General features: G+C 71.7%; 54 protein-coding genes (2 of these 54 only partly in view). 34 read left to right on the top strand and 20 right to left on the bottom strand.

Annotated features, from left to right (window positions below; genetic code table 11):
• The 11 genes from ABT294_RS14015 to ABT294_RS13965 all read left to right on the top strand — a co-directional run.
• Positions 1–400: the final stretch of a S8 family serine peptidase gene (locus ABT294_RS14015; protein WP_350805868.1), read on the top strand. It extends 2,786 nt beyond the left edge of the window; 400 of the gene's 3,186 nt are visible here — the last part of the coding sequence; its start codon lies off the left edge, out of view; it ends in the stop codon at positions 398–400.
• A gap of 123 nt (positions 401–523) precedes the next feature.
• On the top strand, positions 524–1,114 hold the full coding sequence (locus tag ABT294_RS14010) for a TetR/AcrR family transcriptional regulator (RefSeq protein ID WP_350805867.1): 591 nt from the start codon (positions 524–526) through the stop codon (positions 1,112–1,114).
• Between the two features lie 101 nt (positions 1,115–1,215).
• Complete coding sequence (locus ABT294_RS14005) at positions 1,216–2,253, top strand: ABC transporter substrate-binding protein (protein WP_350805866.1); 1,038 nt, start codon at positions 1,216–1,218, stop codon at positions 2,251–2,253.
• Complete coding sequence (locus ABT294_RS14000; protein ID WP_350805865.1) at positions 2,250–3,098, top strand: ABC transporter permease; 849 nt, start codon at positions 2,250–2,252, stop codon at positions 3,096–3,098. Before ABT294_RS14005 ends, ABT294_RS14000 begins: the two co-directional genes overlap by 4 nt.
• The gene (locus ABT294_RS13995) at positions 3,095–3,883 is read left to right on the top strand and encodes an ABC transporter permease (RefSeq protein WP_350805863.1); all 789 of its coding nucleotides are present in this window, start codon (positions 3,095–3,097) and stop codon (positions 3,881–3,883) included. The genes ABT294_RS14000 and ABT294_RS13995 overlap by 4 nt, the downstream gene beginning before the upstream one ends.
• A complete protein-coding gene (locus ABT294_RS13990) occupies positions 3,880–4,860 on the top strand; it encodes an ABC transporter ATP-binding protein (RefSeq protein ID WP_350805862.1) in 981 nt (326 codons plus the stop codon). Before ABT294_RS13995 ends, ABT294_RS13990 begins: the two co-directional genes overlap by 4 nt.
• Before the next feature lie 8 nt (positions 4,861–4,868).
• Complete coding sequence (locus ABT294_RS13985; RefSeq protein ID WP_350805861.1) at positions 4,869–6,035, top strand: acyl-CoA dehydrogenase family protein; 1,167 nt, start codon at positions 4,869–4,871, stop codon at positions 6,033–6,035.
• Entirely contained in the window at positions 6,032–8,089 is a 2,058-nt protein-coding gene (locus tag ABT294_RS13980; protein WP_350805860.1) for an acetate--CoA ligase family protein, read from the top strand. The genes ABT294_RS13985 and ABT294_RS13980 overlap by 4 nt, the downstream gene beginning before the upstream one ends.
• Positions 8,086–9,246 carry a Glu/Leu/Phe/Val dehydrogenase dimerization domain-containing protein gene (locus ABT294_RS13975; protein WP_350805859.1) on the top strand — a complete coding sequence of 387 codons (1,161 nt, stop codon included), beginning with the start codon at positions 8,086–8,088 and terminating at the stop codon, positions 9,244–9,246. The genes ABT294_RS13980 and ABT294_RS13975 overlap by 4 nt, the downstream gene beginning before the upstream one ends.
• 152 nt (positions 9,247–9,398) lie before the next feature.
• Positions 9,399–11,012: a CocE/NonD family hydrolase gene (locus ABT294_RS13970; RefSeq protein ID WP_350805857.1), complete on the top strand. Its 1,614-nt coding sequence runs from the start codon at positions 9,399–9,401 to the stop codon at positions 11,010–11,012.
• Entirely contained in the window at positions 10,994–11,947 is a 954-nt protein-coding gene (locus ABT294_RS13965; RefSeq protein WP_350805856.1) for a helix-turn-helix transcriptional regulator, read from the top strand. The genes ABT294_RS13970 and ABT294_RS13965 overlap by 19 nt, the downstream gene beginning before the upstream one ends.
• Here ABT294_RS13965 and ABT294_RS13960 read toward each other — a convergent pair.
• Positions 11,938–12,831: an SDR family oxidoreductase gene (locus ABT294_RS13960; protein WP_350805855.1), complete on the bottom strand. Its 894-nt coding sequence runs from the start codon at positions 12,829–12,831 to the stop codon at positions 11,938–11,940. The genes ABT294_RS13965 and ABT294_RS13960 overlap by 10 nt on opposite strands.
• Positions 12,832–12,908: 77 nt before the next feature.
• On the opposite strand from ABT294_RS13960, the gene ABT294_RS13955 reads away from it, so the two are divergent.
• The 5 genes from ABT294_RS13955 to mctP (ABT294_RS13935) all read left to right on the top strand — a co-directional run bounded on the left by ABT294_RS13955 (position 12,909) and on the right by mctP (ABT294_RS13935) (position 17,444).
• Entirely contained in the window at positions 12,909–13,457 is a 549-nt protein-coding gene (locus ABT294_RS13955; RefSeq protein ID WP_350805854.1) for a VOC family protein, read from the top strand.
• 195 nt (positions 13,458–13,652) lie between these two features.
• Positions 13,653–13,862: a DUF3311 domain-containing protein gene (locus ABT294_RS13950; protein ID WP_350805853.1), complete on the top strand. Its 210-nt coding sequence runs from the start codon at positions 13,653–13,655 to the stop codon at positions 13,860–13,862.
• The gene (gene mctP / locus ABT294_RS13945; protein ID WP_350805852.1) at positions 13,859–15,469 is read left to right on the top strand and encodes a monocarboxylate uptake permease MctP; all 1,611 of its coding nucleotides are present in this window, start codon (positions 13,859–13,861) and stop codon (positions 15,467–15,469) included. Before ABT294_RS13950 ends, mctP (ABT294_RS13945) begins: the two co-directional genes overlap by 4 nt.
• Positions 15,470–15,627: 158 nt before the next feature.
• On the top strand, positions 15,628–15,837 hold the full coding sequence (locus ABT294_RS13940) for a DUF3311 domain-containing protein (protein ID WP_350805850.1): 210 nt from the start codon (positions 15,628–15,630) through the stop codon (positions 15,835–15,837).
• Positions 15,834–17,444 (top strand): monocarboxylate uptake permease MctP, encoded by a 1,611-nt coding sequence (gene mctP / locus ABT294_RS13935; protein WP_350805849.1) that lies wholly within the window; start codon positions 15,834–15,836, stop codon positions 17,442–17,444. The genes ABT294_RS13940 and mctP (ABT294_RS13935) overlap by 4 nt, the downstream gene beginning before the upstream one ends.
• Positions 17,445–17,719: 275 nt before the next feature.
• Here mctP (ABT294_RS13935) and ABT294_RS13930 read toward each other — a convergent pair whose 3' ends face one another.
• Entirely contained in the window at positions 17,720–19,255 is a 1,536-nt protein-coding gene (locus ABT294_RS13930) for a carboxylesterase/lipase family protein (protein ID WP_350805848.1), read from the bottom strand.
• A complete protein-coding gene (locus tag ABT294_RS13925; RefSeq protein WP_350805847.1) occupies positions 19,252–20,184 on the bottom strand; it encodes an MBL fold metallo-hydrolase in 933 nt (310 codons plus the stop codon). Before ABT294_RS13925 ends, ABT294_RS13930 begins: the two co-directional genes overlap by 4 nt.
• Positions 20,185–20,375: 191 nt before the next feature.
• On the opposite strand from ABT294_RS13925, the gene ABT294_RS13920 reads away from it, so the two are divergent.
• Positions 20,376–23,093 (top strand): helix-turn-helix transcriptional regulator, encoded by a 2,718-nt coding sequence (locus ABT294_RS13920; protein ID WP_350805844.1) that lies wholly within the window; start codon positions 20,376–20,378, stop codon positions 23,091–23,093.
• A 136-nt stretch (positions 23,094–23,229) separates the two neighbouring features.
• Here ABT294_RS13920 and ABT294_RS13915 read toward each other — a convergent pair whose 3' ends face one another.
• Positions 23,230–24,636, bottom strand: a complete 1,407-nt coding sequence (locus ABT294_RS13915) for an APC family permease (RefSeq protein WP_350805842.1) — start codon at positions 24,634–24,636, stop codon at positions 23,230–23,232.
• Between the two features lie 188 nt (positions 24,637–24,824).
• Between ABT294_RS13915 and ABT294_RS13910 the strand changes: the two genes are divergently transcribed.
• A complete protein-coding gene (locus ABT294_RS13910) occupies positions 24,825–24,977 on the top strand; it encodes a hypothetical protein (RefSeq protein WP_350805841.1) in 153 nt (50 codons plus the stop codon).
• On the opposite strand, the gene ABT294_RS13905 is transcribed toward ABT294_RS13910, so the two are convergent.
• Positions 24,931–25,539 (bottom strand): TetR/AcrR family transcriptional regulator, encoded by a 609-nt coding sequence (locus tag ABT294_RS13905; protein WP_350805839.1) that lies wholly within the window; start codon positions 25,537–25,539, stop codon positions 24,931–24,933. The two genes, ABT294_RS13910 and ABT294_RS13905, sit on opposite strands and share 47 nt — an antisense overlap.
• A complete protein-coding gene (locus ABT294_RS13900; protein ID WP_350805838.1) occupies positions 25,536–25,952 on the bottom strand; it encodes a hypothetical protein in 417 nt (138 codons plus the stop codon). Before ABT294_RS13900 ends, ABT294_RS13905 begins: the two co-directional genes overlap by 4 nt.
• Before the next feature lie 94 nt (positions 25,953–26,046).
• Here ABT294_RS13900 and ABT294_RS13895 point away from each other — a divergent pair, with 94 nt between their 5' ends.
• The 6 genes from ABT294_RS13895 (at position 26,047) to ABT294_RS13870 (ending at position 31,878) form a co-directional block, all read left to right on the top strand.
• Positions 26,047–26,730 carry a class I SAM-dependent methyltransferase gene (locus ABT294_RS13895; protein ID WP_350805836.1) on the top strand — a complete coding sequence of 228 codons (684 nt, stop codon included), beginning with the start codon at positions 26,047–26,049 and terminating at the stop codon, positions 26,728–26,730.
• A gap of 95 nt (positions 26,731–26,825) precedes the next feature.
• Entirely contained in the window at positions 26,826–27,059 is a 234-nt protein-coding gene (locus tag ABT294_RS13890) for a DUF6289 family protein (protein WP_350805835.1), read from the top strand.
• 92 nt (positions 27,060–27,151) lie between these two features.
• Positions 27,152–27,991 (top strand): hypothetical protein, encoded by an 840-nt coding sequence (locus tag ABT294_RS13885; protein WP_350805833.1) that lies wholly within the window; start codon positions 27,152–27,154, stop codon positions 27,989–27,991.
• Positions 27,988–29,085, top strand: coding sequence for a hypothetical protein (locus tag ABT294_RS13880; protein WP_350805832.1), 1,098 nt, complete (start codon positions 27,988–27,990; stop codon positions 29,083–29,085). The genes ABT294_RS13885 and ABT294_RS13880 overlap by 4 nt, the downstream gene beginning before the upstream one ends.
• A 64-nt stretch (positions 29,086–29,149) precedes the next feature.
• Positions 29,150–30,577, top strand: coding sequence for a hypothetical protein (locus ABT294_RS13875; protein WP_350805831.1), 1,428 nt, complete (start codon positions 29,150–29,152; stop codon positions 30,575–30,577).
• A complete protein-coding gene (locus ABT294_RS13870) occupies positions 30,574–31,878 on the top strand; it encodes an AAA family ATPase (RefSeq protein WP_350805829.1) in 1,305 nt (434 codons plus the stop codon). The genes ABT294_RS13875 and ABT294_RS13870 overlap by 4 nt, the downstream gene beginning before the upstream one ends.
• 4 nt (positions 31,879–31,882) lie before the next feature.
• On the opposite strand, the gene ABT294_RS13865 is transcribed toward ABT294_RS13870, so the two are convergent.
• Entirely contained in the window at positions 31,883–32,824 is a 942-nt protein-coding gene (locus ABT294_RS13865; RefSeq protein WP_350805828.1) for a GNAT family N-acetyltransferase, read from the bottom strand.
• A gap of 69 nt (positions 32,825–32,893) precedes the next feature.
• Here ABT294_RS13865 and ABT294_RS13860 point away from each other — a divergent pair, with 69 nt between their 5' ends.
• The gene (locus ABT294_RS13860) at positions 32,894–33,214 is read left to right on the top strand and encodes an STAS domain-containing protein (protein ID WP_350805826.1); all 321 of its coding nucleotides are present in this window, start codon (positions 32,894–32,896) and stop codon (positions 33,212–33,214) included.
• Here ABT294_RS13860 and ABT294_RS13855 read toward each other — a convergent pair.
• Positions 33,195–34,766 carry an MDR family MFS transporter gene (locus ABT294_RS13855; protein ID WP_350805825.1) on the bottom strand — a complete coding sequence of 524 codons (1,572 nt, stop codon included), beginning with the start codon at positions 34,764–34,766 and terminating at the stop codon, positions 33,195–33,197. The two genes, ABT294_RS13860 and ABT294_RS13855, sit on opposite strands and share 20 nt — an antisense overlap.
• 104 nt (positions 34,767–34,870) lie before the next feature.
• On the opposite strand from ABT294_RS13855, the gene ABT294_RS13850 reads away from it, so the two are divergent.
• Together ABT294_RS13850 and ABT294_RS13845 are read left to right on the top strand one after the other, a co-directional pair.
• A complete protein-coding gene (locus ABT294_RS13850; RefSeq protein ID WP_350805824.1) occupies positions 34,871–35,419 on the top strand; it encodes a TetR/AcrR family transcriptional regulator in 549 nt (182 codons plus the stop codon).
• Positions 35,420–35,493: 74 nt separating this feature from the next.
• Positions 35,494–35,925, top strand: a complete 432-nt coding sequence (locus ABT294_RS13845; protein WP_350805823.1) for an ATP-binding protein — start codon at positions 35,494–35,496, stop codon at positions 35,923–35,925.
• Between the two features lie 13 nt (positions 35,926–35,938).
• Here ABT294_RS13845 and ABT294_RS13840 read toward each other — a convergent pair whose 3' ends face one another.
• Both ABT294_RS13840 and ABT294_RS13835 read right to left on the bottom strand, forming a co-directional pair.
• Positions 35,939–36,334 carry a hypothetical protein gene (locus ABT294_RS13840; RefSeq protein ID WP_350805820.1) on the bottom strand — a complete coding sequence of 132 codons (396 nt, stop codon included), beginning with the start codon at positions 36,332–36,334 and terminating at the stop codon, positions 35,939–35,941.
• A gap of 67 nt (positions 36,335–36,401) precedes the next feature.
• A complete protein-coding gene (locus ABT294_RS13835; RefSeq protein ID WP_350805819.1) occupies positions 36,402–37,364 on the bottom strand; it encodes a Ppx/GppA family phosphatase in 963 nt (320 codons plus the stop codon).
• A 176-nt stretch (positions 37,365–37,540) separates the two neighbouring features.
• On the opposite strand from ABT294_RS13835, the gene ABT294_RS13830 reads away from it, so the two are divergent.
• Entirely contained in the window at positions 37,541–38,674 is a 1,134-nt protein-coding gene (locus tag ABT294_RS13830) for a UDP-N-acetylglucosamine--N-acetylmuramyl-(pentapeptide) pyrophosphoryl-undecaprenol N-acetylglucosamine transferase (protein ID WP_350805818.1), read from the top strand.
• A 76-nt stretch (positions 38,675–38,750) separates the two neighbouring features.
• On the opposite strand, the gene ABT294_RS13825 is transcribed toward ABT294_RS13830, so the two are convergent.
• The 6 genes from ABT294_RS13825 to ABT294_RS13800 all read right to left on the bottom strand — a co-directional run bounded on the left by ABT294_RS13825 (position 38,751) and on the right by ABT294_RS13800 (position 45,613).
• Positions 38,751–39,641, bottom strand: coding sequence for a hypothetical protein (locus tag ABT294_RS13825; RefSeq protein ID WP_350805816.1), 891 nt, complete (start codon positions 39,639–39,641; stop codon positions 38,751–38,753).
• A 20-nt stretch (positions 39,642–39,661) separates the two neighbouring features.
• Entirely contained in the window at positions 39,662–40,537 is an 876-nt protein-coding gene (locus ABT294_RS13820; RefSeq protein ID WP_350805815.1) for a hypothetical protein, read from the bottom strand.
• A gap of 22 nt (positions 40,538–40,559) precedes the next feature.
• The gene (locus ABT294_RS13815) at positions 40,560–41,447 is read right to left on the bottom strand and encodes a hypothetical protein (RefSeq protein ID WP_350805814.1); all 888 of its coding nucleotides are present in this window, start codon (positions 41,445–41,447) and stop codon (positions 40,560–40,562) included.
• A 54-nt stretch (positions 41,448–41,501) separates the two neighbouring features.
• A complete protein-coding gene (locus tag ABT294_RS13810) occupies positions 41,502–42,392 on the bottom strand; it encodes a hypothetical protein (RefSeq protein WP_350805813.1) in 891 nt (296 codons plus the stop codon).
• A gap of 196 nt (positions 42,393–42,588) precedes the next feature.
• Complete coding sequence (locus tag ABT294_RS13805) at positions 42,589–44,073, bottom strand: M20/M25/M40 family metallo-hydrolase (RefSeq protein ID WP_350805811.1); 1,485 nt, start codon at positions 44,071–44,073, stop codon at positions 42,589–42,591.
• A gap of 103 nt (positions 44,074–44,176) precedes the next feature.
• Positions 44,177–45,613, bottom strand: coding sequence for a hypothetical protein (locus tag ABT294_RS13800; RefSeq protein ID WP_350805810.1), 1,437 nt, complete (start codon positions 45,611–45,613; stop codon positions 44,177–44,179).
• A gap of 155 nt (positions 45,614–45,768) precedes the next feature.
• On the opposite strand from ABT294_RS13800, the gene ABT294_RS13795 reads away from it, so the two are divergent.
• Both ABT294_RS13795 and ABT294_RS13790 read left to right on the top strand, forming a co-directional pair.
• Positions 45,769–46,425, top strand: a complete 657-nt coding sequence (locus tag ABT294_RS13795; protein WP_350805809.1) for a response regulator transcription factor — start codon at positions 45,769–45,771, stop codon at positions 46,423–46,425.
• Positions 46,422–47,579: a sensor histidine kinase gene (locus ABT294_RS13790; RefSeq protein ID WP_350805807.1), complete on the top strand. Its 1,158-nt coding sequence runs from the start codon at positions 46,422–46,424 to the stop codon at positions 47,577–47,579. Before ABT294_RS13795 ends, ABT294_RS13790 begins: the two co-directional genes overlap by 4 nt.
• Before the next feature lie 4 nt (positions 47,580–47,583).
• Here the strand turns inward: ABT294_RS13790 and ABT294_RS13785 are convergent, their stop codons facing one another.
• The gene (locus ABT294_RS13785) at positions 47,584–50,640 is read right to left on the bottom strand and encodes an NACHT domain-containing protein (RefSeq protein WP_350805806.1); all 3,057 of its coding nucleotides are present in this window, start codon (positions 50,638–50,640) and stop codon (positions 47,584–47,586) included.
• 63 nt (positions 50,641–50,703) lie between these two features.
• Complete coding sequence (locus ABT294_RS13780; protein ID WP_350805805.1) at positions 50,704–51,060, bottom strand: AMP-binding enzyme; 357 nt, start codon at positions 51,058–51,060, stop codon at positions 50,704–50,706.
• 155 nt (positions 51,061–51,215) lie between these two features.
• Here ABT294_RS13780 and ABT294_RS13775 point away from each other — a divergent pair, with 155 nt between their 5' ends.
• Positions 51,216–52,457, top strand: coding sequence for an RNA-guided endonuclease InsQ/TnpB family protein (locus ABT294_RS13775; RefSeq protein ID WP_350805804.1), 1,242 nt, complete (start codon positions 51,216–51,218; stop codon positions 52,455–52,457).
• Positions 52,458–52,566: 109 nt separating this feature from the next.
• Here ABT294_RS13775 and ABT294_RS13770 read toward each other — a convergent pair whose 3' ends face one another.
• Positions 52,567–54,441, bottom strand: coding sequence for an APC family permease (locus tag ABT294_RS13770; protein WP_350806202.1), 1,875 nt, complete (start codon positions 54,439–54,441; stop codon positions 52,567–52,569).
• Between the two features lie 78 nt (positions 54,442–54,519).
• Here ABT294_RS13770 and ABT294_RS13765 point away from each other — a divergent pair, with 78 nt between their 5' ends.
• The 3 genes from ABT294_RS13765 to ABT294_RS13755 are packed head-to-tail and all read left to right on the top strand — an operon-like array spanning position 54,520 to position 56,074.
• Positions 54,520–55,158 carry a nucleotidyltransferase domain-containing protein gene (locus ABT294_RS13765; protein ID WP_350805803.1) on the top strand — a complete coding sequence of 213 codons (639 nt, stop codon included), beginning with the start codon at positions 54,520–54,522 and terminating at the stop codon, positions 55,156–55,158.
• A complete protein-coding gene (locus ABT294_RS13760) occupies positions 55,155–55,691 on the top strand; it encodes a nucleotidyltransferase domain-containing protein (RefSeq protein WP_350805802.1) in 537 nt (178 codons plus the stop codon). The genes ABT294_RS13765 and ABT294_RS13760 overlap by 4 nt, the downstream gene beginning before the upstream one ends.
• Before the next feature lie 8 nt (positions 55,692–55,699).
• Positions 55,700–56,074 carry a DUF6086 family protein gene (locus ABT294_RS13755; protein ID WP_350805801.1) on the top strand — a complete coding sequence of 125 codons (375 nt, stop codon included), beginning with the start codon at positions 55,700–55,702 and terminating at the stop codon, positions 56,072–56,074.
• Positions 56,075–56,106: 32 nt separating this feature from the next.
• On the opposite strand, the gene ABT294_RS13750 is transcribed toward ABT294_RS13755, so the two are convergent.
• A protein-coding gene (locus ABT294_RS13750; RefSeq protein ID WP_350805799.1) for a tyrosine-type recombinase/integrase crosses the window boundary here: on the bottom strand, positions 56,107–56,452 show its 3' end. Its footprint extends 2,075 nt past the window's final position; 346 of the gene's 2,421 nt are visible here — the last part of the coding sequence; its start codon lies off the right edge, out of view; it ends in the stop codon at positions 56,107–56,109.

The raw sequence follows: 56,452 nt of genomic DNA, 5'->3' as shown, positions 1-56,452 counted from the left end.
CGCGCTGCGTCCGTCGGCCGCGCTGTCCACCAGGGTGGAGGCGGTGTGGGAGTTCGACTCGCGTGCGGAGCGCGAGGCCGCCGCGCTTCCCCTGCTCGCCGTCCGCTTCTCTCCCCCGCTCGACGACGACGGCGGGGCGCCGGCAGGCCGGGAGTTCACGATCCCGTTCCAGGTCGACCGGACGGCCACGGCGGGCAAGGTCCGCGCGGTGACCGTCGAGGCGTCCTTCGACGACGGGGCCACCTGGACCAGGGCCGCGGTGCGGACCGGTCAGGAGGGGGGCGACGCGACGGTCCGGCATCCGGCCGGCGCCGGCCACGTGTCGCTGCGCGCCACCGCCCGGGACTCCCGCGGTGACACGGTGACGCAGACCATCGTGCGCGCGTACGCGGTGCGCTAGTGTCCGCCGGCCGCCCGGGGTCCACTCGGCCCCGGGCGGCTGCGGCGTGGGGGCACCGCGCGCCGCCCTGAGCGGATATCGTTCGTTTGTTGACTGACGGGCCAGATATCACCAGGAGGCAGGATGCCGCGTCCGAGCGTGGAGGCCGAGCGCCGCGAGCAGATCCTGCGGGCCGCCTGTGAGGTGATCGCCGAGGTGGGGCTGCGCTCGCTGCGCGTGTCGGACGTGGCCGCGAGGGCCGGCACCAGCAACGGGACGGTGCACTACTACTTCGCCAACAAGCGCGAGGTCGTGCACGCGGCGTTCGAGTACAACTTCCAGCGCTCGATCGAGCGGCGCAGGCCGATCTTCGAGGCGGAGGACGACCCGCGCGACAGGCTGCTCGCGTTCGTCCGCTCCTACCTGCCCGAGGGCGAGGAGACGGTGCGGGCCTGGCGGGTCTGGATGGAGCTGTGGAGCGAGGCGTTCCGCGAGCCGGAGCTCCAGGAGCTGAACGAGCGCGTCTACGGCGAGTGGCGCAGGATCGTGGCGGCGGTGATCCGCGACGGGCAGACGCAGGGGCTGCTGCGCGAGGGCGACGCAGTGGGCTACGCGAACCGGCTGATCGGGATGATCGACGGGCTGGCGATCCAGGTGCTGGTGGGGTCGAGGAACATGACCGTGGAGCGGATGAGCGCCGTCTGCAGGGAGTTCCTGCTGGAGCTCCAGAAGTAACCGTTGACAATTCACCGTGATTCACGCCACAGTCCTTCATTAATAACTGGCTCGCCAGTCAGCTATTCGCGGCTCGGCGAAACCCGGCTGATGGAGGCGGCATGCCACGCAGAGGTCTCGTACTCGCGGTCACGGGGTTGCTCGCGCTGACAGCGTGCGGCGGCGGCAGGGCCGCGTCCGGCGGCGACAAACAGCTCACCGTCGTCATGTGGGGCGGCGACGACCAGAAGAAGGCGGTGGCCGCCTACGTCGAGCCGTGGGCCAGGCAGAACGGCGTCACGGTCAAACAGGACTCCCCCACCGACTACGCCAAGTTCCGCGCCCAGGTGGAGTCGAAGAAGGTGAGCTGGGGCGTCGTCGAGGTCGAGCCGAACTTCGCGGTGAACGCCTGCAAGAACGGCTGGGCGGTCAAGCTCACCGAGGTCGACACCTCGCCGGTCAAGAAGGACCTGGTCGGCGAGTGCGCGGTGCCCACCCTGGAGTACGCCTTCACGATCGGCTACAACACCAAGACCTTCAGCGCCGCCGACCACCCGAAGACCTGGGCCGAGTTCTTCGACACCAAGAGGTTCCCCGGCAAGCGCGGCTTCTGGAAGTACGCCACCGGCGCCATGTTCGAGGCCGCGCTGCTGGCCGACGGCGTCCCGGCCGACAAGCTGTACCCGCTGGACATCGACCGGGCGTTCAGGAAGCTCGACACGATCAAGAAGGACATCGTCTGGTACGAGACCGGCGAGCAGCAGCAACAGCTCGTCTCCAGCGGTGAGGCGCCGCTGATCCAGGCGTGGAACGGACGCGTCTTCGCCGCCGCGAACGAGGGCCAGCCGGTGGCCAACGAGTGGAACCAGCACCTGCTCTCCTACGACCAGCTGATCATCCCCGCCGGTTCCAGGAGCGCCGGCCTGGCCCAGCAGTGGCTCGACGCCTACCTCAAGGACACCAAGGGCCAGGCCGAGTACGCCAACCACAGCGCGTACGCGCCGGTCAACGCCGAGGCGCTGGAGCTCGTCAAGCCCGAGGTGCGCAAGGAGCTGCCCGCGGTGCACGAGGCGCAGCGGGCGGCGATCGTGGACTACGGCTACTGGGCGGAGAACTACGACAAGGTCACCGAGCGGATGAACGAATGGATGGCCCAGTGATCGGCAGGGTGATCGGCAGGGTGACCCGCAGGCTGACGGACGGGTGGGGGCTGCTGATCCTGCCCCTCACCGCCTTCCTGCTCGCGGTCTTCGTCTACCCGCTGGCGGGGATGCTGGCGCGCAGCCTCACCGACCCGGAGCCCGGCCTGGGCAACTACGCGGCCTTCTTCGGCTCGCCCGTCTACACGTCCGTGCTGGTGAACACGTTCGTCACGGCCGGGCTGGTGACGCTGGTGACGCTGCTGCTCGGCTTCCCGTACGCGTACCTGATGACGCTGGCCAGGCCGGTGTGGCGGGGCCTGCTGATGGCGGCGGTGCTGGTCCCGTTCTGGACCAGCCTGCTGGTGCGGACGTTCGCCTGGGTGCTGCTGCTGCGCGACACCGGCGTGATCAACGACCTGGTTCCCGGCGACCCGGTGCCGCTGCTGCGCAACCTGCCCGGCGTGCTGATCGGCATGGTGCAGGTGATGCTGCCGTTCGCGGTACTGCCGGTCTACGCGACCATGCGGACCATCGACCGCCGCCTGCTCCAGGCCGCCGAAGGGCTGGGCGCGCGCCCGGTCTTCGCGTTCTGGCGGGTCTACGCGCCGCTGACGCTGCCCGGTGTCGCGGCGGCGACGCTGCTGGTGTTCGTCTCCTCGCTGGGCTTCTACGTCACGCCCGCGCTGCTCGGCGGCCCGAAGAACGTGATGATCGGCGAGCTGATCGTGCAGCAGCTCTCCGGCGTGCTGCGGTGGGGGTTCGCCTCGGCGCTGGCCGTCATCCTGCTGCTGGTCACGGGGGCGCTGCTGCTCGTCGCGTCCCGGCTGGTGGACCTGCGCAAGCTGGTGGGAGGCGGGTCGTGAGGAGGGCCGCGAGGACGGCGCTGTGGGCGCTGGCCGCGCTGACCGCGCTCTACCTGGTGCTGCCGGTGTTCATCGTGATCCCGACGTCGTTCTCCGACAGCGCGTTCCTGGAGTTCCCGCCGAAGGCGTGGTCGCTGCGCTGGTACGAGAACTTCTTCACCGATCCGGCCTGGCTCGACAGCGGGCTCGACAGCCTCCAGATCGCGGTGCAGGTGACCCTGGTCTCCCTCGTCCTCGGCACGGCCGCCGCGCTGGGCATGGTGCGGGGCCGCTACCCGCTGCGGGCGCTGGTGTCGGCGCTGGTGATGGCGCCCGTGCTGGTGCCGTACGTGATCATCGGGCTGGCCGTGTACGCGGTGTTCCTGCGGGCGGGGCTGACCGAGACACCGCTGGGGTTCGTCCTCGTGCACACCGCGCTCGCGGCGCCGTACGTGGTGATCACGGTGTCGTCGGCGCTGATGTCGTTCGACCGGCGCCTGGAGCAGGCGGCGATGAACCTCGGCGCCGGGCCCGTGACGACGTTCACCCGCGTGACGCTGCCGCTGATCGCGCCGAGCCTGGCCAGCGGGGCCGTGTTCGCGTTCGTCACCTCCTTCGACGAGGTGGTGACCAGCGTGTTCCTGTCGGGCCCCGACCTGACGACGCTGCCGGTGCAGATGTGGTCGGGCGTGCGGGTGCAGATCGATCCGACGGTCGCGGCGGTGTCGAGCATGCTGCTGCTGGTCACGCTGTCGCTGTTCGCAGCCGCCGGGCTGGCCCGGCTGATCCGACGGAGGAAGGCATGACGGGAACCGTGGACGTGCGCGGGGTGTCCAAGCGCTACGGCGAGGCGGTCGCGCTGGACGAGGTGACGCTGCACGTGCGGGCCGGGGAGTTCATGACGCTGCTGGGCAGCAGCGGGTCCGGCAAGTCGACGCTGTTGAACGTGATCGCCGGGTTCACCGAGCCGACCTCGGGCCGGGTCGAGGTCGACGGCGGCGACATCACCGGCGTCCCGCCGTACCAGCGCGACCTGGGGATGGTGTTCCAGCACTACGCGCTCTTCCCGCACATGTCCGTCTTCGAGAACGTGGCGTTCCCGCTGCGCAGGCGGCGGGTGCGCGGGGCGGCGCTCGAACAGCGGGTGGCGGAGGCGCTGGAGATCGTCGAGCTGGGCGCGCTGCGTGACAGGCGGCCCGCGCAGCTGTCCGGCGGCCAGCAGCAGCGGGTGGCGCTGGCCAGGGCGATCGTGTTCCAGCCGCGCGTGCTGCTGATGGACGAGCCGCTCGGCGCGCTCGACAAGCGGCTGCGGGAGCAGCTCCAGCTGGAGATCAAGCGGCTGCACAGGGAGCTGGGCATCACGTTCGTGTTCGTCACGCACGACCAGGAGGAGGCGCTGACCATGTCCGACCGGATCGCGCTGCTGCGTGACGGGCGGATCGTGCAGGTCGGCACGCCGTCCGACCTCTACGAGCGTCCCGAGTCGCGGTACGTCGCCGAGTTCCTCGGCGAGTCCAACCTGCTGCCGGGGAACGTCCTGGTCCGCCCCCAGAGCGTGCGGCTGAGCCCTCCCGGCGCTGAGCTGCCGTCCGAGCACGAGGCGCTGGACGGGAAGGTCCGCGAGGTCATCTACCTCGGCAGCGGCCTGCGGGTCGAGGTGGAGCTGCGTGACGGGACCCGCCTGGTGGCCCGCACGCAGACCAGGCTGGACCCGCTGCCCGCGCCCGACGACCCGGTCGTCGCCCACTGGAGCCCGCTCGACAGCGTCACCGTTCCTGCCTAGGAGACTGCATGCGCGCCATCCGCAACGCCCTCGACCTGAGCGACGAGCAGCGGGAGTTCGTCGCGCTCGCCCGCGACTTCGCGCTGCGCGAGATCCGGCCCCGGGCCCGCGAGGTCGACGACGCCGACCACGCCTCGCCCCTCGACCTGTGGGACAAGGCCGCCAAGCTGGGCCTGACCTCGTTCATGCTGCCCGCCCGCCACGGCGGCGGGGGCGTCGGCGACCTGGTGACGCAGGCGCTGGTGACCGAGGAGCTGTGCTACGGCGACATCGGCATCGGCAACCTGCTCACCTCCAACGGGTTCTTCGCCGGGCCCGTGGAGGCGCTGGGCACCCCCGCCCAGCAGGAGCGCTGGCTGACCCCGCTCTGCTCGGACGACCCGCCGCTGACCGCGCTGGCGGTGACGGAGCCGGGCGTCGGCTCCGACGCGGCCGGCCTGCGCACGCGGGCCGTGCGCGACGGCTCCTCGTACGTGCTCAACGGCCAGAAGACGTGGATCTCCAACGCCCCCTACGCCCGGTGGATCGTGGTGTTCGCCACCGTGGACGCGTCGCTGCGCTCGCGCGGCGTGACCGCGTTCGTGGTGGAACGCGACACACCGGGGCTGCGGATCGGCCGGGCGCTGCCGAAGATGGGCCAGCGCGCGATCGTCAGCGCGGAGGTGTTCCTGGAGGACGTGCGGGTGCCGCAGGAGAACCGGCTCGGCGAGGAGGGGCAGGGCTTCTACGGGCTGATGCGCACCTTCGACGCCTCGCGCATCCTCATCGCGGCCGCCTGCACCGGCCTGTCACGGGCCGCGCTGGACACGGCGCTGGACTACGCGCGGCAGCGCGAGCAGTTCGGTAAGCCGATCATCGAGCACCAGGCGGTGGCGTTCCGGCTCGCCGACATGGCCGCCAAGACCGACATCTCACACCTTCTGACCATGCGTGCCGCCGCGCTCTTCGACGCGGGCGATCCCGCCACCGAGGAGTCGTCGATCGCCAAGCTGACCGCGTCCGAGAACGCCATGTGGTGCACCTGGGCGGCGCTGCAGACGCACGGCGGCTGGGGCTACTCCCGGGAGTTCCTGCTGGAGAAGTGGATGCGCGACGCCAAGCTGGAGGAGATCGAGGAGGGCACCTCCGACATCCAGCGGCTGATCATCTCCCGGTCGCTGGCGAAGTCCGCATGAAGGTCTTCTCCGACCCCGCCTCGGTGGCCGTGGTCGGCGCCTCCGCCGACCCGGCGAAGTGGGGGTACTGGCTGGCCAGGGGCGCGTTGCGCGGGTCGCGGCGGCGCAAGGTCTACCTGGTGAACCGCTCGGGCGCGGTGGTGGACGGCGTCGCGGCCGCCCCCGCGCTGCGCGACCTGCCCGAGCCGCCGGAGCTGGCCGTCCTGTGCGTGCCAGCGCCGTCGCTGCCCGCCGTCGTGGACGAGGCCCTGGAGCTGGGGGTGCGCGGTTTCGTCGGCATCACGGCCGGGCTCGATCGCGCGGCCGAGGCCGAGCTGGCGCGGCGCGTGCGCGCGGCCGGGGCCCGGCTGATCGGGCCGAACTGCCTGGGCGTCTACGACGCGTCCACCTCGCTGGAGCTGGCGTGGGGCCACTTCACGCCGGGGGCGCTCGGCATCGTGTCGCAGTCGGGCCAGCTGGGGCTGGAGCTGGCGGGGCTGGCGGGCGAGGCGGGCATCGGGGTGTCGCGTTTCGTGTCGGTCGGCGACCAGGCCGACGTCACGGCCTCGGACGTCCTGGCCGACCTGACCGGGCACGAACGCACCCGGGTGGTCGTGCTCTACCTGGAGAGCTTCCGGAGCGGACGGACGCTGGTGCGGGAGCTGGCCCGGCTGCGCGAGCGCGGCAAGCCGGTGATCGTGCTCACCGTCGGCACCAGCCAGGCCGGACGGGACGCGGCGCGCTCGCACACGGGCGCGCTCACGTCCGGGGCCGAGGTGGTGGAGGCGGCCTGCCGGGCGGCGGGCGCCATCCTCGCCCAGACCCCCGCGCAGGCCGTGGACGTGGCGCAGCTCCTCCTGGACGCGCCCCGGCCGGTCGGGCGGCGGGTCGCGGTCGTGGGCGACAGCGGCGGGCAGGGCGCGGTCGCCGCCGACGTCCTCACCCGGCAGGGGTTGCGCCTTCCGGCCCTCTCCGCGGCGCTGACCGGCCGGATCCGCGCCCTGCTGCCGCCGGGGGCCGGGGTGCGCAACCCGATCGACCTGGCGGGCGCCGGTGAGCGGGACCTGACGACGTACGCCACCGTGGTGGACCTGCTGCTGGGCGCCGGAGAGGTGGACGGCGTGGTGCTGACGGGCTACTTCGGCTCCTACGGGGCCGACGCGCCGTCGCTGGCCGACGCCGAGCTGGCCGTGGTCGACACCCTGGGAGCGCTGGTCGAGCGGCACGCCCGGCCGGTGGTCGTGCACAGCATGAGCCGCGAGTCGGCGGCGGTGCGGGCGCTGCGCGACCACGGGGTGCCGACGTACGCGACGATCGACCAGGTCGGCTGGTCCCTGGGACTGGCCACCGAGCTCGCCCTGCGCGTCCCGCGTCCGCCCGCGCAGGAGCCTCCCGCACCGCCCGGAGCGCGGGAGGACGGGTATCTCGGGGCGCGGGCGGCGCTCCAGTCGTGCGGCGTGCCGTACCCGGAGGCGGTCGTGGTGCGCGCCTCCGCGGACGTACACGCGACCAGGATGCCCTTCCCTTGGGTGCTCAAGGCGGCGTGGCTGGAGCACAAGACCGAGGTGGGCGGCGTCGTGACCGGGCTGGCGAGCGCCGAGGAGGCGGCCGGTGCGCTGGAGGCCATGCGGGCCCGGCTCGGCGACGGCGCGTACGTGCTGGAGCGGATGGACACCCGGCCCGGCGTGGTGGAGCTGATCGTCGGGGCGCGCAGGGACCCGTCGTTCGGACCGCTCGTGCTGGTGGGCGTCGGCGGCACGATGAGCGAGCTGTACCGTGACGTCGCGGCCGAACTCGCCCCCGTGACGGCCGCCGAGGCCGAGGCGATGCTCCGCAGGCTGAAGGGGTTCGCGCTGCTCTCAGGCTGGCGCGGCGCCCCACCCGTGGATCTGGGGGCCGTCGCCGAGGCGGTGGCGGCCGTGTCCCGCCTGATCGCCGGGCGGGCGGACCTGGCAGAGGTGGAGGTCAACCCGCTCAGAGCGGCCCCGGACGGGGTCCTGGCGGTGGACGCCCTCGCCGTGCCCGTCCTGCCGGACAGCCCCTTGTCGACCTTGCTGAGGAGGGAATCGCAGTGAGCCTGTTGGAGATCACCTGGACCGACCCGGTCACCGCGCGGCGCGGGTTCGTCGTCATCGACCGTCTGGTGCGCGGCGTGGCGAGCGGCGGCCTGCGGCTGCGCGAAGGGTGCACGCTGGCTGAGGTGCGCGGCCTGGCCCGCGGGATGTCGCTGAAGGAGGCGCTGGTCTACACGCCCGGCGACCGGTACGTGCCGCTCGGCGGCGCCAAGGGCGGGATCGACGTGGACCCCCGCGACCCGGACGCCCCGGGCGTGCTGCGCCGGTTCGTCTCCGCCGTGCTGCCCGTCATCAGGGAGCAGTGGAACACGGGCGAGGACTTCGGCCTGCGCCAGGACCAGCTCGACGAGGTCGCGGCCGAGCTGGGCCTGCCCTCGACCGTCGAGCCCGCGTTCCGGCTGGTCGAGGACGAGGCCGCGGCCCGTGACCGGCTGCGCGCCGCGATGGCGCAGGTGGTGGCCGGCATCCCGCTGTCCGACCTGGTCGGCGGGTACGGCGTCGCGCAGGCCGCACTGGCCGTGTGGCCGGCTGTGGGGCCAGGGTCGGCCGTGGGCAGGCCGGAGACGGCGGTGGTGCAGGGGTTCGGCTCGATCGGCGGGGCGACCGCGCGGTACCTGGCGGCGGCGGGCGTCCGGGTGGTGGCGGTGGCCGACAGGGACGGCCTGATGACCTGCGACGACGGCCTGGACGTGGAGCGGATGCTGGCGCACAGGGACGGCGGCGGCGTGGTCGGCCGTTCCTGTCTGCGCCCCTGCGACCGTACGGGCCCGCGCGACGGCTGGCTCGACGTGCCGGCCGACCTGCTGGTCCCCGCCGCGATGTCGTACGTGATCGGCCCGGACGAGGCCGCCAGGGTGCGGGCGAGCGTCGTGGTCGAGGGCGCGAACCTGCCCGTCCTGCCCGAGGCCGAGGCCGCCCTGACCGGCAGGGGCGTCACAGTGGTGCCGGACTTCCTGGCCAACGTCATGACGAACGCCTGGTGGTGGTGGGTGGTGTTCGGCGACATCGAGCCCACGCCCGAGGCGGCGTTCGCCAAGATCTCCACCACCATGCGCGGCCTCGTCACCGCCGTCGGCCAGGACGCCCCTGACCTGCGCAAGTCCGCGCTCGCCCTGGCCGAGAGGAACGCCGAGCGGATCGCCGCCCGGTACTCCTGACGGGAGCTACGTCTACCAGCCGCCGCTGACCCCGATGCTGGCCGTCGCGCTGTTCGGCGACACGGTCTCAGCGTGGGGCAGTTCGCCACGGACGATCTTGCTGTCCCACCGTAACCTGATATGTAGGGATAGACAGGAGACGGGGTGGGCTCATGCGACGCAGGTACCGGGTCAGGCTGCACAGGGATCTGCCGGTGCCCATGCCCGACGGGGTGACGCTGCTGGCCGACCACTACGTGCCGATCGGGTCCGAGCGGGCGCCGGTGATCCTCATCCGCTCGCCGTACGGCAGGCGCGGCCTGTTCGGCTGGGTGTACGGCCGGGGCTTCGCCAGGCAGGGCCTCCAGGTGGTGATCCAGAGCTGCCGGGGCGGGTTCGGCTCGGGCGGGTTACTCGACCCGCTGGGCGACGAGCACGACGACGGCCTCGCCACCGTGGCCTGGCTGCGCGAGCAGCCCTGGTACGGCGGCTCGTTCGGCATGTTCGGCCCGTCCTACCTGGGCTACACGCAGTGGGCGATCGCCCCGTACGCGGGGCCCGAGCTGAAGGCGATGGCCACGCAGATCACCGCGTCGCAGTTCAGGGACGCCGCCTACGTGGGCGGGGCGTTCGCGCTGGAGTCGGCGCTGAGCTGGACGACGCTGACCGACGCGATGTCGCGCAGGTTCGGCGGCACGGCGGTGCTGACCGCGCCGCGGCTGACCCGCAGAGCGGTGCTGTCGGGACGTCCGGTGTCCGAGCTCGACCTGGTGTCCGCGGGACGGCCGCTGCGCTTCTACCAGGACCTGCTGGCCCACCACCAGGACCCGGCGGTGCCGTACTGGGACAAGCGCGACTTCTCCCCGAGGGTCGGCGACGTGGAGGCGCCCGTCACCATGCTGGGCGGCTGGTACGACGTGTTCCTGCCGTGGCAGCTCAAGGACTACCTGGCGATGCGGGCGGCCGGGCGGCGGCCGTACCTGACGATCGGCCCCTGGTACCACCTCGACACCCGGCACGGCCGGCCCTCGCTGGCCGACGCGCTGGCGTGGTTCCGCGCCCATCTGCTGGACGACCCGTCCGGGCTGCGGGCCGACCCGGTGCGGCTGTACGTGACCGGTGCCGGGGAGTGGCGCGACTACCCCGACTGGCCGGTGCCGGGCATGCGGGAGCAGCGCTGGCACCTGCAGCACGGCTTCGGCCTGGGGCCCGACGGGCCGCTGGAGTCCGAGCCCGACCGGTTCCGCTACCACCCGGACCATCCGACGCCGGCGATCGGCGGGCCGGTGCTGCTCGCCGACTCCCGGCCGCGCGACCAGCGGCGGCTGGAGGCGCGGCGGGACGTGCTGGTCTACAGCTCCCCGGCGCTGGAGTCGGCGGTGGAGATGATCGGCCCGGTCACCGCCGAGCTGTTCGTCCGGTCGAGCACGCCGTACGTGGACGTGGTGGTCCGCGTCTGCGACGTCCACCCGGACGGCAGGTCGTACAACCTGACCGAGGGCGTCCGCAGGCTCGGCCCCGGCACCCCGGATGACACTGCGGACGACACTGCCGACGGCGTGCGCAGGGTCCTGGTGGACCTGTGGCCCATCGGGCACCGGTTCGAGCGCGACCACCGGATCCGGGTGCACGTGGCGGCCGGCGCGTACCCGACGATCGCCCGCAACCCCGGCACCGGAGACCCGCTCGGCCTGGGCGGGCCGATGGTGCCCGCGGACGTCGAGGTGTTCCACGAGCCCGGCCGCCCGTCCGCGGTGGTGATGCCGTTGTGCGCGCCGCGCGGCTGATGTCGCTGCTCCTGCTGCTGCAGGGGCGCGGCGGGATGACGGCCGCCGAGCTGGCCAAGGAGCTGGAGGTGTCGGAGCGGACCGTGCACCGGGACGTGCTGGCGCTGTCGGCGGCGGGCATCCCGGTCTACGCCGACCGCGGCCGCAGCGGCGGCTACCGGCTGCTGGACGGCTACCGGACCAGGCTGACCGGGCTCGACAGGGCGGAGGCCGAGGCGCTGTTCCTGTCGGGCGTGCCCGCGGCGCTGCGCGAGATGGGGCTGGGGGAGGTGGCGGCGACGGCCCGGCTGAAGGCCGCGGCCGCGCTCTCCCCCGGCCTGCGCGACGCGCCCGCCACCGCCGCGCAGCGCTTCCACCTGGACGCGCCCGGCTGGTTCGCCGGCGGCGACCCGCCTCCGGCCGCGCTCGCGCCGCTGGCCAGGGCGGTGTGGCAGGACCGTCCCGTCGCGGTCGTCTACAAGGAGCGGCAGCGGGTGCTGGAGCCGTACGGGCTGGTGCTCAAGGCGGGCGCCTGGTACCTGGCCGCCCGCGCCGACCGGCGCTTCCTGATCTTCCGGGTGGACCGGATCGGCGAGATCGGCGTGCACGAGGCCCCCTTCGACCGGGACCCCGGCTTCGACCTGGCCGCCTTCTGGGCCGAGCAGTCCGCCGCGTTCACCCGCTCGCTGCTCCGGAGCGAGATCACGCTCCGGCTGACCCCGCGCGGGCTCAGGATGCTCCGCCACATCGCCGACCCCGCCGCGCTGGACGCCGCCCTGGCCTCCCAGCAGCCCGACGGGACGGTACGGCTCGGCGTCGAGTCGGTGGAGGTCGCCTACTCGCAGGTCCTGCGGTTCGGCCCGGAGGCGGAGGTCCTGGACCCGCCCGAGCTGCGCGCCCTGGTCGCCGACGCCGCCGCCCGCATGGCCCGCCTGTACGGCCCGCCTCAGCGGTAGTCGTCCGGGTCGGCGGTCCTGCCGGGCTCCCTGACCTCGGTGATGTAACGCCACACGTCGGGACGGCTGCCGTCGACGTCCGTGAAGCCGTACTCCCGCGCGAGCTCGCCGCTGGAGACGGACCTGCCCGACCACCGCTGCCTGCCGGGGTCGGTGGCGAGGGCGACGACGGCGCGCCCGGCGTAGGCGGGCGTCTCCGACACGGCGAACGTGGGCTCGTGGGCGACGGCGTCCCGCCAGGTCTCCTCGGTGACGCCGAAGTTCTCCAGCATGGCCTCCGAGCGCAGGAAGCCGGGGGTGAGGGCCACCGCGGTGCCGCCGTGCGGGCGCAGGTCGTGGGCCTGGCCGAAGGCGAGCCGGTTCACCGACACCTTGGCCAGGTCGTAGAAGGGCGAGACCCGGTAGCGGGTGGCGTTGTAGTCGGTGGTGCCGTCGGTCACCTCGACCACCAGCCCGCCCGGGTTGCGGATCAGCAGCGGCAGCGCGTGGTGACTGGTGATGAGGTGGGTGTCGATCGCCAGCCTGAGCAGCCGCAGCCCGTTGTCCAGGTCGTGCTCCCACACCGGGGTGTCCCACTCGAACAGCGCGTCGCCTCCCCAGACGTCGTTGACCAGGACGTCCAGCCGGCCGTGCTCCCTGTCGATCCGTTCGACCAGCGCCCTGACCTGCGCCGGGTCCAGATGGTCCACCTGGACGGCGATGCCGGTGCCGCCCGCCCGCGTCACCAGCTCGGCCGTCTCCTCGATCGTCTCGGGCCTGTCCATCTCGGAGCGCCGCGCCCGGGTCGAGCGTCCGGTGCAGTAGACGGTCGCGCCGATCGCGCCCAGCTCGACCGCGATGCCCCGTCCTGTTCCGCGGGTCGCCCCCGCCACCAAAGCAATCATGACGGGATCCTCTCCGAAAAAGAGGACAGGGTGTGTCATGTTTTTAGCTGATCTCCTGTGATAAGTAGGGAGTTACCATGAACAGCGAATTCGAGCTCCGCGGGGTCAACCACGTCGCGCTGGTCTGCTCCGACATGAAGCGGACGGTGGACTTCTACTCAGGCGTGCTCGGCATGCCGTTGATCAAGACGATCGAGCTGCCGATGGGCTGGGGTCAGCACTTCTTCTTCGACTGCGGCGGCGGCAACGCGCTGGCGTTCTTCTGGTTCCCCGACGCCCCCGACGGCGTGCCCGGCGTGTCCGCGCCGAAGAGCCTGCCTGACAGGGGCGAGCTGCTCTCGGCCGTCGGCTCGATGAACCACATCGCGTTCGACGTCCCGCCGGAGAAGATCGAGGAGTACCGCGACAGGCTCGTCGCCAAGGGCGTCGACGTGGGCGTGCTGCTCAACCACGACGACAGCGAGTTCGGCGTCGCCGCGGAGATGCATGACGGCGTGTTCGTCAGGTCCATCTACTTCAAGGACCCCGACGGCGTCCTGGTCGAGTTCGCCGCCTGGACCCGTCGCGTCGGGCAGCCCGGCGACGTGCGGCACGAGCCGCGGACCGCGGCCGAACGGACCGTCTGACACGACACGACCTGACACGGCACGACCCGCGCGCCCGGAATGCGCCCGTCCGGCTCGCTTGGTACGGAACCGCCCGCGTCACGACCGTTCGTCGCGAGGAGCCGACCATTCGGCGATCGGTGACCTGTTCGCAACACTCGCGTCCCTACAGTGCGTGATCAGAGCTGCCTCTCCTCACGTCCGAAGGAGACCGCCGTGCCCGATGAGAAGCGTGACCGCAGCCCCTGGAACTGGCTGCTGCTCGTGCCCATCGCCATCCCCCTGATGACGTTCCTGTACAACGCCGACCAGCCGCGACTGTTCGGCTTCCCGCTGTTCTACTGGCTCCAGATCGCCTTCATCCTGCTCGGCGTGGCCACGACCGCGCTCGTCTACCAGATGACCAAGCGCGGGAGGCGGCGATGAGCGAGCACCTGACCGAGATCATCGTCTTCACCGTGCTGTTCCTGGCGGTCAGCGGCATGGGCTTCGTCGCCGCCCGGTGGCGGCGTCCGGCGGACCTGGCCAGCCTGCACGAGTGGGGGCTCGGCGGGCGCAACTTCGGCTCGTGGATCACCTGGTTCCTCATCGGCGGCGACCTGTACACGGCCTACACGTTCGTCGCCGTGCCCGCCCTGCTGTTCGGCGCGGGCGCCGCCGGGTTCTTCGCGGTGCCGTACACGGTGATCACCTATCCGATCGTGTTCCTCATCATGATCAGGCTGTGGTCGGTGTCGCACGTGCACCGCCTGGTCACGCCCGCGGACTTCGTCCGGCTGCGGTTCGGCTCGCCCACGCTGGCGCTGCTGGTGGCGATCACCGGCATCGTGGCGACCATGCCGTACATCGCGCTGCAGCTGATCGGCATCGAGGCGGTGCTGAAGACGATGGGCGTGGCGGGCAGCGGCTTCCTCAGCGACCTGCCGCTGATCATCGCGTTCGTGATCCTGGCGGCGTACACCTACCAGTCGGGGCTGCGCGCGCCCGCGCTGATCGCGTTCGTCAAGGACGTCCTCATCTACCTGGTCATCCTCGTCGCCATCAGCTACATTCCAGCCAGGCTGGGCGGCTGGGCCGGGATCTTCGACGGGGCCGCGGAGAAGTTCGCCAAGACCCCCGCGCCCGGCGACGGGACCCTGCTCAACAGCAACAACCAGCTCCAGTACGTCACGCTGGCCCTGGGCTCTGCACTCGCGCTGTTCCTCTATCCGCACAGCGTGACCGGCGTGCTGGCCTCGCGCAACCGCGACGTGATCAAGCGGAACATGTCCGCGCTGCCCGCCTACAGCCTGCTGCTGGCCCTGATCGCGCTGCTCGGCTACATGGCGATCAAGGCGGGGATCAAGCCGATCGGCACGGACGTCAACACGGTCGTGCCGCAGCTGTTCGACCAGATGTTCCCCGACTGGTTCGCGGGTGTCGCGTTCGCGGCGGTCGGCATCGGGGCGCTCGTCCCCGCGGCGATCATGTCGATCGCGGCGGCCAACCTGTTCACCCGCAACATCTACCGCGAGTACGTCAACAGGAACGCGACCGACGCCCAGGAGGCGGCCGTCAGCAAGGTGACCTCGCTGGTGGTGAAGGTCGGCGCGGTGCTGTTCATCCTCCTCATCGACCCGCAGTTCTCCATCGACCTGCAGCTGATCGGCGGGGTGATCATCCTGCAGACGCTGCCCTCGGTCGCCATCGGGCTGTTCACCCGCTGGTTCCACCGGGGCGGGCTGATCGCGGGCTGGATCGCCGGGATGGGCGGCGGCCTGCTGATGCTCTACACCATCGAGAACCCGGCCACCAAGCACGCTCACTTCGGCGGGTCGGCGTTCCCGCTGGCCAAGCTGGGCCTCGACACCAAGATGACGATCTACGCGGGCTTCCTGGCGCTGCTGCTCAACCTGGTCGTCGCGGTCCTCGGCACGCTCGTGGCCAGGGCCATGAAGGCGCCGGACGGCGAGGACGGCACCAGCGTCGACCACTACACGGCCGACGAGGGCGACCCCCGCGTCAAGGACCTCGACCTGTCCGGCTCGACCTGATATCTCACATGTCGAGACAGATTCCCGGCATTTAGGCCAAACCGTAACACCATCGACGTTGGGCTTCATAGCTCCGGAAAGCTAACCTCCCTCCATTGACAACGTGTCAGGAGCCGGTCAGGTCCGACCGGCTCCTGATCCATCCTTCGGAGGGGTCGATGACAACCCGGGAACCCGGGCAGGCACGCAGCGACCGCAGCCCCTGGAACTGGCTGCTGGTCCTGCCGATCGTGCTGCCGCTGCTGACGTTCCTGTTCAACGCCGACGAGCCCCGGCTGTTCGGCTTCCCGCTGTTCTACTGGCTGCAGATCGCGTTCATCATCGTGGGCGTCGCCTGCACCACCATCGTGTACAGGATGACCAAGTGAACGGACACACGACCGAGCTGGTCGTCTTCGCCCTCCTGTTCCTCGTGGTGAGCGCCATGGGCTTCGTCGCGGCCAGGTGGCGGCGGCCCAAGGACATCGAGAGCCTGCACGAATGGGGCCTCGGCGGCAGGAACTTCGGCTCCTGGATCACCTGGTTCCTCGTCGGCGGCGACCTCTACACCGCCTACACGTTCGTCGCCGTTCCGGCGCTGGTGTTCAGCTCGGGCGCGATCGGCTTCTACGCCCTCCCCTACACCGTGGTGGTCTACCCGCTGGTGTTCCTCGTGCTGGCGCGGATGTGGTCGATCTCGCACGTGCACGGGTTCGTCACGCCCGCCGACTTCGTCAGGGCCCGGTTCGGCTCCCCTGCCCTCGCCCTGGCCATCGCCGTCACCGGCCTGGTCGCGACCATGCCGTACATCGCGCTGCAGCTCGTCGGCATCGAGGCCGTGCTGAAGACGATGGGCATCACCGGGCACCTGCCGATCATCATCGCGTTCGCGATCCTGGCGGCGTACACGTACCAGTCGGGGCTGCGCGCGCCCGCGCTGATCGCGTTCGTCAAGGACACGCTGATCTACATCGTGATCCTGGCCGCGGTCATCTACATCCCGGCCAAGCTGGGCGGCTGGGGGTCGGTGTTCGACGCCGCGGCGGCCAAGTTCGCCAAGACGCCCGCCCCGGCGGACGGCATCACGCTCACCAGCGCCAACCAGTTCCAGTACATCACGCTCGCCCTGGGCTCCGCGCTCGCGCTGTTCCTCTACCCGCACAGCCTCACCGGCGTGCTCGCCTCGAAGAACCGCGGCGTCATCAAGCGCAACATGGCGGCGCTGCCCGCCTACAGCTTCCTGCTCGGCCTGATCGCGCTGCTCGGCTTCATGGCGATCGCGGCGGGCACCAAGCCGGTCATGGGCGCCAACGGCAAGGCCGACCCCAACACGATCGTCCCCGCGCTGTTCGACCAGATGTTCCCCGACTGGTTCGCCGGAGTCGCCTACGCCGCGGTCGGCATCGGCGCGCTGGTGCCCGCGGCGATCATGTCGATCGCGGCCGCCAACCTGTTCACCCGCAACATCTACCGCGAGTACCTCAACAAGGACGCCAGCGACGCCCAGGAGGCCAAGGTCTCCAAGCTGGTGTCGCTGGTCGTCAAGGTCGGCGCGGTGCTGTGCATCCTGCTGCTCGACCCGCAGTTCTCCATCGACCTGCAGCTCATCGGCGGCGTGATCATCCTGCAGACGCTGCCGTCGGTGGCGCTCGGCCTCTACACGCGCTGGTTCCACAAGGGCGGCCTGATCGCGGGCTGGGCGCTCGGCCTGCTGTCCGGGATGTGGATGCTGTACCTGATCCCCAACCCGGCCAACGGCAAGGCCCACTTCGGCGGCTCGGCGTTCGCGCTGTCGAACTTCGGCTTCGACACCAAGGCGACCCTCTACGCGGGCTTCCTCGCGCTGATCGTCAACCTGGTGGTGGCGGTGCTCGGCACGCTGCTGTTCCGCGCGCTCAAGGTGGCCGACGGCGAGGACTCGACCAAGCAGGACGAGTACTTCGCCGACGAGGGCGACCCCCGGGTCAAGGAGATGGACCTGACCGGCTCGCACTGACCCGACACTGGACACCGGAACGGCCCGCCCTCCATCGCTGGAGGGCGGGTCGTTCCATGTCGTCGGGAGGCACGGCCGACTGGCTCGGGGCGGTCAGCACCTGGCGGCGGCCGGACCCGCGTCCGCACGCCCTGGGAGAGCGGACGTCACCACGACCCCCCGCTCGCGCAGCTCCTCCCCGCGTCCGCACGCCCTGGGAGAGCGGAGCGTTGAGGCGGGGCGTGTGGTCGATGGTGATGATCTCCGGTAGGTCGGGGGGAAGGTGTTGTCGGGGTTCAGCGCCATGCCTGGAGTTCGTCGCCGTTTGGGTCGTCCACCAGGCTCCATTCACCGTTGATGCGCATGGTGGCCCGGCGGCCGGTGTCGTAGCGGTCCCAGCCGGGGTCGCCGGTCGTGGCGAAGGACACCCAGGCGGCATGCATCCGGGCGGCCAGATCCGCGGGCGGCTCGTCCGGTCCGAGCAGGGCCTTGGGGCCGCGCAGCCGAGGTAGCCCGGTGCCGTCGAAGACGAACGGCAGCTCCACGGCGTGGGTGGCGCCCAGCTCGCCGCCCAGCGCGTCCGAGCGCCATGCGAACGAGTAGCGGTAGGTCGCGGCGGCGGTGCGGCCTACGTGCTCGGTGTGCCCCGTGTGTGCGGCGTGCCCCGTGTGTGCGGCGTGCACGTCGGCCAGGCGTCGGCTTCCCAAGCCGAACAGTGCGTCGCCCATGATGGCCGAGCGCAGTTCTCCGAAGGACGCCTCTGGCCTGGCCTTGCGGTAGGTCTCGACGAGGTGGGCGGGCCGCGGGTGCGAGCGGGCCGCGGCGGCGTCCACGTCCGCCGCGGTCGAGGTGGACAGGTTCCCGAACGGCGCCAGGTAGAGGTTGGCCTCCTCCGTATTGGTGCCTACCAGCAGGTCCACGCCCGCGCCGCGGCCCGCGGCGACGGCCTCGGCCGGTTGCCTGTCGAGCACGAGGCTGAACGGGCTGAGTCCGATGAGCGGGTCCGTGTGGGTCTCGGTTCGCAGGTCGATGCCTGACAGTTCGGGCATCACCTCGACGAGCCGCCCGTCGGGGATACGGGCGAAGGCGTCGGCGTGCGGCTCGACGCCCAGGGCGCCGGCCGCGGCGCGGGTCACGCGGGCGGCCTGTTCGGGTGTGAAGGCCCCGAGGCCGCTGCCGCTTTGCACGATCGCGCGCTGGAACAGTCCCTCGGCCTCGGGCGCGGCCAGCACGCCGCCGACGATCGTGGCGCCCGCGGACTGGCCGAACAGCGTAACGCGGGCGGGGTCGCCGCCGAACGCGGTGATGCCGGCCCGTACCCAGCGCAGGGCGGCGATGACGTCGAGCAGGCCCCGGTTGTCAGGCGCGCCCGGCAGGTGGAGGAAGCCCGGGATGCCCAGCCGGTAGTTCAGCGTCACGAGGACGACCCCATCGCGGGCGAAGGCGGCGCCGTCGTAGATCTCGGACCGGGTGGATCCGGCAACGAACCCGCCGCCGTGGACGAACACCATCACGGGCAGCCGCGCGCCGCCGGTTCCCGGCGTCCACACGTTCACGGTCAGGAAGTCCTCGCCGGGGATCCAGCCCGGTCCGAAGTACGGGGTCATGTCCACGCTGCCGAGCCTGCGTTCGGCCTGCGGCGCGGTCGGGCCGGGTGCGGTGGCGTTCCGCACGCCGTCCCAAGGGGCATGCGGCCGTGGGGCGGCGAAGCGGGCGGCGCCCACTGCGGGAGCGGCGTACGGGATGTTCAGGAATACGCTCGTCCCGTCGAGGCGCAGGCCGCGCACGGCGCCCTGCGCGGTGACGACGATGTCGTCCGCACGGTGGTTCATCGGGCGTCCTTCGAGGTCTCGGCGTGCGGCGCGAACGGCGCCCAGCCTTTGATGGCGAACCGGCTCCCGTCGCGGGCCACCTCGGCGGCCCCCTGCCCGCCCAGGTGCGCGGGGACGACCAGGGCGCCCCGGTCGGCGGCCCAGCCGAGTACCTTGCGGCGGGTGGCGCGGGCTCCGGCCGGGTCCTCGCAGAAGCAGCTGTTCGTGTCCGGCTCCACGAATTGCACGGGGCTGTGCAGCATGTCGCCGACGAACACCGCGCGATCCGTGCCCGATTCGAGGACGGCCACGGAGGACCCGGGCGTGTGGCCGGGCGCGGACTCCAGGCGCAGGTTGGCGTCGATCGTGCACGAGTCCTCCCACAACCTCGTCAGTCCCGCCTCGTGCACGGGGGCGACGCTGTCCTCGAACACGTTCTGGTTGCCCCGCCCGAGCAGCGGCTTGTGCTCGTTCGCCGGGTTCCAGAAGTCGAAGTCGGCCTTGGGGATGAGGTAGGTGGCGTTGGGGAAGGTCGGCACCCAGGTGCGGCCGTCGAGGTAGGTGTTCCAGCCGACGTGGTCCACGTGGAGGTGGGTGTTCACCACGATGTCCACGTCCTCGGGCCGTACGCCGGCGCGGGCCAGGTTGTCCAGGAAATCGGTGTCGAGGCGGCTCCAGACCGGCGAGTAGGGCCGCTCCTTGTGGTTGCCGACCCCGGTGTCGATGAGGATGTTCCTGCCCTCGCTGTGCAGCAGCCAGGTCTGGATCGCGGAGTTGACGATCCGTGTCTCGGGGTCCACGAAGTGCGGCTCCAGCCAGGAGGAGTGCTCCTCCCAGGTGCGTGGCGAGCTTTCCGGGAAGAACGTCTCGGGCGTCATCGCGACGGACCCGTAGTACTCCCACACCCGCGTGACCGTGACGCCACCCAGAGTGATCCGATCGGTGAGCATGAGCATTCCTTGATCGATGAGTGATGATGAGCGCGGTCCATCGTGCGCCGCCGCCCCGGACGAGCGGTATGCGACAGGTGACTGCATCTACCACCCGGCACACGTTGCTACGGTGACCAGACGATGGCACTGGACCTGCGACGAGGCTGCGTCACGGCCGACGAGTACGGCTGATTTCTGGAGGGAGGCCCGTGGACGAGCGGGCGCCGCGCGACCCGATCATCGGGCGGGACGCCGAGATCGAGCGGCTCTCCACCCTCGTGGCGGACGTGTCCGGCGGCGGACGCGTCCTGCTCCTGTCCGGAGCCGCAGGATCGGGCAAGAGCACCCTGCTGGAGGACGCGGCCCGCCGCGCCGAGGCGGCAGGCCACCGGGTGCTGCGCGCGACCGGCCGAGAGTCCGAGCGGGATCTGGCCTTCGCAGGTCTCCACCAGCTCCTGCGGCCGGTGCTGCACGAGGCGGCCGACCTGCCGGACAGGCAGCGCCTGGCCCTGCTGGGAGCCTTCGGCTTCGTGTCCGACACCCCCGATCCCCTCCTGACAGGTGTCGCGGTCCTGACCCTGCTGTCCCAGGTGGCCGAACGGACGCCCCTCGTGGTCGTGCTCGACGACGCCCAGTGGATCGACTCCGCCTCCGCCGCCGTCCTCGCCTTCGCCGCCAGGCGGCTGGACGCCGACCCGGTCGCCGTGCTGGCCGCTGTACGCGACGGCGATCCCGGCTTCGACCGGGAACTCCCGACGCTCACGCTGGGCCCGCTCGACGACGCGGCGTTCCGGCGGCTGCTCGACCTGCGCTCGCCGGGCCTCACAGGCAGGATCAGGGAACGCGTCCTCGACCAGGCCGCGGGGAACCCGCTGGCCCTGCTCGAACTGGCGCAGGCGGCCCACGCCCATCCCCACGCCGACGATCATCACGGGCCGCTGCCGGTCGGCGAGCGCCTGGAGGGCATCTACGCCGCCCGGCTGGCAGAGCTGCCGGAAGCCGGCCGGCGCGCCCTGCTGCTGCTGGCCGCCGCCGACCTGGAGGATCCCCCGGACGCCGTCCTGGCGCTGCTGCCCGACGCCGACGACAAAGCCTGGCCCGCCGTCGAAGAGTCCGGACTGATCCGCCGGGCAGGCCGGCACCTACGGTTCCGCCACCCGCTGATCCGCTCCGCGATCTACCACGCCGCGCCGTTCGACGCCCGCATGGCAGCCCACCGCGCGCTGGCCGACGCCCTGCGCGACGAACCGGACCGCCGCGCCTGGCATCTGGCCGCCGCAACCCTCCACCCGGACGCCGACGTGTCGGCGGCCCTGGAGCAAACGGCCGGCAGGGCACGCAGGCGGGGCGGCTACGCGGCAGCGGCCAAGGCTCTGGCCCGCGCGGCGGAACTGCGTCCCGGACGCGACGACGGCGCCCGGCTGCTGGTGGACGCGGCCGGCCTGGCCGTCTTCACCGGGGACCTGTCCTGGGTGGAGGAACTGGCCGGCCAGGCCCGCGCCGATACCGACGACCCCGCCGTGCTGGCCGCCGCCTCACTGCACGTCGGCCGGCTGGCCGCGCTGACCAGGCAGCACGCCGCCGCTTTCGCCGGCCTGGCCGCGATCGCCGACGACCTGGCCACCACGCATCCGGCCACCGCGCTGGACGCACTCGTCGCCGCCGCCGTGCTGCGCTTCTACTCGGGCGAGGAGTCCCAGCGGCGGGAGATCGAACGGATCCTGCCGCGCCTGGCCGCAGAGCCGCTGCGGGACTGGGTGCGGATCGTGTCGGATCCGTTCGGCGGCGGACGCGAGCTCACACCCCGGCTGCCGGACCGGATCGCCGCGGCCAGGGGCCGCCCCGAACAGCTGACCGCGCTCGCCATCGCGGCCTGGGTGCTGGATGAGACCCCGCTGGCCGTCCGCACGTTCGAGGAGGCCATCCGGTCGTGGCGCACCGCGGGCCCGCTCCCCGACGGGCTGGGCGGCGTCGTCGCGCTGGCCTACTTCGAGTACGGCCACTGGGGGCAGGCCCGGGAGGTCTGCGCCGAACTCGCCGCGCCGGCCGCGGCGGCGGGCCTCGACCACGCCGTCGCATGCGCACACGCCATCGACGCGATGGTCCTGGCCTCCCAAGGTGACGCGGCGGGTGCACGCGCGCTCGCCGACGAGGCACTGCGCCTGGTGGACCCGTTGGAGAGCCGATCGGTCGCCGTGTACGCGCACCGCGCCCTGGCCGCCGCCGCCATGGTCGAAGGCGACTACCAGGCGGCCTACGAGCAGGCGCGGACGGTGTTCGACCCCGACGGCGAGCCCGCCCACTACCACGCCTCCTACCCGGCGCTGCCGGAACTCGCCGAGTCCGCCGCGCGGAGCGGCCACCACGCCGACGCGATCGAGATCGTCGAGCGCTCGGGCCGTGCTCTCACCCGCGGCGGCTCGCCCCGCCTGCGGGCCCTGGTCCACCGCAGCCGCGCGCTGCTGGCCGAACCTGGCCACGCCGAGCCCGGCTTCCTGGCCGCCCTGGCCGACCCCGCGCTGGAACGCTGGCCGTTCGAACGCGCGCAGGCGCTGCTGGAGTACGCGGAATGGCTGCGCCGCCGACGCCGGATCGCCGAGGCGCGGCCGTTCCTCAGCGCCGCGTACGACACCTTCCGCCGCCTGGGCGCCCGGCCGTGGACGGAACGCGCGCAGGCCGAACTGCGGGCGGCCGGTCTCGACGTCGACACGCCCGACCCCGGCGCCTTCGCCGGGCTCTCCCCGCAACAGCAGCAGATCGTCCGGCTCGCCGCCCGCGGGCTGACCAACCGCGAGATCGGCGAACGGCTCTTCCTGTCGCCGCGCACCGTCGGCCCCCACCTCTACCGCACCTTTCCCAAGCTGGGGGTCACCGCCCGCTCCCAGCTGCGCGACGTGCTGGAGACGGCGGCCCGCGGAACCGACTAGGGCGCCGGGCACCCGATACGGGCTCCGCCGAAAGGTCAGCGGGCGGAGCGAGCCGCGCCGCGCCGGCCCGGCACACGGCGCTTCTGGCGCGACGCCTGACAGTCGGCCGGGTGAAGGCGCTCGCCGGACGGCCCGGTCAGCCGACCCTCGCGTCCTCCTTCTTGCGGGCGTACCAGGTGACCACCCAGAGGATCAGGCCGAGCGCGAGCAGCACGCCCGCGATCTTGTACTGGCCGGCGGGACGCCCGGAGGACCACGGCAGGACGAGGTACAGGCACGTGATCGCGCCCACCACGGGCAGGACGCGCCCCGCGCTGAAGTGCCCGGTCGCCGCCTTTTCCCTGCGCAGGACGAGCACGGACACGTTGACCAGCGCGAAGACCGCCAGCAGGAGCAGCGACGTCGTCCCGCCCAGCAACGACACGACCGGGCTGTCGGGGCTCAGCGAGACGAACGTGATCAGCCCGAGGGCGATCACGGTGGTGAACACGATCGCCGCTTGCGGCGTGCGCCGCCCCGGGTGCACCTTGGCCAGGAAGGACGGCAGCACGCCCTGCTTGCTCATGCCGTACAGCAGCCGGCTGGCCATCAGCATGTTGATCAACGCGGAGTTCGCCACGGCGAACAGCGAGATGAACGGCAGCAGATCGGCGATCGGGAAGCCGGGGGCCGCGGTCTGCACCACCGTCGCGAGCGGGGTCTCGCTGTCGGAGAGCTGCCCGACGGGGACCACGGCGACGGCGCAGATGGACACGAGCACGTAGATCAGCCCGGTGATCCCCAGCCCGGTGAACATCATGCGAGGGAAGATCCGGGCCGGATTCTTGGTCTCCTCAGCCATGTTGACCGAGTCCTCGAACCCGACCATGGCGAAGAAGGCCAGCGACGTCGCCGTGCTGACCGCCAGGAACACGCTCTTGTCGGAGGCGGTCTCGAAGGCGACGACGCGGGAGAAGTCGGCGTTTCCGCCGAGGATGAAGAACAGGCTGATCAGGATGACGATCAGCAGACCTGAGAGCTCGACCGCGGTGAGCAGGACGTTGATCTTGACGCTCTCGCCGACGCCGCGGAGGTTGACGGCAAGGATCAGGAGCATGAACGCCAGCGCGATCAGCAGGATGACGCCGTTGCCGACGTCCAGGCCGAAGCCGGTGGCGAGGTTGGCGGCGAAGGCCCGAGACGCTGCCGAGGCCGAGGTGATGCCGGAGCACATCACCGCGAAGCACACCAGGAAGGTCAGGAGGTGTTTGCCGAAGGCCTTGTGCACGTACAGCGCGGCTCCGGCGGCCTGCGGGTACTTGGTCACCAGCTCCAGGTACGAGCACGCCGTGATCAACGCGACCGTGAAGGCGATGGCGAACGGCAGCCAGGCCGCGCCGCCCACCTCGCCGGCGATCTCGCCGGTCAGCGCGTAGATCCCGGTGCCGAGAATGTCGCCGATGATGAACAGCAGCAACAGGCCCGGGCCCATCACCTGCTTCAGGCTCGGCTCGCCGCCGCCGCTGGTCTCCTCGGTTGGACTGGGGGGTCTGGTCTGCGACATGCGGTAGTCCTTCTCACTGTGAGCCTTGGGGAAACAGATGAAGTCGGTACGTCCCCGTGCCGGGGACCGAAGCTGCCGTAGCGCGGCAGGTCCGTCGCCGGTGTACCTAGGGAGCGCAGGCCGGAGGACGGGCGCAAGCGGCTGGAGAGCCGGCAACCTGGAACCGCAACCGCGCTACGCGGCGGGCGGTGACGGGGAATTCGGCCCGCGACGACGCCGTGGGCCGGCTCGCCTGGGCCGCCGCGCTGGACGTCTGCTACCTGGCGGCCACGCTGGCGCTGTTCGCGTGGGCGCTCAGCAACGCCCGGCCGCGCGGGAAGCTCTCCCGTTTCGGGGACTGACGGCCGCGACGATCGCGTCGACCAGGCCCTGCTCCACCTCGGCCCGGTCCACCTCCGGGTGGTCGAGCCACCAGTCGCCGGTGCTCTGCACCATGCCGACGAAGGCGTGGCCGAGCACCTGGGCGCGGACGGGGTCGGCGACGGCCTGCTCGGCGGCCAGTACCGCGCCCAGTTCCTCGCCGAGGCTGCGCACCAGCGACGACATGTGCGAGCGGATGCGGGTGTCCTCGCCGCTGGCCCGGTGGAACAGGAACCGGTAGAGGTTGCGGTTGGCGGAGATCAGGTCGAGGTAGGCGGCGACGGTGGCGCGGGCCCTGCCGCGCAGGTCGGCGCCGGGTTCGGTGAACCCGGGTCGGAGCCGTCCGATGACGGTGCGCACGTGGCGGTCGGCGAGCGCCTGGTACAGGCCGCTCTTGTCGCCGAAGTGGCGGTAGAGGATCGGTTTGGTGATGCCCGCCTCCCGCGCGATGGCCGCCATGGACGCCTCGGGCCCCTCCCGCAGGATGACCCGGTCGGCGGCGTCCAGCAGCGATCTGCGACGATCAGGATCGCGTCCGCTCACCCGCCCAGGATAGATCGAACGCGGGGCAGCAGCGCCGACAGCACCAGCAGGCCGCCGATCACCGCGTACAGGCCGGTCACGCCGGCGAGCGTGCCCGGCGGCTCGCCCGGCAGGGCCTGGAAGCCCGGCAGCCGCCCGGCCAGCTCGACCGCGACCTCCAGGTCGAGCGCGAACAGGCCGCCCGCGGCCAGCAGCGGCACGCCGCACGCCAGCGCGGCGGGCGGAGACAGGCCGCACAGCAGGGTGACGATGGCCGCCACCGCGGCGAGGTAGCCGAGCCCGGCGGGCCCGGGGCCGAACGCGGTGTACGCCGCCCGCAGCGCTCTGGCCCCCGACTCGGTCAGGTAGTAGACGGCGGGCAGCGCGGCCAGGCCGGCCGCGACTCCGATCAGATGGCGTACCTGGGGGGTCACAGCTTCATGGTCCCCCGGCGGGCCGCTCCCATGTCACGATTCCCGGACATCCTCGGGGCTGCCCGGCCCGCTTTGCGGCGGTTAGCGTGGAGTGATGATCCAACCCAACAGCGGCACGGGCCCCGGCGCGATCACCCCCGACGGCTCACCCGTCGACTTCTACACGAGACTGAAGCCCAACGGCGAACCCGAGGTGGTCGCCGGGGTGGTTCCGGCGGGCGGCTCCGTCCTGGAGCTCGGCTCGGGGGTGGGCAGGGTCACGCACCCCCTGCTCGAGCGGGGCTACCAGGTGGTGGCGGTGGACGAGTCGGCCGAGATGCTGGCCCGCGTGCGCGACGCGGAAACGGTCCGCGCCCGCGTCCAGGACCTGCGGCTGGAGCGGCGCTTCGACGCCGTGATGCTCGCCTCCCAGCTGGTCAACTGCGTCGACGACGCCGACAGGCGGGCGCTGCTCGGCGCCTGCGCCAGGCACGTCGCGCCCGGCGGGTCGGTGCTGATCCAGTGGCTGCCGCCGGAGAGGCACGACACGTGGCACGTCGGCCAGGGGCGGACCGAGGACGGCATCACGGTCGAGCTGGCGGAGCTGGCGGAGGTCTCGCCCGGCGTGTTCAACGCGACCATGCGCTACGCCTGCGAGGAGATGGTGTGGACGCAGTCGTTCGCGTCGCGGCGGCTGACCGACGAGGACCTCGCGGACGACCTGGCCGCCACCGGTCTGCGCCTGGCCCGTTTCCTGACGGACGACCGCACCTGGGTCCTGGCAGTACCGGCGACCTGACGCCGCCCCTTGGCCGCAAGCGGACATTGTGTTTCCCCCTGCCGCAACGGATGATCCGATCACCGCATCACATCCTCGGCAGGGAAGGAACTCTCATGATCCGTCGCGCCCTCGTGGCCTCGGTGATCGCCGTCGCGGCCCTCGCGGTCGTCCCCGCGGGGCCGGCCCAGGCCAGGGTCTGCAGCCTCGGCAGTTCGTGCGTCACCACGTACTACTCCGACTCGTCCCACACCACGGTGGTCGGCGGGAAGTACGAGGACTGCGACGGCACCGTCTCCACCTGGGGCACCAGGAGCGGCTACGTCACCTTCAGCGAGAGCCCCTGCTGACCGCCTTTACCATGTAGATCAACTAAGACCCTCCTTTCACGTGATGTCGTGAAATTACTGGGAATTACTGGAACTCCTGTTACGCTCGCGCCATGAGTGACCGGCTGGACGATCTCGAAAGGCGGATCGACACGCTCCGGGCCGGTGTCCGCAGGGCCATGCGCGCCAGGGACTCCGCCACCGCCCGCGCGCTCCGCGCCGAACTCCGGACCGCGGAACGCGCCTGGGACTCCCTCGTGAGCAGTGACTCACCGGAGCCACCCGACGAGCCCGCCCCGGCCCGGAGCGCGCGCCTGGTGACCGTGCGCGAGCAGGTTCACCAGGCGCTGGCGATGCTGGGCGCGCCCGCGCAGGCCAGACTGGTCGTCACCGTCTCCGACGCGTTCTTCCACGGCACCCTGCGCAGCCCTCAGCTCACCAGCCTGCGCCGGGACGAGGAGCGCTCCTTCAAGGGCTCCCCGTACAACAGGCCGTACTACCTGTGCGCGGCCCTGACCGACCGCCTCTCCCCCGCCCGCGGCCTCCTGGCCGTCAGCACCTGGCCGGTTGAGCGCAGGATGGTCGGCCCGCTCAGCCCCCGCGTCGACTTCCTCACCTGTGCCACCCGGGTGGCCGAGGAGGTCGGGCGCCTGCCCTTCCCGTTCCCCGAGGCGGTCAGGCTGCTGGCGAGGATGGCCCGCAACATTCCCGGCGCGACCGACGCCGACCTGGGTCCGCCCGACCCCGGCCGGGTGATCGAGGCGGCCGGAGCCGAGCTGCGCGTGCACGCGGGACGCGACACGCGGGACAGGGCGGAGCTGGCCGAACGGGCGGCCTCGCAGCTCAATGACGTGGCCCGGCTGTTCGGCGCCGCTACGCTGAGCACGATCATGAACCGTGAGCAGGACACCGACGTGAGAACTGGCGCCAGAACCACGAGAGGCAGCCGATGAACCGGCTTGACGCGCTGCGGGGCACGACGCCGCAGCAGCCGCACGACGCCCGCGCGATCGCCGCGCTCGCGGCCAACCCCGGCTGCACGCGCCGGGCACTCCTCGACGGCGCCGGGATCGACAAGGACGCCGCCGCCAGGCACCTGGGCTTTCCCGCGCCGTTCGGCCAGTCGCCGTTCGCGATCACCCGGGGCAACGCGTTCGAGGCCGTGGTCAAGGCCGACGGCTGCGCGGAGCTGCTGCGGATGCTGCGCGAGGTGCTGGGCCTGCCGGTCGCCGAGGTGGCCTACCACGACGTGGAGAACGTCGGCGCGCACCTGCGCCACGCCCACACCCGCACGCTGATCGACCGCGCCGCCAGGGAGGAGGACGCGGGCACCCTCTACGACCATCCGCTGCTGAGCCTGGAGATCGCCGGGCACACCGCCTACCTGGAGCCGGACGTGGTGGCGTTCCAGCTCGGCGGCCGCTTCCACATCGTGGAGATCAAGTCGTTCGCGGTGATCGACGGGCAGGCCGACCCGGCGTCGGTGGCCGCCGCCGCGCGGCAGGCGGCGGTGTACGTGCTGGCGCTGCGCCGGCTGCTGGCCGAACTGGGCCACGACCCGCTGCGGGTGGCGCACGACGTGGTGCTGGTGTGCCCGGAGAACTTCGCCAACCGTCCGATCGCGACGCTGGTGGACGTGCGCAGGCAGCTCGCCGTGCTCGAACGCCAGCTGGCCAGGATGACCACGCTCGACAGGCTGCTCGACGGGCTGCCCGACGACCTCAGCTTCGACCTGCTGCCGGGCGAGGACGGCCTGCCCACCAGGCCCGTCGCCGAGCTGGCCGACGCGATCCGCAGGGCGTCGGCCCGCTACGCGCCCGACTGCCTGTCCACCTGCGACCTGTGCTTCTTCTGCCGCGACGAGGCCCGCCAGGAGGGCGCCTCCGACCTGCTCGGCCGCCAGGTGCGCGACGAGCTGGGCGGCGTCGCCTCGGTCGACGAGGCGCTCGGTCTGGCCGAGGGCACCTACTCCCCGGGTCCGGGCCAGGAGGAGATCGCCCGCCTGCTGCGCAACGCCGAGCGCCTCCGCAGGGAGTGCCTGACGTGACCGGAGCCCGCCGACGCCCGCCCGGTAGGGGGCCAGACAGGGGGCCAGATAGGGGGCACGCCGCATGAGCCTGCTCACCTCGCTCGCCCGGCTGCGGGCCATGGACGAGGGCCTGGCGCAGCCGATCGCGACCGTCAGGCACTGCCATCTGGCGGCGCGGCCGATGGTGTTCATCCCGCTCAAGCTGTCGGGTGAGGCCGCCGCGCCGCTGGCCGCCATGCTGGGCACCCGCCGCGACGACGCCCACCTGCTCGTGGTGACCCAGCCGCGCAACCGCGACCTGCGCTTCGCCTGGGCCGCCGAGCTGGCCGGGCTGCTCCTGCCGTACGTGGCGGGCTTTCTGGGCGGCACCGAGACGGTGGAGCGCAAGAACGCCGACCCGTACGAGCGGGTGCTCGACGCTCCGCAGCTGGTCGTGCCGAACCGGGCGGGTGTGGCGTTCACCCGGCTGCTGGGACGCTCCACCCGGTTCCGCCGCGCCGACGGCCCGTACCCGGTGCCGGAAGGGGTGCCGCTGCTGGGCCGCTGGCTGACCTACTTCGGCGAGCGCGCCGCCTACCCCGGCTCGTCCCTGATGCTCGCCGCGACGGACGAGCTGTCCAGGCACTGGGCGAGCGGCCAGAGCGCGCTGGAGGACGCCAACCTGGCCGCGCTGCTCGGCTGGATCACCGAGGGTCCCAGCGAGGACGCCGAGGACCCGCTGATCTGGCCGCCCGCCGGTCCCGCGACCGATCCCGGGTTCGACGCCGAGGTGCTGGCGCCGGCGATCGAGAGCGGCTCGGCCGAGCGCATCACCGAGGCGCTGCGCACCCAGCTCGACCCGACCTGGCGGCTGGTGTGGCAGGCGCTCGACCTGCTGCGCGGCCTGGAGGAGGGCGCGAGCGTGGCGCAGCGCTGGGAGCAGGACCGCGGCTCGTTCAGCGGCATGGCCGCGCAGCTGGAGGAGGGCGGCCCGCCGCAGGCCAGGCGCGACAGCGCGATCGCCGCCGCGGCCAGGCTGGCCAGGATGGAGCGCGCCCAGGCCGCCTACGAGGTGCAGCGCGCCTACGACGACCCGCTGGTCATGGCCGAGTACCGGCTGACGGGCGAGGCGTTCGCGGGCGAGGTCGTCGAGACCGACCCGGGCAACGTCGAGGGCGAGGGCCGCTCGCGCAAGCTGCGCCCGCTGGTGGTGGTCAAGACCGACGATCCGGTACGGCTGGCGCCGGGCGCCGACCTCGGCACCCCGCAGCGGCGCGGCCAGGGCGCGCAGCTCGTCTCGGCCCGTGACGGGCTGGTCACCGTGAAGATCACCAAGGGCATGGGGCGGGGCAAGACGCCCGCTCCCGGCTCGGTGCCGGAGGTGGGCGAGCGGGTCTGCTACACGTCCCTGACCGACGACTTCCAGGGCGCGCCGGCGCTGCCGGAGGCGGAGGCGACCCCCTGGACGCACGGCGGCCCGCCGCCCGAGTACGTGCCCACTGACGAGGACGCCCAGGAGGAGTGGTCGTGACCGCCCAGCCCGTCGCGGAGCAGGACACAAAGAGCCCGGAGCAGGTCATCCGGGACGTCCTGGCCGATCTGCCCAGGCATCGCGGCGTGGTGGTCGACTCGCCGCCGGGAGCGGGCAAGTCCACGCTCGTGGTGCGCGCCGCCGCGCACCTCGCGGAGACCGGCGAGCCGCTGATGATCGTCGCGCAGACCAACGAGCAGGTCGACGACCTGGTGACGCGGATCTGCGCCAAGCACCCGCACCTGACCGTGGGGCGGTTGTCGGCGGGCGGCTACGTGCCCCCCTTGCGCATGCTGGAGCTGCCGGGCGTCACGGTCGGCACCAGGATCCAGGACCTGGGCGATCCCGACATCGTCATCGCCACCGCCGACAAGTGGGCGTGGATCGCGGGCCGGAGGTGGCCGTGGGCGATCGTGGACGAGGCGTACCAGATGCGCTCCGACAAGCTGCTGCGTATCGCGGGGCTGTTCGAGCGGGCGCTGTTCGTCGGCGACCCCGGCCAGCTCGACCCGTTCTCGATCGTCGACGGCGACCGCTGGTCGGGCCTGTCATGGGACCCGTTGCAGAGCGCGGTCTCGGTGCTGCTCCGGCACAATCCGGACCTGCCGGTGCACCGGCTGCCGGTGTCGTGGCGGCTGCCCGCCTCTGCCGCGCCGGTGGTGTCGCGGGCGTTCTACCCGTTCACCGGGTTCAGGGCCGGCACCGGGCCCGGCGACCGGCGGCTGGAACTGGCGACGGGCGGCATGGGCACCGTGCACGACCGGGCGCTGGAGGAGGCGGCCCGCTCCGGGTGGGCGCTGCTGGAGCTGCCCAACAGGCACACCGTGCGCACCGACGGCGAGGCCGTGGAGGCGGTGGCGCTGCTGGCGGCGCGGCTGCTGCAGCGGGGCGCGGTGGCGGGCTCCGAGCAGGGCGAGCATCCGGTGACGGCGGACCGGATCGCGGTCGGCGCGGCCCACCGCGACCAGGTGGCCGCGATCAGGAACGCCGGCCTGCCGCCGGAGATCACCGTCGACACGGCCAACCGCCTGCAGGGCCGCGAGTACGACGTGACGATCGTGCTGCACCCGCTGTCGGGCCGCCGTGACGCCACCGCCTTCCACCTGGAGTCGGGGCGGCTGTGCGTGCTGGCCTCGCGGCACCGGCACGCCTGCGTGGTGGTGGCCAGGGCCGGCATCGCCGAGCTGCTGGACGCCCACCCGTCGGCCGAGCCGGTGCAGCTCGGCGTGCCGGTGAAGTTCCCCGACGGCTGGGAGGCGAACCAGTCGGTGCTCGACCACCTGGCCCGGCACCGGGTCTAGCGGGCTATCCGTCGATCCGGCAGCGCCAGACGTCCACCGCCAGGACCGAGCGCATGCCCACCGACAGGTAGAGGCCGAGCGCGGGCGTGGTGTTGTTGGAGTCGACGTGCAGGACCGTCCCCCCGCGCCCGCGCGCCGCGTCGGCGGCGAACGCGTGCCGCAGCAGGAACCTGCCGAGCCCGCGGCCGCGGAACTCGGGCATGACGGCGAGCGTGGCGACGTAGCCGCAGTCGAGGTCGGCGAGGAACTGGTTGCTGCCGATCAGCAGGGCCGCGGGACGGCCCTCGTGCCTGGCGACGACGAGCTGGCCCCAGTCGGTGGCGCGCTGCGACTGCCTGCGCGCGTGCCAGTGGTCGAAGTCGACCTTGACGAAGCCGTAGTGGTCGGCGAAGCCCGCCTGGTGGATCTGGTGCGCCTCGCGGCGGACGTCCTCCGGCTCGCCCGTCACCAGGGTCACCCCCTCCGGGACGGCGGGCGGCTCGACCGGGCCGTCGTGGTCGATGCGCATGCGCTGGAAGCTGGTGCTCGGCTGGAAGCCGTGCTCCTTGGCGAGCGCCTGCTTGGCCTCGTCCGCCTGGTAGACGCCGATGTCGACGGTGACGCCGTCGTGGCCGCTCTCGGCCGCCAGCTCGCGGGCCCGCTGCAGGACGAGGTGCCACAGCCCGACGGCCAGGCCGTCGGCGCCGGGCCGGACGATCACGTCCACCTCGACCAGGTCGCTGTCGCCGACGCGGTGCGCCCAGGCCCAGCCGTCGAGCACGCCGGCGGCGTCGCGCGCCAGCCAGCCGTCCTTGCCGAGGTCGACGCCGGGGTCGACCAGCGAGTCGGCGATGTCGTCGAGGGTCGCGTCGGGGACGCCGATGGCCGCGGTGTCGCACACGGCGACCAGTTCGTGGATGTCCGGCGCGTCCTCGACGGTGGGACGGCTGATCGCGTGGGTGTCCATGGGCGCGATTTTCCCGAATTCGCCCCGCCCCGCGCCTCCCATTTTCCGGTCGGTCGATAGGCTGGGGCGATGCTCGACAAGACGCCGCTGCACGTCGAGGTCGCCACGCCCGATGCGACGACGATCCGGCTCGCGCTCAGCGGCGACCTCGACTTCGGCTCGGCCGCGCAGCTGTCGGCGCTGACGTTCGCCCCCGGCTACCGGCGGCTCGACCTGGATCTGTCGGGGCTGGCCTTCATCGACTCCTCGGGGCTGGCCGCGCTGGTGCGCCTGCACCGCGAGGCGGCGGGCGCCGACGCCGACCTGCACGTCGTGGCGTTGACGCCCTACCTGCGCAACCTCATGCGGATGACCGCGCTCGACCGGTTGTTCAGCTTGCCGCCGGCGTGACGGCCTCCGGCTCCGACGCGCTCTGCGTGGCGCCGCCGCGCAGAGGGATCTCCTTGATGAACGCCGCCAGCAGCGGCACCACCACCGCGAACGCGATGGCCCACCAGAACACGCCGGAGATCGACGTCGACAGCGACTCCAGCAGGCCGGTGCGGAGCTGCGGCGGCATCTGCGCCAGCGCCGACGGGTCCATCCTGCCGCCGCCCTTGGCGACCTTCTCGGCGGTCTCGGCGCCGAACCTGCCGGTCAGCTCCGACAGGAAGTGGTTGTTGAAGATCGCACCGAACAGGGAGACGCCGAACGAGCCGCCGATCGACCGGAAGAAGGTCGTGGTGCTGCTGGAGACGCCGAGGTCCTTCTGCTCGACGCTGTTCTGCGCGATCAGCATCGTGGTCTGCATGAGGAAGCCCATGCCGAGGCCCAGCACCGCGATGTAGACGCCGGTCTGCCAGCTCGGCGTCTGAACGCCCATCGTCGACAGCAGCCACATGCCGATGGCCATGCCGACACCCCCGATCACCGGGTAGGCCTTGTACTTGCCGGTGGCGGTGATGGCGCGTCCGACGAACAGCGAGACCACCATGGCGGCGCCCATCATCGGCAGCATGAGCATGCCGGAGTTGGTGGCGCTGGCGCCCTGCACGGTCTGCTGGAACAGCGGCAGGAAGTTGATCGCCCCGAACATGGCGAAGCCGAGCAGGAAGCCGATGGCGGAGATCAGCGTGAAGTTGCGGTTGCGGAAGAGCTGGAGCGGGATGATCGGCTCGACCACGCGGCGCTCGACGAGGAGGAACAGCACCAGCGTGACCACGGCGAGCGCGGCCAGGCTGAGGATCTGCCACGAGCCCCACGGATACTGGTTGCCGCCCCAGGTGGTGACGAGCACCATCGCGGTGATGCTGACCGTCAGCAGGCCCGCGCCCCACCAGTCGATGCGCACCTTGTTCTGGTGCTTGGGCAGGTCGAGCTTGAGCCACAGCAGCACCAGCGCGACCGCGCCGACCGGCAGGTTCACGTAGAAGGCCCAGCGCCAGTCGAAGTTGTCGGTGATGAGGCCGCCGACCAGCGGCCCGGCGAACATGGCCAGCGACATCACACCCGCCATGATGCCCTGGTACTGGCCGCGCTCGCGGGGCGGCACCAGGTCACCGATGATCGCCATGACGTTGACCATCAGGCCGCCCGCGCCGAGGCCCTGGATCGCGCGGAAGGCGATGAGCTCGGCCATGCCGCTGTCCTTGCCGCCGAGCATGACGGAGCCCGCCATGCCGCACAGCACCGAACCGACCATGAAGATGACGATCGAGATCAGGAAGATGTTCTTGCGGCCGTACAGGTCCCCGATCTTGCCCCAGATCGGGGTGGAGACGGTCGTGCCCAGAACGTACGCTGTGACCACCCACGACAGGTGAGTCAGGCCCCCCAGCTCCGCGACGATGTGCGGCATCGCCGTGCCGACGATCATGTTGTCCAGCATCGCCAGCACCATCGCGAGCATCAGCCCCGGAAGGACGACCATCACTTCCCGACGTCGTCCGACAGCCTCAGCCACGACTCACCCCCAAGTCAGTAAAGATCTTGCTTACTTGCCGCCCGGCAAGCATAGAATAAGCTAGAGAACTTACTTGCCGGCCGTCAAGTCGAAATAGGTGCACAGTGCGGGAAGACACCCGAACCCGGATCCAGGAGATCGCGCTCGAGCTCTTCACCGAGCAGGGTTACGAGGCGACCTCCCTGCGAGAGATCGCGGAGAAGCTCGGCGTCACCAAAGCCGCGCTCTACTACCACTTCAAGACCAAGGACGACATCGTCGCCAGCCTGGCCGACCTGCGGATCTCCGATCTGGAGGAACTGCTCACCTGGGCCAGGACCCAGCCGAAGACCGCCGAGACGCGGCGCGAGATCGTCCTGCGCTACGCCGACAAACTCCGCCACTCGCGTTACCTGGAAGTCGCGCGCTTCCTGGAGCGCAACCAGACGGCCCTGCGCGACCATCCGAAGATCATCAGGATGCGCGAGGTGATGATGGCGCTGGTCTCCGAGCTGAGCGACACCGATGACGCGTTGGCCAGCCGCATCAGCCGGTCCATGGCGCTGTTCACCCTGCATGCCTCCAAGTGGATGATGTCCCAGGACGAGTCCCTGAGTGAAGAGGAGATCACCCAGGCCTCGCTGGAGGTGGCGCTCCGGCTGCTGGAGCTCTGAGCGGGCCCGCGGAGGGCGATTGCGGCGGGGAATCGGGGGCAGGGAGAGAGGGCATCCGATTGGGAGGAGGAGCAGTGGAAGCCACGATGGCGCTCCGGCTGCCCCGGGATGCGGCGAGCGTCCCCTTGATCAGGCAGATGTTCGACGCGACCCTCAACGCCCTCGGAGTCGAGCCTGTCATCCGCGACGACATCGAACTCATGCTCACCGAGGCGTGCGCCAACGTGATCAGGCACGCTGGGCCGAGCGACGAGTACACGGTGAGCGCCTGCGTCTACGACGACCTCTGCGTCATCAGGGTGATCGACACCGGCCGCGGCTTCGACCCGCACGCCGTGCGCCCGCCCGCCCCCGGCGCGGAGCACGGCAGAGGGCTCCAGATCATGCGCGCTCTCGCCGACGACATCCGCTTCACCAACAGGCGTGAGAACGGGGCGGTGGTGTGCCTGGAGAAGCGCCTCAGGTTCGCCCCGGGGGCGGCGGGGCCCTCGCTGATGACCGTCTGACTCACGGGGGCGCTCACAGGGCGCTCACGTGCCGCCCAGGGCGCTCCGGACGCCCGTGGCGTTCCGGGCGCCCGCGCCTTTCCTGGCGCTCGTGGCGTTCGGAGGGCTCTCGGCGCTCCGGGCTTTCCGGCAGTCCCTGGCGTTCGGAGGGCTCTCGGCGCTCCCGGCCTTCCGGGAGTCCCTGGCGCTCGGGGCGGCCGGACTGTTCCGGCCGGCCGCCGGCGAGGGCCGTCGGGAGTCCGGGCCGTGCGCCCTGCGGCTCCCTCGCGGGCCCGGTCCGGGGTTCTGTCTGTCTGATCGTCGAGCCCGCCAGCACCGCCAGGGTGACGAGGACGACCACGGAGAGCAGGAACAGGGCCAGGAATGCGAGGGTTACGGCGATCACCAGGGACGCGATCATGCCGAGCACAGCCAACATCCCGCAGGACGTGCCCCAACCGCCGCGGCTTATGCCCCCAGAGACGGATATATCGCGCTTACCCCGAAACGTTTCCCGACTGGTCGAGACGGCCGCCCGGCAGCGCGTCGAGACGGCGCAGTATGACGCCCTCGCGCAGCGCCCACGGGCACACCTCCAGCCGGTCGACCTCGAACAGGTCCATGGTGGCGTCGGCGACGAGGGCTCCGGCCGCCAGCTGCGGCGCCCGCGCCTCGGAGACGCCCGAGAGCTGGGCCCGCTCCGCCGACCCCATGCCGGTCAGCCTGACCGCCCATTCGGCGACGGCCTGCCTGGACAGCGAGCGGGAGACGTACGGGCCCTCGCCGGACGGCGCCGCGCCCGCGATCCTGGCCAGCTGCCTGAACGTCTTGGAGGTGGCCACGACGCGGTTGGGCTCGCCGTACCTGACGACGTCGCCGACCGTGCGGGCGATCTCCGTGCGGACGTGCCTGCGCAGCTTGCGCACCTCGTCGGCCGGCGGCGGGTCGGCGGTGAACCAGTCGCGGGTCAGCCGCCCCGCGCCGAGCGGCAGCGAGACCGCCACGTCGGGCTCCTCGTCGACCCCGGCGGCGATCTCCAGCGAGCCGCCTCCTATGTCGAGGGCCAGCAGCCGCCCCGACGACCAGCCGAACCAGCGGCGCACGGCGAGGAACGTCAGCCTGGCCTCGTCGCGCCCCGACAGGACCTGGATGTTCACGCCGCACCGGTCGTCGATCTGGGCCAGCACCTGCTCGCCGTTGGCCGCCTCGCGCACGGCCGAGGTGGCGAAGCCCAGGAAGTCCTCGACGCCCTTGTCCTCGGCGATGCGCACCGCCTCCTCGACGAACTCGCCGAGCAGCTCGATCCCGGTGGCGGACAGGTTGTTGTCGTCGTCGAGGTGCTCGGTCAGGCGCAGCTCCTCCTTGTGGGAGTACGCGGGAATGGGCCGGGCGCCTCGATGGGCGTCGACGACGAGTAAATGGACGGTGTTCGAGCCGATGTCCAGCACGCCGAGTCGCATGGCACGACGCTACCGGTCAACGGCCCGCACGGCGAAGCGGCCCCCCGGCGTGGCCGGGCGTGCCGTTCCAGGTGGGCGGGCACGCCGGGGCCTCCGGCACACCCGCTGGACTCCTCCGTGCGCGCCGCGCCCGCACCTGGGACACGGGTTCCGTTCCGCGGCAATAGTCTGATCGCATGTCACGAACCCTGCGACTGTTGATCACCGGCGGCGGCACCGGCGGTCACACCTACCCGGCCCTGACGACCCTGTCGGCCGTCCAGCGACGTCAGGTGCCGCACGACGTGCTCTGGGTGGGCACCGCGAACGGCCTGGAGGCCAGGATCACCGCCGAGCACGGCATCCCGTTCAAGGCGATCACCACCGGCAAGCTGCGCCGCCGTCCCAACATCAGGGAGCTCGGCACCAACATCGCCGACGTGTTCCGCATCCCCGTGGGCGTCTTCCAGGCGATCGGGCACGCCGCCCGCTACCTGCCCGACGTGGTGCTGTCGACCGGCGGGTACGTGGCGGTGCCGATCGGGGTGGCGGCCAAACTGATCAGACGCCCGCTGGTCATGCACGAGCAGACGACCGTGGTGGGGCTGGCCAACCGCATCCTGGCCAGGCTGGCGACGCGGATCGCGCTGTCGCACGAGTCGTCGCTGGAGTACCTGCCCGCCTCGGCCAGGGCCAAGGCCGTCGTCACCGGCAACCCGATCAGGCCGGAGCTGCTACAGGGCAACAGGGCGGCGGCCTACGACCTGTTCGGGCTGACGTTCGAGGTGCCGTTGATCTACGTGACCGGCGGCGCGCAGGGCAGCAAGCAGATCAACACGCTCATCGCGGAGATCCTGCCCAGGCTGCTGCCGCACGCGCAGATCGTGCACCAGTGCGGGCCCGCGTGGATCGACCACATGCGCGCCGTCGAGGTGCCGCCCGAGCTGGCCGACCGCTACCATCCGGTGCCGTACGTGGGCGGCGAGCTGCCCGACCTGTTCGCCGCGGCGGACGTGGTGGTGGCGCGCAGCGGCGCGGGCACCGTCTCGGAGCTGACCGCGATCGGCAAGCCGTCGGTGCTCATCCCGCTGATCCCGACGGGCGGAGACGAGCAGCGCAAGAACGCGGGCTACCTGGCCTCGGCCGGCGCGGGCCGCGCGTTGCTGGAGCCGCACCCGACGGCCGACCAGCTGCTGGCCGAGCTGATGCCGCTGCTGGCCGACCCCGGGCTGAGGAGCTCGATGGCCGACGCGGCGCACAAGCTGGGCCGCGTGGACGCGGCCGACGCGCTCTGCGACCTGCTCCTGGCGACGGCCCAGGGGGCCGGATAACGGAACGCCTCGCGAAGGGCTCAGGGGGCCGGGTACTCAGGGGTCCAGGTAGCGGCTCAGGGGTCCGGGTAGAGGCTCAGGGGTCCAGGTAGCGGAACGCCTCGTGGGCGGAGCTCAGGCTCCGCCGCAGCGCCTGTTCGAGCTGGCCGGCGTCCTCGGCGAGCGCGGCGAGCTCCGGGGCGGCGAAGCTGTCGGCCCCCGACTCGGCGACCAGCTCCTCGTACTGGTGCAGCCTGCCCCGCAGCTCCTCGACCTGCTCGTGGGCCCGGTAGGCGCGCTCGGCCTCGGTGACGTTCACCGCGTACCGCTCCAGCGCCTCCACCCGGGCCACGACGGCGTCCTCGCTGCTGTCGAGCGCCCTGGCCAGCGGTGCGGCGACCGCGGCCACCTCGGGGGCGAGCTCGTCGGAGACGGTCTCGCGGTGCCTGGAGCGCAGCGCCGACAGCTTGGCGAGCAGCTTGGCGATCTCCCACTCCTGGGCGGGTAGCATCACCGCGTTGCGCGCGCCGTCCAGGAGGCCCTCGGCCTGCACCCGCGACGCGAACACCGTGGCGATGGCCTGATGGGCGCGCTCGAGCAGCCTCCGGGAGGACTCGTCGAGGTCGACGGCGAGCACGTAGCGGCCCTCGTACTGGCGCAGCTGCTCGTAGACGGCGCGTTCGGCGACAACGTCGTCGTCCTCGTCGAGGTCTCGGCGCAGCAGCGCCACGATCGCGAGGGGGACCCCGAGGAGGGAGAGCGCCAGCGCGCCGCCCGCGTTGCTGACCAGGCCGCCGAGGGTCGCCATCAGGAAGATCAGGACCAGCGCGCCGATCACCAGTGCCAGCCGGCCGGCGCGTCCGGAACTCTTCGGCGGCGGCGGGTCGGCGGTCCACCCGTCGCGCGTCCTGAGTAACAGCTGCTCACTCTGCCTGAGCAGGTCGGCGTCCTCCTGCGGTACCTCCGGATCAACCACTACTTTCGCCACAGTCGGATGATAATTCGCTGTCAGCGGCCAAGGTGGCGGAACGCCTCGTGGGCCGAGCTGACGCTGTCGCGTAACGCCCGTTCCAGCCGGCCGGCGTCCTCGGCGAGCCCGGCGATCTCCGGGACGGCCAGCGCGTCGGCCCCCGCCTCGGCGACGACCTCCTCGTACTGGTGCAGCCTGCCCCGCAGCTCCTCGACCTGGTCGCGGGCCCGGTAGGCGCGCTCGGCCTCGGCCACGTCAGCGGCGTACTTCTCCAGCGCCTCCACCCTGGCCACGACGGCGTGCTCGCCGGTCTCCAGCGCCGCTGTCAGCGGCTCCACCACGGCGGCCACCTCGGGGGTGACCCCGCCCGCCACCGTCTCGTGGTGCTTGACCCGCAGCGCCGAGAGCTTGGCCAGGCGGCGGGCGATCTCCCACTGCTCGGCGGGCAGCATCACGGCGTTGCGCGCGCCGTCCAGGAGACCGTCGCCGTTGACCCTGGACGTGGTGACGGCGCGGACGGCCGCCCGCGTCCGTTCGAGCAGCGCTCGGGCGTCGTCGTCGAGCTGGTCCGGCAGCACGTAGCGCCCCTCGAGGGAGCGCACCCGCCCGTGCAGCCGCCGCTCCCGGGCGACGGCGGGGTCCTCGAAGGGCTCGCGGGAGACGAAGTACAGCGTGAGGGCGACGACCCCGAGGAAGCCGACCAGCAGCAGCACCAGCCGGTTGACCTCGACGAGGGCCAGCAGCCCGCAGACCGCCGCGAGCGCGGTGCCCGCCATCATGATCCCAGCGGCGCGGTCGCGCCTGGAGAGCGGAGGCGGCGCGGGAGCCCAGCCCTGTGCGACCCTGGCCAGCAGGTCGCCGTTCTCCCGCAGCAGGCGAGCGTCCTCTGGCGGCAGTTCCGGATCGATCACCACATTTTTGATCATATGCGGGTGGTCAGTCCTTCAGGTGGCGGAACGCCTCGTGGGCGGAGCTGACGCTGTCGCGTAACGCCTGTTCGAGGCGGTCGGCGTCCTCGGCGAGCCGGCCCAGCTCGGGCACCGCCGACCCGTCCGCACCCGACTCGGCCAGCAGCTCCTCGTAGCGCGGCAGCCCGGCGCTGAGCCGTTCGATCTGGTGCCGCGCCCGGTAGGCGCGCTCGGCGTCGGCCACGTGGCCCGCGTACCGTTCCAGCGCCTCGATGCGGGCCACGACCGCGCTCTCGCTGCTGCGCAGCGCCTCCGCCAGCGGCTCGGCGACCGCCGCCACCTCGGGGGTGACGCCTTCCGCGACGACCTCCCCGTGCTCGCTCCGCAGCGCCGACAGTTTGGCGAGCAGCCTGGCGATCTCCCACTCCTGCTCGGGCAGCATCACCGCGTTGCGCGCGCCGTCCAGCAGGCCCTCGGCGTTGACGCGGGAGTCCAGGACCGCGTCGATCGCCACCTGGGCGCGGGCGAGCAGCGGCCTGGCGGCCTCGTCCAGATCCTCGCGCAGCACGAAGCTGCCCTCGTGCCTGCGGGCGCTGTCGTAGACGTCCAGTTCGGCCAGCAGCTGGCGTTCCACCTCCGCGTCGGGCCTCGGCCCGAGCAGCAGCGCGACGACGAGCAGCGCGGCCAGGGTCATGACGAGGACGAACGGCGTGTAACGTCCCGCGCCGAAGAAGTACAGCCCGAAGACGGCCGCCGCCGCGGCCAGCCCGCTGGTGGCGGAGCGCAGCGCCACGTCGAGGGCGCCGTTGTGCCGTCTGCGGGCGGGCTTCCAGCCGGTGCGCATCCTGAGCAGCAGGTTGCGGTTGTCGCGTAACAGCTCGGCGGCCGCGTCGGGCACCGCTGGATCGACTACCACCTTCGTATCAGGCCCCGGCACATGATTAATCTTATGTAACGATCTGTCCGGATGTCAGCCTTCCAGGTACCGGAATGCCTCGTGGGCGGAGCTCACGCTCCGGCGCAGCACCCGTTCCAGCTCGTCGGCGTCCTCGGCGAGTCGCTCGATCTCCGGGACGGCCAGCGCGTCGGCCCCCGACTCGGCCAGCAGCTCCTCGTAGCGCGGCAGCCGCGCGCGCAGCTCCTCGATCTGGCCGCGGGCGTGGTAGGCGCGCTCGGCCTCGGCGACGTGCCCGGCGTAACGTTCCAGCGCCTCGACGCGGGCGACGACGGCGGACTCGCTGTTGACCAGGGCGCGCTCGAGCGGCTCGATGACGGCCGCGACCTCCGGCGCGATCCCCCTGGCCAGGAGCTCCCTGTGCTCGCCGCGCAGGGCCGAGAGCTTGGCGAGCAGCCTGGCGATCTCCCACTCCTGCTCGGGCAGCATCACCGCGTTGCGCGCGCCGTCCAGCAGGCCCTCGGCGTTGACGTGGGAGCGCAGCACGGCGCCGATGGCCCGCTGCGCCCTGCCGAGGACGAGCCGGGCCTCCTCGTCGAACTCCTCAGGGAGCAGGTAGCGGCCGTCGTACCAGCGAGCCTGCTCGTAGACGACCCGCTCGTGCGGGCGCTCGACCTGCGGCAGCTCGTTGATCGAGGCGATCCTGACCAGGACCACGAAGACGAACGCGCCTAACAGGACGAACCCGACCGGCGCCGCCGGTGACTCCAGCAGCACGGCCATCAGCGCGATCACCACCGGCGTGGCGGCCAGAAGCGCCAGCCCCGAGGAGTTCCTCCTGCGGGGTTCGGACGGCACCGTCGCCGGAGGCACCCAGCCGGACCTGATCCTGGACAGCAGCGGAGCGTTGGCGCGCAACATCCCGGCGATCTCCGCGGGCACTCCCGGATCGACCACCACACCCACGCTCTGCCCTGGCACCCTGGCGCCCCCAACGCTCGTGTTGTCCGGATACTACGTAACATTCCGCGCAAAAGGCAGCCTTACGCAAGGGACCCGGAACACGAGAACTCCGTCGGCCGCCCGCTGACGAGGGCTCACGCCACAGAACAAGGTTGGGGCCATCCGGTGGGAGACGTGACCCGCCTCCTGGGAATCGCGGTCAGCGAGCCGGGTCGTCCTCGCCGTCGACCTGGCGGGGCGTCCTGGCCACCCGCGCGCCGCCGCCGTTCACCGCCGGCGCGCGGTAGGCGAACGTCTCGACGGCGGTGGCCGTGCCGTCGGCGAGCTGATCGAGGAGGGTCGCGTTGACGTTGCCGTAGGTGTCGCAGGCCAGGTGGTAGCACGGGTCGTAGGCCACCCCGGCCGTGCCGCCGAAGACGGCGGCCTCCTCGGCCGTCTTGACGGTCTCGGCGCCGGACCGCAGGCCGCCCACCGGGATCCCGGCGTCCATGAACGGCTGGTAGTCGGAGCTGCCGGTGAACGGGTCCTGCTTGAGCGCGAGGCCGCGGCCGGCGTAGTAGTCGGCGAAGACCTTCTCGATGGCGTCCGAGCCCGGCGGCGGGTTGGTGCCGTTGCCGAGGGAGTCGTCACCGTCCAGGACGCCGCGGACCCCGTTCGGGGAGCCGAGCATGTCGGAGTTCAGATAGAGAGCGATCTTGGCCTTCTCGTCGGCGCCGAGGTGGGCGACGTAGTACTTCGAGCCGAGGTCGCCGCCCTCCTCCGCGCCCCAGAAGGCGAAGCGGACCTTGTTGGTGACCCGGTCGCCCAGCTTGCCGATGTTCTCGGCGATGGCGAGGACGGTCCCGACGCCGCTGCCGTCGTCGTTGATGCCCGGCCCCTCGGTCACGCTGTCGAGGTGCGCGCCGGCGACGACCACGTGGTCGGGGCTGCCATGCGCGGTCTCGGCCAGCACGTTGGACGCCGTGCGCCGCTCGTTGACGGTGTCGGTCGTGACGCGCAGCTTCAGGCCACCGGCCTTCGCCGCCTGGACCAGTCGCACGCCGAGCTTGTTGGTGAGGCCGACCACGGGGATCGTGAACGCGCGCCCCACATGACCTTCCACCGGGCTGTCGGGGACGTCGGGGCGCTGGTAGACGGCGACCGCGCTCGCTCCGGCCTTCTGGGCGTTGCCGGCCTTGACCTCGAAGGTGCAGCCGCCCCGGCGGATCAGCGCGACGCCGCCGGCGGGGAAGCCGGCGAAGTCGTCGGCCTCGCAGCCGCTGCCCGTCCCTGTCGCGTCGGGATCCACGGCCGAGGCGCCGGCCGTCACGTCGCCGGCGCCCGAGTAGTCGAGCGTGCCGAAGTCGGTGCCGTAGGCGTAGGTCGCCGGTGACGGGGCGGTCTGGGCGAAGAGCGCGGGGGTGACCTGCCGGTAGTAGGGGAAGGTGAAGGTCTGGATCGTCGGTTTGAAGCCTGCCTGCTTGAGCTTGCCCACGACGTAGCTCACGGACCGGGCGAAGCCGGCTTCGCCCGCGGCGCGCGTGCCGCCGCTGTTGTCGGCGATCGTCTGGAGCGCCTGCTGGTGCGCCCGGATGGCACCGATCCGGACCAGGTCGGCCAGATGCGGAGCACCGGCATGCGCAGGCGGTGCCGTGACGAGCGTCACCGCCAAGCCGATGACGGTACCCATGGCCAGTTTGCGCACGTGCGCCCTCCTCAGGGGGCGAGATGGACTGCGCGATTCCGCGGGTTCAGCGGTTTTCGCGAAGATCTGACACGAGCGTCGCAAGATCGCATCTCGGGCTCTGTCAGGCCCCTGCCGAGGGTAGTCGCTCCGGACGTGTTCCCAGGTCAGAGGCGGTGCGATGGCGTACCAGTCCCGCGACTCCCAGCGCGGCGGCCACGCACGCGAGCGGGATGGCGGGGGTGACGTAGCGGTGGTCGAAGTCGAGGGCGGCGACGGGGCCGACGAGCAGGAACACGGCGGCGGCCCAGGGCAGCAGCGCGGCCCGGCGGCGCAATGCGGCGCCGATCCCGCCCGCCAGCAGCAGCACGCCGAGGAGCGGGCCGCGCAGGAACCAGGGATACCGGTAGGCGGCCAGGATCGTCCCGAACGGCTCGACGGAGGCCAGGCCCCGGATGTCGCCGTCGTACTCCCGGCGAACCTTGCCGACCAGGGGGAACTGCTCCGGCAGCGCCCAGGAGCCGTGCGGGAAGGTGACCGTCGGCACCCCCACCCGCCTGGGGTGGGCGACCGGCTCCCAGGAGAAGGCGAGCGCGGTGTCGCGGGCGACCTCGCGCAGGTAGTCGAGCGGCTGGGCGAGGATGGCCTGCACCGCGAACCGCCTGGCCTCGGCGTTGTGGGCGAAACGTCCCCCCGGGAGGCGGTTCAGCGAGGCGCCGGGGGCCCAGACGTACTCGGAGGCGGCGTCGACGACGGTGCCGTTCGGGCAGAGCGGCGCCAGTTCGGGCGGCGGCTTGATGACGGCGCAGTCGGCGAACGTCATCGTCCTGGCCCACAGGGAGACGCCGTCGGCGCCGCTCAGCGCGAACCGGCCGTGGTGCTGGGCGAACCAGCCCGCGTAGGCCAGCAGGGGCAGCGCGCCGGCCGTGGCGGCGGCGGCGACCCGCTTCCAGCCCGCCCGCCGCACCAGCAGGTAGAGCAGGACCAGGCCGAGCAGCGGCACGGCCGCGGTACGGGTCAGGCCGGCCAGCGCGATCAGCAGGCCCGCCACCGCGGCCGCCCGCGTCGAGACCCGCGCCTGCCACATCAGGACGGTCAGCGCCAGCGTGACCAGGAAGTAGACCTGCAGGTCCGACAGGACGGCGTGCTCCTGGCGCACGAGGGCCGGGTCGAACAGCACCGGCACCGTGGCCAGCGCCGCTCCCCAGCCGGGCAGCGCCCAGCGGCGCAGCACCAGGTAGACGAGCACGCCGACGCCGAGCCCCATCGCGTGCTGCACCCCGGCCACCACCTCGACGCTGTGGAAGGGCCGCAGCAGCCACAGGAACCACGGGTACCCGGCGGGGTGGAAGTACTCCCCCGGCCGCAGGTGGACGGCCGTGTCGAGGTACTCGAAGGAGTCGTACCAGTAGAGCTGCGCCGTGTTGTAGGCGAGCATCATCAGCACCCGCAGCGCGGCGGCCAGCGCCAGCAGGACGCCGAACACGGCGTGCCCCTGCCGCCGCATCCCGGCCGGCGTCTCCAGGCGCGGCGGAACGACCCCTGCGAGGGTGGACACCATCGGCTTTCTCCCCCTGCCCGGGCCGGACGGGTTCCGGCCGTAGGGGAGGCAGTCCAGCGGGTGACCGATAACCTGAGTGTTACCGAATGTGGTTATGCCCGCGTTATGTCCGCAGGGGCAGACTGTCGGCCTTTGGATCTTTCAGGGGGGCGTTGTTGCGTGTTCTGATCGCGGAAGACGAGCGGATGCTCGCCGAGTCGATCGCCGAGGGGTTACGGGGCGAGGCGCTGGCCGTCGACGTCACCTACGACGGAGACGCGGCGTTGGAACGGCTGAGCATCCACGACTACGACGTGCTGATCCTCGACAGGGACCTGCCGATGACGCACGGCGACGAGGTGTGCAGGAAGCTCGCCGAGCAGGGCGGCCTGGTCAGGATCCTGATGCTGACCGCCGCCGGGGACGTCAGGTCCCGGGTGTCGGGGCTGGCGCTGGGGGCCGACGACTACCTGCCCAAGCCGTTCGCGTTCGAGGAGCTGGTGGCGCGCGTCCACGCGCTCGGCCGCCGGGCCAGGCGGGCCGACCCGCCGATGCTGGAACGGGCCGGGGTGCGGCTGGACTGGGCGCACCGGCAGGTGTTCCGCGAGGGCCGCTACGTGCCGCTGGCGCGCAAGGAGTTCGGCGTGCTGGCCGAGCTGCTGCGCGCGCAGGGGGCGGTGGTCTCGGCCGAGGAGCTGCTGGAGAAGGTGTGGGACGAGCACATCGACCCGTTCACCAACACCGTGCGGACCACGATGACCAAGCTGCGCAAGAAGCTCGGCGAGCCGCAGGTCATCGAGACCATTCCCGGATCGGGATATCGCATCCCATGAGCGTCCGTCTCCGTTTCGCCGTGGTCTGCGCCGGGGTCGCGTTCGTCCTCGGCGTCCTCGTGGTGGCGGCCGTGTTCCTGGTGGTGCGGCAGAGTCTGGAGTACCGCAACGGTCTCACCACCCCGACCGTCATCAACGTGCCGCATGGCGGCACCTTCTGGCGTGGCGAGTTCAACTACGAGGTCGCGCGTGACAGGGTGCTCCAGGTTCGCGTCATCTACCAGCGCGACACGCTGGCCAACGTGCGCACCTACGGCGCGATCGCGGTGCTGGCGGCCACGGGCGCGGCGTTCGGGCTCGGCTGGCGGGGCGCCGGCTGGGTGCTGCGCCCGATCCAGTCGATCACGCAGACCGCGCGGGGGGTCGCGCAGAGCCACGACCTGGCCGACCGGATCGACTACCAGGGGCCGAAGGACGAGCTGAAGGAGCTCGCCGACATCTTCGACACCATGCTCGGCAGGCTGGCCCGCTCCTTCGACGGCCAGCGGCGCTTCGTCGCCAACGCCTCCCACGAGCTGCGCACCCCGCTGACGATCAACAGGACGCTGGTGGACGTGGCGGTGCGGCGTCCTGACGCGACCGACGACGTCAAGCGGCTCGGCGAGTCGCTGCTGCTGGTCAACGCGCGGCACGAGCGGCTCATCGACGGGCTGCTCGCGCTGACGGAGGGCGAGCAGGCCGTGCTCGACCGGCGGCCCTTCGACCTGATGGACGTGGCGGAGCACGTGCTCGACCAGGCCGCCGAGGAGGCCGCGCAGCGCGAGGTGACGATGCACCGGCTGCTCGACTCGGCGCCGACCGCCGGGGAGGCGGTGCTGGTGGAGCGGCTGGTGCAGAACCTGGTGGAGAACGCGATCCGGCACAACCACCCCAAGGGCGAGGTGTGGGTGACGACCCGGCAACGGGCCGAGCGGGTGGAGCTGGTCGTGGCCAACACCGGCCTCCAGGTTCCGCCGTACGAGATCGAGACGATCTTCGAGCCGTTCCGGCGGCTGCACGGCGACCGGCTGCGCTCCGACCGTGGCAGCGGCCTCGGCCTGTCGATCGTCCGGGTGATCACCGAGGCGCACGACGGCGTGGTCACCGCCCGTCCCCGCGAAGAGGGGGGCCTGACGATCACGGTGGAGCTGCCGGTGGACGGCTCGGCCACCTGACGGCTCACGGGGCGCGGATCTCCCGCAGGACCTCTTCGGGGATGCCCGCCTGGACGAGGCTCTGCCAGCTCTCGAACCGCTCGGCGATCATCGACTCGAGGAGGGGGCGCAGCAGCGCCTGGTCGGCGCCGGCCTTCAGCAGCTCGCTGAGGATGCGGCCGCGCTCGGCGAAGGGCAGCGCGGCGCCGTCGGCCCGGAGCGCGTACGCAATCAGGGCCAGCGCCCGGTGGCTGCGGGACAGGGCGGCCGACTCGACGGCGTCCAGGTAGAGCTGCACGCGGTCCTCGGCGTCCTCGCCGTCGCCGAGAAGCAGCTCGTCGAAGAGCCTGGTCGTGCCGATGACCTGCCCCGACCCGCGCAAGACGGCGGCGTGGTACGGGACGCGGCCGGGCGCCGGCGGCGACGAACTCGTGAGCAGGTCGTTGCCCAGGTCGAGCAGGTACGGCCGCGTCACGAGGTACCAGCCGTTGAAGGGCACCGCGCGCCGGTCCATCTCTCTCACGCCCGGCCACCAGTCGCCGATCGGGAAGTCCCACGACTCGGCCTGGCCGCCGAGCAGGATGTCGCGCTCCCCTCCTTCTGCGACCCGGCACGCCGGCAGCCCCGTCACCAGGCCTTCCCAGCCCTCCACGCCGAGCTGGCTCCTCCACAGGTAGGCGAACGACTGCCAGGTGCGGAACTCCGCGTCCTTCAGCAGTTCGGCGACGCTGACCGGCCCCTGGGACGCCCCCGCGACCAGCAGGAGGAGGTTGGCCGAGTAGGCGGCGAGGCGGCGGGGCACCGGGTGGCGCACCGGGGCGAAGTCGGTGTGCAGGCGGCGCCGCCGCTCGTGGAGCGACTCGCGCAGCAGCTCGCCCAGCAGGGTGACGAGGCGGGCGCGGGTCTCGTCAGGCAGCGCGTGCAGCAGGTCCCTGGTGAAGCCGACCGTGGGGCCGCGCTCGGCGAAGCAGGAGAACGAGCTGACGGCGTACAGCAGGTCGTCGTCCAGGGCGGCCGGCTCGTCGTCGTCCAGGTCGTGCTTCCTGACCAGCTCGCGCACCGCGTACACGGCCAGCCACGCCACCAGGAACTCGCCGAACGTCGCGTGCAGGAACTCGTAGCTGCGCACCCGGTGGTCGGCCGGTCTCGCCTCGTTCGTGTGCACGAAGAAGAACCGTCCGATGGCCCGTTGCGCCCAGTTGACCGGGTTGTCGGGGTCCTGGACGCGTCCGTCGCCGCACAGCGCGGGCAGGTCCCGGTTGAGCGCCGTCTCCGTGACGACCGGACGGCCGCGGGCGAACATCGCCAGCGCCACCGCCCCGAGCCGCACCAGCTCCTTCTCCACGAGCCTGCGCCGCCGCTCCGCCGGCAGGGCCGGCACCCCGGGCGTCTTGGCGACCTCCCTGGCGGCGAAGTCGCTGATCAGCGACTCGTACAACTGGGCGCGGCCGAGCGGGGCGCCGTCGCGCTGCAACGCGTTGCCGGCCGCGTCGTACAGCGCCAGCAGCAGGAGCAGCAGCGGCTGCCTCGCCAGCTCGCCCTGGGCCAGCGCGACCTCGGCCGGGAGCGGCTTCCTGCCGTGCCTGGCCAGCTGGGCGCGGTTGGAGCGGTCCCAGATGTCCAGCCACTGCCGTACCTGGTCCTCCTCGAACGGCTGCAGCTGGACGGCGAGCACGCCCGGCGGGAACCGGACCCGGTCGGCCACGACGGTGCGGCTGGTGACGATCACCACGACGGGCCGGCCCTTCCTGGCCTGCCTGCCTTGGAACTCCCGTACCTGTTCCAGGTAGTCGTAGCGGCCGGCGTTCGCGGCCTGGAGCAGCTCGTCGAGGCCGTCGAGCATGACGACGGGCAGCGCGCCGTCGCCCGCGTCCACCAAGTCCTGATATTTGACGTCTTCGTCGAGCAGGGCGTGGATGCCCTGCTCGATCTGGGACGTGACCGTCGAGTCCGCCACGACGTCGCGCAGCTCGACCCTGATCGGCAGGAACTCCGACCCGGCCAGCCGCGCGGCGAGCACCTCGGTCAGTTTGGACTTGCCCGAGCCCGGCTCGCCGAGCACGACGAGCGGCGCCTGGGTGGCGTGCAGCGAGGTGAGGTGCCCGACCAGGAACGCCTCGGTGTCGGGCAGCTCGCGCTGGTCGCTCCACCAGCTCTTCACGGCGGGCGTGGCGTCCCGCGTCATCTCCGCGACCCGGCACCGCGGGCTGATGTAGCCCTCGCCGAGCAGGGGCAGCGTGACGTCCTCCGGGGCCCTGCCGCCCGCCATGAGCGGCTGGTCGAGCGCGGTGGCGGCCATCCTGACCAGGTGGATCATCGGCCGGTCGCCCACCCTGGGCGGGGCCAGCTCGGCCAGCAGGCGTGCCGCCCGCGACAGTCCCGCGCCGAGCGCCTGCGTCTCGGCGGCCAGGCTCCACACGCCGAACTCCGGGCTGTCGACGGCCAGGAAGCGGTAGTTCTCGTCGTAGATGCGCAGGGCGTGCGCGGGCGGCTCGTCGCCGAGCATCCGGGGCAGCAGGAGCTGCTCGTCCACCGACAGCTCGTCCCACAGCGCCAGCCCTCGGACGTACGTCTCCATGGCGGCGGACATCTGCCGGTAGACCCGCTCGACGGCCTCACGCGTCTCGGCGTGGGGGCGGTGCGGTTCCGGCACCGGCAGCCGGGTCATCAGCAGCCTGTCGACCAGCTCGACGAACTTCTCCCCCGGCGGCCAGCCGGCGGCCTGGGCGATCTGGTCGGCGCGGTCCATGTCGAGCTGTTCCAGCGTGAACGGCAGCTTCGCGTCCCCGAGGGCCTCGAAGTAGGAGGCGACCACGATCACGGCGTGCGCGGCGGACAGCCGCTGGGTGCGGGTGAACCTGTTGCCGCCACTCCGCCACTCCGCCGCGCGCCGGACGACGTCCTGGCCGTAGCGGACGACGTCGTTCTTCAGGTCGGACACGCCGAGGGCGACGTCCGCGCCTCCGGCCAGGGCCCAGCCGGTCAGCGCGACGGTCGCGGCGAAGTCCACGATCTTGACCAGCCGGCTCTCCTGGCAGCCGAGAATCTTCAGGGCGTCCGCGTAGCTCAGGGTCTCTGTCATGGCCACCTCGGGAGAGCGCGGGAGGTCCATCATTACCCCATGTGCCCGCAAAAAGCGCTTTGTTCACTCAGGCGGTCTGGACGTTTCCGGCCAGGCTTCGGCGATCTCCGCCAGCGCCGCCGGGTCCTCGATCGTGGACGGCGTGCGGTAGGGAGTCCCGTCGGCGATGTCGCGCATGGTGGCGCGGAGGATCTTGCCCGAGCGGGTCTTGGGCAGGCGGCTGACGACCACCGCCCTGCGGAAGGCGGCGACGGGGCCGACCCGGTCGCGGACCAGCGCGATCAGCTCGCGTTCCACCTCCCCGGCGTCGCGCCCGGCGCCCGCCTTCAGCACCACGAAACCGACGGGGAGCCGGCCCTTGAGCTCGTCGGCCACGCCGATCACGGCGCACTCGGCGACGTCCGGGTGTGACGCGATCAACTGCGCGGATACCTTTCGCCTGCCGCGCCGGTATTCGACCTCGGATGTAATGCACCCGGTGATAATGTGTTCGAGTCACAGAGTGTATCCACACGGTAACTGATCAGTAATCCGTTCGTCGCCCGACGGTATCCCTGGGGTGGGAGGAGTGCGGGGTGAAGCTGCGTTACAACTACCGGCTCTACCCTGACGCCGCTCAGCGGGAGATGCTGGCCAAGACGTTCGGGTGTGCCCGGGTGGTGTGGAACGACGCTCTGGCTGCCCGTAAAGCCGCACGCAAGGCGGGGTTACCGTTCGTCGGTGATGTCGCCATCGACCGTCTGGTCCTCACCCAGGCCAAACGCACACCCGAGCGGGCATGGCTGAGCGAGGTCTCCTCGGTGGTGCTCCAGCAGTCGGTCCGTGATCTGAACACCGCCTACAAGAACTTCTTCGACTCGGTCTCCGGTCGGCGTAAGGGGCCGAAGATGGGGCTGCCGGTCTTCAAATCCCGTCACGACCACCGCCAGTCCGCACGGTTCGCCTCCAACGCCTTCCGTCTGACCGGTGACGGGCGCCTGTATCTGGCGAAGATCGGCGAGGTGGAGGTCCGCTGGTCACGCGAGCTGCCCGTCGCCCCGTCGTCGGTCACGGTCATCCACGATGCGGCCGGACGCTATTTCGCCTCCTTCGTCATCGGAATACCCGACGACAACCAGGTGCTGCCCAAGTGCGACACGGAGGTCGGGATCGATCTCGGACTCACCCACTACGCGATCTTGTCCACCGGGGAGAAGATCGCTAACCCGAAATGGCTGCGCCGCCGGGAGAAGAAACTCACTCGGTTGCAGCGATCGCTGTCACGCAAGCAGAAGGGATCGGCCAACCGAGACAAGGCGCGGACGAAGGTCGCCCGTCAGCATGCCAAGCTAGCCGACGCCCGCCGGGACTTCCTGCACCAGACCACCACCTCGATCATCCGTGAGAACCAAGCGGTGCACATCGAGGATCTGGCGGTGCGAGGCTTAGCCAGGGGGCGGCTGGCGAAGGCGGTCAACGATGCGAGCTGGGGCACGTTCGCGGCCATGCTGGTCGACAAGGCGACCCGCCACGGCCGCACCCTGACCAGGGTCAGCCGCTGGTTTCCCTCCTCCCGGCTGTGCCCCTGCTGCGGATGGAAGAACGGCAAACTGGCTCTGGAGGTGCGCGCGTGGGACTGCCCGTCCTGCGGTGAGCATCACGACCGCGACCTCGCCGCCGCGATCAACATCCTCCTCGAAGGGCAGCGCATCACCGGCATCACCGTGGCCGCCGGGCTGGCTGGACACGGCATAAACGACTGTGGAGGGCAGGTAAGACCGGGCAAGGCAACTCCGACCCCGGCACCGCCCGAAACCTACGACGCGCGAGCGGCGTAGAGGAAGCAGTAAGAACCCCACGGCGACGTGCGGGAGTCCCCGGCGTTCACGCCGAGGAGGATGCCAACGATCAGATCAGGGCCGCCTCCGGCGCAACCCCTCCGGGCTGTCAGCCGACGTGCACGCGCGGGCGGCGGCGCGGGTCCGGCTCGGCCAGGCGGAGCACCTCGCGGGTGAGGGGAGGCACGTCGCCGCCGCCGAACAGCAGGTAGCGCAGCAGCGCCCCGATCGGGTTCCCCTCCACCCAGTGGAAGTAGACGTGCGGCGGGCGCCCCGTCATGTCACGCAGGTGCAGCAGGATCGCCGCGAGCGTGTTCGGCACCGCCGCGCTGTGCACGGTCAGCACCCCGTACCCGAACCGCTCCTCGCCGCGGACCAGCACGTCGGACGCGAACTCCGAGGTGTCGCCCAGCGTGACCTCGAGGAACAGCATCGGCTCGTCGTCGGGCAGGTGGTGGTAGTCGCGGGTCTCGCGGTCCTTCTCGGCGTACTCGGCCTCGTCGCGGGCGTCGGGCTCGTTGGCGATGATCCGCAGCTCCCCCGCAGGCAGCGCCTCGAGCAGCCGTTTGGCCTCGGGGTCGAGCTCGACGCTGGTCACCCGCAGCTCGGTCGAGCGGGTGGCGCGGGAGATCAGCGAGGTGACGATGATCGCGAGGACGAAGAACAGCGCGATCGACAGGCCGTCGGGCCGCTCGACGACGTTGGCCACGAAGGTGTAGGCGAGGATCAGCGCGACCAGCCCGAACCCGGCCGCGGCGGCGCGCCTGCCGCGGCGCGCGGCCGAGATGGCCACCGCCACCGCCGCCGACAGGATGAGCGCCAGCACGCCGGTGGCGTAGGCGCCGCCCTGCGACTCGACGTTCCCGCCGAACAGGATCGTGATCGCGAACGAGAGCACGGTGAACACCAGCACCAGCGGGCGCACGGCCCGGGTCCAGTCAGGGGCCATGCCGTACCGCGGCAGGTAGCGCGGGACGATGTTGAGCAGCCCCGTCAGCGCCGACGCGCCCGCGAACCAGAGGATGGCGATCGTGCTGAGGTCGTAGGCGGTGCCGAACCAGTCGCCGAGGTACTCGTGCGCCAGGTAGGCGAGGGCCCGCCCGGCCGCCTTGCCGCCCTCCTCGAACTCGCGGTGCGGGATGAGCACGGCCGTGGCGAAGCCGCTGAACGTCAGGAACACGCTCATGACCAGCGCGGCGGTGGTGAGCAGCCGGCGCGCGCCCTTGATGCGCTGCTGGAGGTCGCCCTCGATCTGCGGCATCACCGCCACGCCGGTCTCGAAGCCGGACATGCCCAGCGCCAGCTTGGGCAGCGCGAACGCCGACAGGGCGATCATGGCCAGCGGGCTGGAGTGCCCGGCGGTCAGCGCGTCCTGCCAGTCGCCGACCAGTTCCGGCTCGGCGAGCACGTGCGCGACGGCGGTGCCGATCACCACCAGGTTGAGCGTCAGGTAGACGGCGACCAGCCCGATCGCCAGGCCGATCGCCTCGCTGAAGCCGCGCAGGAAGATCGCGCCGAGCGCCGCGATGAGCAGCAGCGTGATCGGCACCTGCTGGCCGTCGAGGAAGCCGGGCACGAACGGGTTCTCCAGGATGTGCGCCGTCGCGTCAGCGGCCGACAGCGTGATCGTGAAGATGAACGCGGTGGCCACGAAGCCGATCAGGACGAGCACCAGCAGCTTGCCCCACCAGTGCGGCAGCAGCCGCTCCAGCATGGCGATGGAGCCCATGCCGTTCGGGCTCTCGGCGGCGACCGCCCGGTAGGTGGGCAGCGCGCCGAACAGGGTCAGCGCCACCAGCATGAGCGTCGCGATCGGCGACAGCGCGCCGGCCGCCAGCGCGGCGATGCCCGGCTGGTAACCGAGCGTGGAGAAGTAGTCGACGCCGGTCAGGCACATGACCTGCCACCAGGCGTGACGCTTGCCCGGATGCTCGTCGTGCATCCCTGACGTCGGCTGCAGCCCTTGCAGCAGCCAGCTGCGCATGGTCACCTGACCCTCCCTATTACGGGCCATGACCTTACCGTTACTCGCCAGCCTTGCGGGCATGCCAGGGTTGTCCGGGTGAGCGATGATCTGATCCTTTCCGTGGTGGTCGGGTCCCGGGCGTACGGGCTGGAGAGCGAAACGTCCGACACCGACAGGCGCGGCGTGTTCGCACCGCCCACGGCGGCCTTCTGGCGGCTGGACAAGCCGCCCACCCACCGCGACGGCCCGCTGCCCGAGCAGTTCTCCTGGGAGGTCGAGCGGCTCTGCGTGCTCGCCCTGGCGGCGAACCCCACCGTGCTGGAGTGCCTGTGGTCGCCGATCGTGGAGGCGTCCACGCCCGCCGGAGAGCGGCTGCGTGAGCTGCGCGGCGCCTTCCTGTCGCAGCGCGCCCACGAGACCTTCGCCGGGTACGCCGACACCCAGTTCCGCCGCCTCGACCCGGCGCGTCCGAAGTGGAAGCAGGCGATGCACATGATCAGGCTGCTGCTGAGCGGCCTGCACCTGGTACACCACGGCGAGCCGCTGGTCCGCGTGGGCGGGCACCGCGACCGGCTGCTGGCGGTCAGGCGCGGCGAGCTGCCCTGGGCCGAGGTCGACGCCTGGCGGGCCGGGCTGGCCGCCGGACTGGCCCGCACCGGCTCCGTGCTGCCGGCCGCACCGGACCGGGCGGCGGTGGACGACTTCCTGGCCGGCGTCCGCGAGGAGCGACTGTGAACCTGCCCTCCTGGCTGCCGGAGATCCCCGGCGAGCAGCCGCACCCGCTGGCCTTCGCCACCGTCAGCGGCGCCCACCTGTACGGCTTCCCGTCCGTCGACTCGGACGTGGACCTGCGGGGCGTGCACGTCCTGCCCGCCGAGCAGGTCGTCGGCCTGCGCACCGGACCCGAGACCCTCGACAGGACGTGGACGCGCGACGGGGTCGAGGTGGACCTGGTCACGCACGACCTGGCCAAGTTCTGCCAGCTGCTGCTGAACCGCAACGGCTACGTGCTGGAGCAGCTGCTCTCGCCGCTGGTCGTGAGCTCCTCACCGGTGCACGAGGAGCTGGTCGCCCTCGCGCCCGGATGCCTGACCCGCCACCACGCCCACCACTACCTCGGCTTCGCGCGCACCCAGTGGCGCCTGTTCGAGAGGACGGGCGAGCTGAAGCCGCTGCTTTTCCGGACTACGAAGTCCTTCGTCTCGGCGATCATGGGATGCGGGTTGGCGAACCGACATGACGACCCGCCTTGTGGCGATCCTGAATGAGGTGAGGGATGAGTCAGTACTTCCAAGTCGGAGAGCGTGTCCTCTGGAACCCTGCCACTGGCGTGGCCCGAGTTTTTGTGTCCTCTGCGGAAGCATTCGCCGATCTCGTGGCTCTGCCGACCGGAGTCGGCTCGGTGATCGCCGACGAATACGAGATCGACCTCGCAGTCTTCGGGACATTGGTCGACACTCTGGTTCATCGCTATGCCAACTCCAATCACATGATCTTGCGCTCCCTTATGGAGGGGTTCTTGGCAACGGCGTTAGTTCTTGTGCACCGGGGGAACGGCCTTCTTCCGGCCCTGGAGGCACTTAAAGATCATCCTGATGTCCGTCATCTGACCGAGCTGAGCAAACGTCATGCGGCGGCGATGGCATCGTGACGGCCGGAAGACGGTCACACATGATGGACGGATCACCTGCGCTCCCCGGGGATGACAGGCATACCGATGTCGACAGGGCTGTGGCCGCGGTTGCGGACAAGCCTGTTGAGTGACTGAAGCTTGCTGCGGGCTGCTCCGAGACTGATCTGGAGGCCCTGAACCTCTCCCAGCCATCCGTTGACCTGTGCCTCGCCGATGCGATCGGTGAGGTTGCGGATGATCTCTTCGAGACGGCGCCGCTGGGCCGGATCCACGCGGAGCATGGGGCATCGGATGCAGGCGTGCTCATGGGCGCAGGGAGTGCCATAGGGGCGGCCGCAGGTGCCGAGCTCGACCTTGCGTAGCTCGAAGTGCTTTTGGAATTCGTCCCATTCCTCG

It is taken from the genome of Nonomuraea sp. NPDC000554 (assembly GCF_040300065.1).
GTDB lineage: Bacteria > Actinomycetota > Actinomycetes > Streptosporangiales > Streptosporangiaceae > Nonomuraea.
Note: the sequence above shows the minus strand (reverse complement) of the source record. Positions and strands in the feature narration are given on the sequence as shown.

Excerpts from the sequence above, each read along its gene's own strand:
- ABT294_RS13985 (WP_350805861.1), top strand. The coding sequence starts at position 4,869 with ATGCGCGCCATCCGCAACGCCCTCGACCTGAGCGACGAGCAGCGGGAG.
- ABT294_RS13915 (WP_350805842.1), bottom strand. The coding sequence starts at position 24,636 with ATGTCGCAGACCAGACCCCCCAGTCCAACCGAGGAGACCAGCGGCGGC.
- ABT294_RS13770 (WP_350806202.1), bottom strand. The coding sequence starts at position 54,441 with ATGCGCAGCTGGCTGCTGCAAGGGCTGCAGCCGACGTCAGGGATGCAC.
- ABT294_RS13755 (WP_350805801.1), top strand. The coding sequence starts at position 55,700 with ATGAGTCAGTACTTCCAAGTCGGAGAGCGTGTCCTCTGGAACCCTGCC.
- ABT294_RS13785 (WP_350805806.1), bottom strand. The coding sequence starts at position 50,640 with ATGACAGAGACCCTGAGCTACGCGGACGCCCTGAAGATTCTCGGCTGC.
- ABT294_RS13925 (WP_350805847.1), bottom strand. The coding sequence starts at position 20,184 with ATGCTCACCGATCGGATCACTCTGGGTGGCGTCACGGTCACGCGGGTG.
- ABT294_RS13865 (WP_350805828.1), bottom strand. The coding sequence starts at position 32,824 with ATGGACACCCACGCGATCAGCCGTCCCACCGTCGAGGACGCGCCGGAC.
- ABT294_RS13875 (WP_350805831.1), top strand. The coding sequence starts at position 29,150 with ATGAGCCTGCTCACCTCGCTCGCCCGGCTGCGGGCCATGGACGAGGGC.
- ABT294_RS13970 (WP_350805857.1), top strand. The coding sequence starts at position 9,399 with ATGCGACGCAGGTACCGGGTCAGGCTGCACAGGGATCTGCCGGTGCCC.
- ABT294_RS13800 (WP_350805810.1), bottom strand. The coding sequence starts at position 45,613 with ATGGTGTCCACCCTCGCAGGGGTCGTTCCGCCGCGCCTGGAGACGCCG.
- ABT294_RS14010 (WP_350805867.1), top strand. The coding sequence starts at position 524 with ATGCCGCGTCCGAGCGTGGAGGCCGAGCGCCGCGAGCAGATCCTGCGG.
- ABT294_RS13835 (WP_350805819.1), bottom strand. The coding sequence starts at position 37,364 with ATGCGACTCGGCGTGCTGGACATCGGCTCGAACACCGTCCATTTACTC.
- ABT294_RS13885 (WP_350805833.1), top strand. The coding sequence starts at position 27,152 with ATGAGTGACCGGCTGGACGATCTCGAAAGGCGGATCGACACGCTCCGG.
- ABT294_RS14005 (WP_350805866.1), top strand. The coding sequence starts at position 1,216 with ATGCCACGCAGAGGTCTCGTACTCGCGGTCACGGGGTTGCTCGCGCTG.
- ABT294_RS13890 (WP_350805835.1), top strand. The coding sequence starts at position 26,826 with ATGATCCGTCGCGCCCTCGTGGCCTCGGTGATCGCCGTCGCGGCCCTC.
- ABT294_RS13880 (WP_350805832.1), top strand. The coding sequence starts at position 27,988 with ATGAACCGGCTTGACGCGCTGCGGGGCACGACGCCGCAGCAGCCGCAC.
- ABT294_RS13930 (WP_350805848.1), bottom strand. The coding sequence starts at position 19,255 with ATGAACCACCGTGCGGACGACATCGTCGTCACCGCGCAGGGCGCCGTG.
- ABT294_RS13860 (WP_350805826.1), top strand. The coding sequence starts at position 32,894 with ATGCTCGACAAGACGCCGCTGCACGTCGAGGTCGCCACGCCCGATGCG.
- ABT294_RS13980 (WP_350805860.1), top strand. The coding sequence starts at position 6,032 with ATGAAGGTCTTCTCCGACCCCGCCTCGGTGGCCGTGGTCGGCGCCTCC.
- ABT294_RS13830 (WP_350805818.1), top strand. The coding sequence starts at position 37,541 with ATGTCACGAACCCTGCGACTGTTGATCACCGGCGGCGGCACCGGCGGT.
- ABT294_RS13960 (WP_350805855.1), bottom strand. The coding sequence starts at position 12,831 with ATGATTGCTTTGGTGGCGGGGGCGACCCGCGGAACAGGACGGGGCATC.
- ABT294_RS13940 (WP_350805850.1), top strand. The coding sequence starts at position 15,628 with ATGACAACCCGGGAACCCGGGCAGGCACGCAGCGACCGCAGCCCCTGG.
- ABT294_RS13895 (WP_350805836.1), top strand. The coding sequence starts at position 26,047 with ATGATCCAACCCAACAGCGGCACGGGCCCCGGCGCGATCACCCCCGAC.
- ABT294_RS13955 (WP_350805854.1), top strand. The coding sequence starts at position 12,909 with ATGAACAGCGAATTCGAGCTCCGCGGGGTCAACCACGTCGCGCTGGTC.
- mctP (WP_350805852.1), top strand. The coding sequence starts at position 13,859 with ATGAGCGAGCACCTGACCGAGATCATCGTCTTCACCGTGCTGTTCCTG.
- ABT294_RS13990 (WP_350805862.1), top strand. The coding sequence starts at position 3,880 with ATGACGGGAACCGTGGACGTGCGCGGGGTGTCCAAGCGCTACGGCGAG.
- ABT294_RS13790 (WP_350805807.1), top strand. The coding sequence starts at position 46,422 with ATGAGCGTCCGTCTCCGTTTCGCCGTGGTCTGCGCCGGGGTCGCGTTC.